This is a genomic window from Rhizobium sp. 01T417, assembly GCF_056398905.1.
Genome location: NZ_JBFTQH010000041.1, coordinates 1 through 40,634 on the forward strand (window position 1 = coordinate 1; position 40,634 = coordinate 40,634).

General features: G+C 60.7%; 36 protein-coding genes, 1 tRNA gene and 3 pseudogenes. 28 read left to right on the forward strand and 12 right to left on the reverse strand.

Annotated elements, in window-relative coordinates; all coding sequences use genetic code 11:
* Positions 1-148, forward strand: a pseudogene (locus AC1DPR_RS26660) (IS481 family transposase); the annotation flags it as partial.
* Here the strand turns inward: AC1DPR_RS26660 and AC1DPR_RS26665 are convergent.
* The 6 genes from AC1DPR_RS26665 to AC1DPR_RS26690 form a co-directional block, all read right to left on the reverse strand.
* Positions 145-969 (reverse strand): TIGR00282 family metallophosphoesterase, encoded by an 825-nt coding sequence (locus AC1DPR_RS26665; protein WP_016557201.1) that lies wholly within the window; start codon positions 967-969, stop codon positions 145-147. The pseudogene AC1DPR_RS26660 and the gene AC1DPR_RS26665 sit on opposite strands and share 4 nt — an antisense overlap.
* A gap of 2 nt (positions 970-971) precedes the next feature.
* Complete coding sequence (locus tag AC1DPR_RS26670; RefSeq protein ID WP_477817534.1) at positions 972-1,559, reverse strand: 5-formyltetrahydrofolate cyclo-ligase; 588 nt, start codon at positions 1,557-1,559, stop codon at positions 972-974.
* A 96-nt stretch (positions 1,560-1,655) separates the two neighbouring features.
* Positions 1,656-2,387 (reverse strand): hypothetical protein, encoded by a 732-nt coding sequence (locus AC1DPR_RS26675; RefSeq protein ID WP_018859203.1) that lies wholly within the window; start codon positions 2,385-2,387, stop codon positions 1,656-1,658.
* Between the two features lie 65 nt (positions 2,388-2,452).
* On the reverse strand, positions 2,453-3,337 hold the full coding sequence (locus AC1DPR_RS26680) for an NAD-dependent epimerase/dehydratase family protein (RefSeq protein ID WP_018859204.1): 885 nt from the start codon (positions 3,335-3,337) through the stop codon (positions 2,453-2,455).
* Entirely contained in the window at positions 3,334-4,155 is an 822-nt protein-coding gene (locus tag AC1DPR_RS26685) for a glycosyltransferase (protein ID WP_018859205.1), read from the reverse strand. The genes AC1DPR_RS26680 and AC1DPR_RS26685 overlap by 4 nt, the downstream gene beginning before the upstream one ends.
* Positions 4,152-5,372 (reverse strand): NAD-dependent epimerase/dehydratase family protein, encoded by a 1,221-nt coding sequence (locus tag AC1DPR_RS26690; RefSeq protein WP_192241692.1) that lies wholly within the window; start codon positions 5,370-5,372, stop codon positions 4,152-4,154. The genes AC1DPR_RS26685 and AC1DPR_RS26690 overlap by 4 nt, the downstream gene beginning before the upstream one ends.
* Before the next feature lie 119 nt (positions 5,373-5,491).
* Here AC1DPR_RS26690 and ybgC point away from each other — a divergent pair, with 119 nt between their 5' ends.
* The 16 genes from ybgC to AC1DPR_RS26770 all read left to right on the forward strand — a co-directional run bounded on the left by ybgC (position 5,492) and on the right by AC1DPR_RS26770 (position 23,955).
* Positions 5,492-5,956: a tol-pal system-associated acyl-CoA thioesterase gene (gene ybgC / locus AC1DPR_RS26695; RefSeq protein WP_112646151.1), complete on the forward strand. Its 465-nt coding sequence runs from the start codon at positions 5,492-5,494 to the stop codon at positions 5,954-5,956.
* Between the two features lie 441 nt (positions 5,957-6,397).
* Entirely contained in the window at positions 6,398-7,117 is a 720-nt protein-coding gene (gene tolQ, locus AC1DPR_RS26700; protein WP_016557208.1) for a protein TolQ, read from the forward strand.
* Between the two features lie 29 nt (positions 7,118-7,146).
* Complete coding sequence (gene tolR, locus AC1DPR_RS26705; protein WP_025660914.1) at positions 7,147-7,602, forward strand: protein TolR; 456 nt, start codon at positions 7,147-7,149, stop codon at positions 7,600-7,602.
* An 8-nt stretch (positions 7,603-7,610) separates the two neighbouring features.
* Positions 7,611-8,741: a cell envelope integrity protein TolA gene (locus AC1DPR_RS26710; protein WP_018859209.1), complete on the forward strand. Its 1,131-nt coding sequence runs from the start codon at positions 7,611-7,613 to the stop codon at positions 8,739-8,741.
* A gap of 22 nt (positions 8,742-8,763) precedes the next feature.
* Positions 8,764-10,074: a Tol-Pal system beta propeller repeat protein TolB gene (gene tolB / locus AC1DPR_RS26715; RefSeq protein ID WP_018859210.1), complete on the forward strand. Its 1,311-nt coding sequence runs from the start codon at positions 8,764-8,766 to the stop codon at positions 10,072-10,074.
* A gap of 156 nt (positions 10,075-10,230) precedes the next feature.
* A complete protein-coding gene (gene pal, locus AC1DPR_RS26720; protein ID WP_007802639.1) occupies positions 10,231-10,761 on the forward strand; it encodes a peptidoglycan-associated lipoprotein Pal in 531 nt (176 codons plus the stop codon).
* A gap of 160 nt (positions 10,762-10,921) precedes the next feature.
* Positions 10,922-11,923 (forward strand): tol-pal system protein YbgF, encoded by a 1,002-nt coding sequence (gene ybgF / locus AC1DPR_RS26725; protein WP_112661270.1) that lies wholly within the window; start codon positions 10,922-10,924, stop codon positions 11,921-11,923.
* Between the two features lie 12 nt (positions 11,924-11,935).
* Positions 11,936-13,261 (forward strand): tRNA lysidine(34) synthetase TilS, encoded by a 1,326-nt coding sequence (gene tilS, locus AC1DPR_RS26730; RefSeq protein WP_477817535.1) that lies wholly within the window; start codon positions 11,936-11,938, stop codon positions 13,259-13,261.
* 98 nt (positions 13,262-13,359) lie between these two features.
* The gene (ftsH, locus tag AC1DPR_RS26735; RefSeq protein ID WP_025660918.1) at positions 13,360-15,291 is read left to right on the forward strand and encodes an ATP-dependent zinc metalloprotease FtsH; all 1,932 of its coding nucleotides are present in this window, start codon (positions 13,360-13,362) and stop codon (positions 15,289-15,291) included.
* Between the two features lie 237 nt (positions 15,292-15,528).
* The gene (gene glmM / locus AC1DPR_RS26740) at positions 15,529-16,881 is read left to right on the forward strand and encodes a phosphoglucosamine mutase (RefSeq protein WP_018859215.1); all 1,353 of its coding nucleotides are present in this window, start codon (positions 15,529-15,531) and stop codon (positions 16,879-16,881) included.
* Between the two features lie 181 nt (positions 16,882-17,062).
* Positions 17,063-17,830 carry an outer membrane protein gene (locus AC1DPR_RS26745; RefSeq protein ID WP_477817540.1) on the forward strand — a complete coding sequence of 256 codons (768 nt, stop codon included), beginning with the start codon at positions 17,063-17,065 and terminating at the stop codon, positions 17,828-17,830.
* Between the two features lie 179 nt (positions 17,831-18,009).
* On the forward strand, positions 18,010-18,822 hold the full coding sequence (locus AC1DPR_RS26750) for an outer membrane protein (protein WP_477817536.1): 813 nt from the start codon (positions 18,010-18,012) through the stop codon (positions 18,820-18,822).
* Between the two features lie 141 nt (positions 18,823-18,963).
* Positions 18,964-20,142: a phosphoserine transaminase gene (locus tag AC1DPR_RS26755; RefSeq protein ID WP_477817537.1), complete on the forward strand. Its 1,179-nt coding sequence runs from the start codon at positions 18,964-18,966 to the stop codon at positions 20,140-20,142.
* An 86-nt stretch (positions 20,143-20,228) separates the two neighbouring features.
* On the forward strand, positions 20,229-21,824 hold the full coding sequence (gene serA / locus AC1DPR_RS26760) for a phosphoglycerate dehydrogenase (protein WP_018859219.1): 1,596 nt from the start codon (positions 20,229-20,231) through the stop codon (positions 21,822-21,824).
* A gap of 147 nt (positions 21,825-21,971) precedes the next feature.
* A complete protein-coding gene (locus AC1DPR_RS26765) occupies positions 21,972-22,130 on the forward strand; it encodes a hypothetical protein (protein WP_018859220.1) in 159 nt (52 codons plus the stop codon).
* 637 nt (positions 22,131-22,767) lie between these two features.
* On the forward strand, positions 22,768-23,955 hold the full coding sequence (locus tag AC1DPR_RS26770) for a transporter substrate-binding domain-containing protein (protein WP_245268003.1): 1,188 nt from the start codon (positions 22,768-22,770) through the stop codon (positions 23,953-23,955).
* Positions 23,956-23,982: 27 nt separating this feature from the next.
* Here the strand turns inward: AC1DPR_RS26770 and AC1DPR_RS26775 are convergent, their stop codons facing one another.
* On the reverse strand, positions 23,983-26,223 hold the full coding sequence (locus AC1DPR_RS26775) for a heavy metal translocating P-type ATPase (RefSeq protein ID WP_477817538.1): 2,241 nt from the start codon (positions 26,221-26,223) through the stop codon (positions 23,983-23,985).
* Between the two features lie 71 nt (positions 26,224-26,294).
* Between AC1DPR_RS26775 and AC1DPR_RS26780 the strand changes: the two genes are divergently transcribed.
* Complete coding sequence (locus tag AC1DPR_RS26780) at positions 26,295-26,717, forward strand: MerR family transcriptional regulator (RefSeq protein ID WP_018859225.1); 423 nt, start codon at positions 26,295-26,297, stop codon at positions 26,715-26,717.
* Between the two features lie 140 nt (positions 26,718-26,857).
* Positions 26,858-28,948, forward strand: a complete 2,091-nt coding sequence (locus AC1DPR_RS26785; RefSeq protein ID WP_018859226.1) for a putative bifunctional diguanylate cyclase/phosphodiesterase — start codon at positions 26,858-26,860, stop codon at positions 28,946-28,948.
* A gap of 61 nt (positions 28,949-29,009) precedes the next feature.
* On the opposite strand, the gene AC1DPR_RS26790 is transcribed toward AC1DPR_RS26785, so the two are convergent.
* On the reverse strand, positions 29,010-30,218 hold the full coding sequence (locus AC1DPR_RS26790) for an MFS transporter (RefSeq protein WP_477817539.1): 1,209 nt from the start codon (positions 30,216-30,218) through the stop codon (positions 29,010-29,012).
* Positions 30,219-30,519: 301 nt separating this feature from the next.
* On the opposite strand from AC1DPR_RS26790, the gene AC1DPR_RS26795 reads away from it, so the two are divergent.
* The 5 genes from AC1DPR_RS26795 (at position 30,520) to AC1DPR_RS26815 (ending at position 34,719) form a co-directional block, all read left to right on the forward strand.
* Positions 30,520-31,335, forward strand: a complete 816-nt coding sequence (locus AC1DPR_RS26795) for a chromate resistance protein ChrB domain-containing protein (RefSeq protein WP_113471095.1) — start codon at positions 30,520-30,522, stop codon at positions 31,333-31,335.
* A complete protein-coding gene (gene chrA / locus AC1DPR_RS26800; RefSeq protein WP_018859229.1) occupies positions 31,336-32,745 on the forward strand; it encodes a chromate efflux transporter in 1,410 nt (469 codons plus the stop codon).
* 177 nt (positions 32,746-32,922) lie between these two features.
* On the forward strand, positions 32,923-34,122 hold the full coding sequence (gene mnmA, locus AC1DPR_RS26805; RefSeq protein ID WP_018859230.1) for a tRNA 2-thiouridine(34) synthase MnmA: 1,200 nt from the start codon (positions 32,923-32,925) through the stop codon (positions 34,120-34,122).
* 110 nt (positions 34,123-34,232) lie between these two features.
* Positions 34,233-34,309, forward strand: a tRNA-Met gene (locus tag AC1DPR_RS26810).
* 149 nt (positions 34,310-34,458) lie between these two features.
* A complete protein-coding gene (locus AC1DPR_RS26815; RefSeq protein WP_018117109.1) occupies positions 34,459-34,719 on the forward strand; it encodes a hypothetical protein in 261 nt (86 codons plus the stop codon).
* 60 nt (positions 34,720-34,779) lie between these two features.
* Here AC1DPR_RS26815 and AC1DPR_RS26820 read toward each other — a convergent pair.
* Positions 34,780-35,365 (reverse strand): annotated as a pseudogene (locus AC1DPR_RS26820) (transglutaminase-like cysteine peptidase).
* Between the two features lie 12 nt (positions 35,366-35,377).
* On the opposite strand from AC1DPR_RS26820, the gene AC1DPR_RS26825 reads away from it, so the two are divergent.
* Positions 35,378-35,533, forward strand: a complete 156-nt coding sequence (locus AC1DPR_RS26825; protein WP_192306232.1) for a hypothetical protein — start codon at positions 35,378-35,380, stop codon at positions 35,531-35,533.
* Between the two features lie 88 nt (positions 35,534-35,621).
* On the opposite strand, the pseudogene AC1DPR_RS26830 reads toward AC1DPR_RS26825, so the two are convergent.
* The 3 genes and pseudogenes from AC1DPR_RS26830 to AC1DPR_RS26840 form a co-directional block, all read right to left on the reverse strand.
* Positions 35,622-35,786 (reverse strand): annotated as a pseudogene (locus AC1DPR_RS26830) (outer membrane protein); the annotation flags it as partial.
* A gap of 301 nt (positions 35,787-36,087) precedes the next feature.
* On the reverse strand, positions 36,088-37,653 hold the full coding sequence (locus tag AC1DPR_RS26835) for a putative bifunctional diguanylate cyclase/phosphodiesterase (RefSeq protein WP_026372054.1): 1,566 nt from the start codon (positions 37,651-37,653) through the stop codon (positions 36,088-36,090).
* Positions 37,654-38,036: 383 nt separating this feature from the next.
* A complete protein-coding gene (locus AC1DPR_RS26840; protein ID WP_113471098.1) occupies positions 38,037-38,600 on the reverse strand; it encodes a histidine phosphatase family protein in 564 nt (187 codons plus the stop codon).
* Positions 38,601-38,823: 223 nt separating this feature from the next.
* On the opposite strand from AC1DPR_RS26840, the gene AC1DPR_RS26845 reads away from it, so the two are divergent.
* From AC1DPR_RS26845 to AC1DPR_RS26855, 3 genes are read left to right on the forward strand one after another with little or no spacing between them, the layout of a single operon-like run.
* Positions 38,824-39,033 carry a CbtB domain-containing protein gene (locus AC1DPR_RS26845; RefSeq protein ID WP_018859236.1) on the forward strand — a complete coding sequence of 70 codons (210 nt, stop codon included), beginning with the start codon at positions 38,824-38,826 and terminating at the stop codon, positions 39,031-39,033.
* 13 nt (positions 39,034-39,046) lie between these two features.
* Positions 39,047-39,790 (forward strand): CbtA family protein, encoded by a 744-nt coding sequence (locus AC1DPR_RS26850; protein ID WP_018859237.1) that lies wholly within the window; start codon positions 39,047-39,049, stop codon positions 39,788-39,790.
* 41 nt (positions 39,791-39,831) lie between these two features.
* Entirely contained in the window at positions 39,832-40,443 is a 612-nt protein-coding gene (locus tag AC1DPR_RS26855) for a hypothetical protein (protein WP_018859238.1), read from the forward strand.
* Positions 40,444-40,634 lie beyond the last annotated feature (191 nt).

Sequence of the window (40,634 nt, forward strand, 5' to 3'; positions counted from 1 at the left end):
GGCCTTCGTCACTGCTTACAACTTCGCCAAACACCTCAAGGCGCTCCGATGGCGAACGCCCTATCAAGCAATCTGCAACGCCTGGACAAGGGACCCGTCAATCTTCAAAATCAATCCGCACCATCTCATTCCGGGACCACACACCTAGCGCCAGAACTCCGGAATAGTCTCGGCAAGCCGGGGACCGAGACGCAGCGGAGCGATCTTTTCAGCCAGGCCGGTCGCATCGGAGATCTCGACGCCGACACCGCAGATGGTGGCAGGGCCGGTCGCTGCTTCCATGCGGCCCTTCGGCATCTTGGAGATGAACCGGTTCAGCGGCTCCTCCTTATCCATGCCGAGCGAGGAGTCGTAGTCGCCGCACATGCCGGCATCCGACATGTAGGCGGTACCACCGTTCAGGATCTGGTGGTCGGCGGTCGGCACATGTGTGTGGGTGCCGACGACGAAGCTGGCGCGGCCGTCGACGAAATGACCGAAGCACTGCTTCTCGCTTGTCGCTTCGGCATGGAAGTCGAAGATGATCGCATCGGCCTGTTCCTTGAGCGGGCAGGCATCGAGGATCGCTTCTGCAGACTTGAAGGGATCGTCGAGTTCGGGATGCATGAAGACGCGACCCATGACATTTGCGACCAGCACGCGTGCACCGTTGCGGGCGTAGAACAGCCCCGAGCCGCGGCCTGGCGTGCCCTGCGGATAGTTGGCCGGTCGCAGGAACTGGTCGTGACGCCCGGCAAATGCGACCGCTTCCTTCTGATCCCAGACGTGGTTGCCCGTCGTGACGACATCGGCGCCGGCGTTTATCGTCTCGAGGAAGATATCCTCGGTGATGCCAAAACCGCCGGCGGCGTTCTCGCCGTTGACGACGACGAAATCGAGCTTCAGGTCAGAAATGAGGCCGGGGAGGCGGTTCCAGACGGCGGTGCGTCCGGTCTTACCCACCATGTCACCCAGAAAAAGCAGTCGCATTGCTATCCAATCCAAGAGGCAAAAAAGCGCAGCCCGCTTTCCGTCAGAAGGGCGTCCAGGCTGACATCGTGCGGCTCGTCGGGCACATGTGCCACTTCCTGGCAGTCGAATGCAATGCCGATCAGCTTGGGATGCAGGCCTTTTTGCCGCAAACGTTCGATGGCGCGGTCATAATAGCCGGCACCGTAACCGATGCGGTGGCCGCGATTGTCGAAGGCGGAGAGGGGAACCAGCATGATTTCGGGATCGAGCACGGCGGCGTCCGCCGGCGGTCCCGAGGTGCCGAAGCCTGTGCTGACCAAAGGGACACCGCGCACGAGTTCGCGAAACACGATTGTCTGCTTGTCGAGGATGGCGGGCACGCAAAGCCGTGCTCCGCGCGCCTGGAACCGCGCCAGAAGCGGCCGGATGTCGGCCTCCGAGCGGATTGGCAGGAAGCCGGAAACAACGGTGCCGGGATCGAACGCGACGGCCTCGCCGGCATGCTCGGCCATGGCCAGGCTCATCTCGATGCGGGTGGCTTCCGGGATGGCGTCGCGCAGAGCGAGCCGGCCGGCACGCATTTCGGCTTTCAGTTCTTTCGGGGTCATACGGTCCATCGCGCTGTTTTCAGCAGACGATAAAGGTCTTGCTGATCATTTCAACGGGACAATGCGACCTTTGACCACCCACCGGAGCCAACCAGGTCAAATCGTGATGCTGGCCGGTACGGTTGAGGCGTCGGCCTGTGCCTCAAACGCATAGGCGTTCGCGCCTGGTGCCTGCTGACCAGTCCTTGCGCGCAGTTCGCGCATGGCCTTGTCCATCAACTGCCGGACCTCCTGCAGGACGGCCTTGAACTCTTCCATCGTCTTGCGATCCTCGGCGGAGATGCCTACGGACGCCTGCTGTCCGTCTTCGACGATGCTCTTGTAGGCGTTGCGCGCAGCCGTTGCGCCGTCGGGTTCGTCTGCCTCGGTTGCGCTCGTGTCGGTGCTATCCGAAGACGTCGTTGCATCTGCGGCGGATGCGTGAGCTGTGGCGTCTGCCGAGGCTGCTCCGGTATCTTCAGTTGCGACAGAGGCATCGGCTGTGGAAGCAATGTTTGTGGCGCTGGCCGCAACAGCCGAGGCAAATTCCGCAGCAGCGGCGCTGATCTTGTGAGCGAGTTCGGCAGCAAGCCGGGCGACGACCTCCGGCGGGTAGCCGCCGCTCTTCAGCATTTCGAGTTGCTGCTTGGCTTCCTCAAGCTTGCGCGCCGCTCTGGCCTTCGCCGCTTCGGCCGAGGTGGCCATGCTCTCGCGCAGGCTTTCCTGTGCCTTTGCCGCATTCTGCAATATCTTCAGGCGCGCGCTGGTGCTGTCGGCCGATATATTGAGATTGTCGGCGGAATAGGTGTTGCGCAGGATGTTGAGCGCTGATGCGGAACCGACTTGCATACTATCCTCCGGATTGCACTATCCGGTGCAGTCTGCAACTTCAGGCTTGAGTGGGCCTGTGCCACCTATGCAAGCGTAGCGAGCGCATGGATCGTTTCATTGAACAGCGGCATGCCGCCCGGCGACCAACCGAGAGCACGGATCTTCGCCGTGTCCATCGGCGTAAGCTGCGCCTTGTCGGCGGGAAGCGGGAGCCTGTTCACGCAATCGCGCTCCCAGCGAATGTGTTCCAGGATGTCCCAGGTATCCAGCGTGACATCGGAGACGTTGAAGGTCTCGCCGGAGATACGCGCGGCGTCCGCTTCCAGCATGAGCCGTACGGCCTTGCCGACGTCTCTTCCGTGGACCTCGGTTCCGGCGCGTGATGGCAGGTGGCGGCCGGCTAGGTAATCTTCGATCAGTCTGTCCCATTTGTTCGGTCGGAGGTCGCCATAGACGCCGGTCAATCGGAGGCTGGCCGTTGTGAAGACGGGCGCCGCGAGGTGTGCGAGACTGCGCTCGGCATCAAGCTTGACCTGGCCGTAGAGGGTCTCGGGCTTGTCGGGCATGCCCTCTTTCAGTGTGGTTCCCGGTGCGTGCTCGCCGTAGGCGGCGCGGCTGGAAATGAAAACGCAGCGGCGCGTGCCGGCGCGTTTGGCTGCTTCGAAAAGCCGGACGCTGCCGTCGAGGTTGAAGCGCTTGAACGTCTCCGGGTCGTCGCCCTCGCCGCCGCGGTATTTGCCGGGCAGGTGGTGGAAGGCGGCGTGCACGAAGAAATAGGCGTCCTCGAAGGCTTCGATATGATCGTGCGCCGGATCGAGCGAGAGCGGGGCGAACTCGACCGGTCTCGAAAAGAAGCGGGGCAGGGGAGCGTGGCGGCCGCCGATGATCACGGTATAGCCGGCGGCGAGCAGTTCTTCGACGATATAGCGCCCGACGAGACCTGTTCCCCCCGATACCAATACCTTCATGCTGCCTCTTCCGGGTTCGCCATGGTCGATAGATCCGGCAGGTCATCGCCGGCATAGAATGCATGCCAAAGGTCGATCAGCGGCCGCAGTTTATCGACCTTCGGATGATTCGTCTCCCACGGCTTCTCATACTGGTAGTGCAGGACGGAAATGCTGTGCCAATCCCAAAGCTGGGGCATGGTAAACCAGACATATTGGAGCATGTTGAAATAGATCGGCAGGCCGTGCCAATCCGGGAAAAATTCCTGCAGGAAGGTCTGGTCCGTCCGCTTCCAGAACACTCCCGGCTGATCCAGTCGCTCCAGCATGCGTTGGAATGTGTCTTCAGACGGTTGCGCGACGAAGACGCCGGAGTTCAGCCGCTGGAAGTCCTCGAGGGATTCATAGACGTTCGGGGCGGCCGAAAACTCGGGATAGCGGAAGAGCTTGTCGATGTTGTGCAACACGATCGCATCGGCATCGATGAAGACGCAACTGGTGTATTCGGTCAGCTGCCAGAGGCGCAGCTTGCAGAAATTGTCGAGCGGCGAGTGAAACGCCGGCTTGCGTCCTTTCTTGAAGGGAGCCGCGGCGTGCAGATTGGATCGAGCATGACGCTCATTGAACTCGGCTGACAGCGGCAGATGCTCGACCGGCACCAGGCGGCAGTCGAGCTTTAGGAGTGGGTCGAGGCTGGCTTGGTCAACGCCCGCGGTATGGAGGACGACGATGACCGCTGGGGTAGCGGTTCGGCGCAAGGATGTTGCAAGCGCCTTGGCACCCTTGGCGTAATCGTCGTTGGTGACGAGAGTGACATAGGCGTGCCGGGGCTCACTCATGAAACGGACTTCAGCCTCTTGCCTTCCGGATCATGGTTAATCGTGGCGGCAATGTCCTTCGTCCAAGCGGAAACGGCAGGCACGCGCGACCGGTCAACGCGATAGGCAAATTTCTTGGCGACATCGACGATCTCGCTCAGAAGACCTGCCTGGAGGGTGATCGGATCGAGGCCGAGATGGCGAAATTTCTCGTTCTTGACGATGAGTTCGTTTTCCGGTGCTTCCTTGCGCGGGTTCGGTAGCCAGGCAATTTCGGCGCCGCTCATCTTTGCGATCATTTCCGCGAGATCGCGCACGCGATGCGTTTCGGTCATCTGGTTGAAGATTTCGACACGGGCTCCGCGGGCAGGCGGGTTGTTCAAGGCAAGCTCGATGCAGCGTACCGAGTCCTGGATATGGATGAAGGCGCGGGTTTGGCCACCGGTGCCATGGACGGTCAGGGGATAGCCGATCGCCGCCTGGATGAGGAAGCGGTTCAGCACGGTGCCGTAGTCGCCGTCATAGTCGAAGCGATTGACGAGTTGAGGGTGCCGGCGTGTCTGCTCGGTATGCGTTCCCCAAACGATTCCCTGGTGCAGGTCGGTTATGCGCAGGCGGTCGTTCTTGGCGTAGAAATGGAAAAGCAACTGATCCAGGCATTTGGTCATGTGATAGATCGAGCCGGGATTGGACGGATAGAGGATTTCCTGGCAGACGGTCTCGCCGCTCGCCGTCTCGATGCCAACGGGCAGATACCCCTCGGGGATCGCCGCCCCGACCGTCGAATAGCCGTAGACGCCCATCGTGCCGAGGTGGATGAGATGTGCGTCGAGCTGGAGTTCGACAAGCGCATTCAGGAGGTTATGGGTGGCGTTAACGTTGTTGTTGACGGTGTAGTTCTTGTGGCGGTCGCTCTTCATCGAGTAGGGGGCGGCACGCTGCTCGGCAAAGTGAATGACGGCATCCGGACGGTTCTCGGCGAGCCACTTCTTCAGGAGCTCGTAGTCCTTGGCGAGGTCGATCAGGTTGAAATGAATGCGCCGGCCAGTTTCGGCGTGCCAGATGCGCGTGCGCTCCTGGATCGAGTCCATCGGGGTCAGCGACTGGACCCCGAGTTCGGTGTCGATCCACCGCCGCGAAAGATTGTCGAGGATATGGATCTCATGCCCCGCGTCCGAAAGATGCAATGATGTCGGCCAGCCGATGAATCCGTCCCCGCCCATCACTGCAATCTTCATCGCGGTGTCTCCTGCTTGAATGTCTCTGTCAAAAATTACTTAGGAAGCGTGACAATTGTTCAATGCTTGCAAGGCGGAAAGTCTTCCGCCAAAGAGGGCGCGTGGCTTTGGAGAAAATTATGGCGGACAACGGTTTTTCGATTTCGGGTGAACTCACGGAAACGGGTCACCGGCTCCTGCAGCGGGTTTATTACGAGGACACGGATTTTTCCGGCCTCGTCTACCATGCCCGCTACCTGCACTTCCTCGAGCGCGGCCGCACAGATTACCTCCGGTGCCTCGGCGTCGAGCAACGAGAGCTTATCAATGCGGACGAGGAGGGGCTTGTCTTCGTCGTCCATCGCATGGAGATCGACTTCAAGCAGCCGGCACGGATGGATGACATCCTGACGGTGCTGACCCACACCGAAAGAGCAGGCGGCGCCAAGATGGTCCTCAATCAGGAAATCCGGCGCGGCGAAACGCTGCTGATCGCCGCCAAGGTGATTATCGCCGTCATTAACGCCAATGCGAGGCCCCGAAGACTGCCGGAGACACTTGCCGAGAAGTTTCTCGAAGGCAGCAAGCCGCTCCGCGGGCCGTGAGCCGTTGCCGCGCGCAGTGCGATCAACATCCTTTGCGTGCAGCGATTCGCCCGGGTTGATCGCGAACGCTGAAAAGACACGGGATTCCGGCCTTGCATAAACATGAGTTTTGTGTGAAGGAATTCGCGCGCTGGAAGATATGCGCTGTTGTGGTCATCGAGCTAGATCTGACCAAGTAATCCAAGGGATAAATCTTTCGCCGATAGTTTCGCTGTCATGATCCGGCGCTAACGAACTGTTAACCATAATAGTGTCTTACTCGGATTGTCAGAGTTTGTGCGGTGCACGCCTTCCTTTGACCAAATTTGACGGCAAGGAAGGCGGATAAGAGCTTGGAAGCTTGACCAGGGCTTTGGGCGGCGGCCGCCAGACACTTCTTGCGAGATCACTTTGTGCCGCCCGGTCAAGTGCCGGGCGTTTGGATTCGGGGATTTTGGATCAATGGAACAAGTAGGATTGGCAGCAGCAACGGCCGACGTCAGCCTCTGGTCGCTGTTTATGCAGGCAGGTCTCGTCGTCAAGCTGGTCATGCTCGGGCTCATCGCAGCCTCGGTCTGGACCTGGGCGATCGTCATCGACAAGTATCTGGCGTATGGTCGCGCACGGCGCCAGTTCGAGAAGTTCGAGCAGGTGTTCTGGTCGGGCCAGTCGCTGGAAGAGCTCTATCGCACGCTATCGGAGCGCAACAACACCGGCCTTGCCGCGATCTTCGTTGCGGCGATGCGCGAATGGAAGAAGTCGTTTGAGCGCGGTGCGCGCTCCCCGATCGGTCTGCAGATGCGTATCGACCGCGCCATGGACGTTACGCTGGCGCGTGAATCCGAATTTCTCTCCGCCCGTCTCGGCTCGCTGGCAACGATCGGTTCGGCCGGCCCGTTCATCGGCCTCTTCGGTACGGTCGTCGGTATCATGACCTCGTTCCAGGCAATCGCCGGCTCGAAGTCGACGAACCTCGCGGTCGTTGCTCCCGGTATCGCCGAAGCGCTGCTTGCAACCGCAATTGGCCTTGTTGCCGCTATCCCGGCCGTTATCGCCTACAACAAGTTCACTGCCGACGCCGGCAAGCTTTCGGGCCGTATGGAAGGCTTCGCGGATGAATTCTCCGCCATCCTTTCGCGCCAGATCGACGAAAAACTGCAGCCGCGCCAGGCCGCGCAGTAATCGACGGGAACGGAGGCAACGATATGGGTATGGGTGCTCCAAGCGGTGGCGGTAGCGGCGGTGGTCGCGGTGGTCGTCGTCGCGGTGGCCACAGAGGTGGTGCCATCTCCGAAATCAACGTGACGCCGCTCGTCGACGTCATGCTGGTGCTTTTGATCATCTTCATGGTGGCAGCACCGATGATGACGGTCGGCGTGCCCGTCGACTTGCCGGAAACACAGGCCAAGGCGCTGAATTCCGAAACGCAGCCGATCACGATCTCTGTGAAGAACGACGGCCAGGTGTTCCTGCAGGAAACACCGATCCCGGTCGAAGAGATTGCCGCGAAGCTCGAGGCGATCGCAACGACGGGCTACAATGAACGCATATTCGTTCGCGGCGACGCGACCGCGCCCTATGGCGTGATCGCCGACGTCATGGCTCGCATCCAGGGTGCTGGCTACAAGAACATCGGCCTCGTGACGCAGCAGAAGAAGGACCAATAGCGAACGCTATGAAGGCCAGTATCGTCACATCTGCGGCTCTGCACTGTGCACTGCTTGCCTGGGCGCTGATCTCGATCGGCTCCCCGGAGCAGTTCAAGGTCGAGGATTTCGAGGCGATGCCCGTCGACCTCGTGCCCGTCGAAGAAATGACGCAGATGCAGCAGGGCGACAAGACGGCCAAGCCGAGTGAAAAGCCGGCGCCGAAGCCGACGGCCAAGCCGACCAATGTCGAAAACGCCGAGAACATGGGCGAGAACAAGGTCGACCTCAAGGCGCCGCCGGTCCCGAACGCCAAGCCCAGCAATAACGAGAGCGCTGCTGCCCCTAAGGCCGTCGAAAAGCCTCTTCCTCAGAATGATCCCGTCCCCAACGAGGTGAAGGAGATAATGAAGGAGGAGACGGACGTCGAGCCGAAGCAGGTCGCGTCCATTACGCCGCCGAAGCCGGAAATCACCCCGCCGACGCCGCCAAAGCCAGAGGAAACGCCACAGGAACAGCCGGAGCCACCGAAGCCGGACGCCGAGGCGCTGCCGGACAAGGTTCCGACTCCGGTCGTGAAGCCGCAAGCCAAGCCGCCGGAACAGAAGCCGGCCGAAAAGCCCCCGGAGAAAAAGACCGAGGATCAGGCGAAGGCGGACGAAAAGCCGACGGACAAGAAGAAGGCCGACAAGAAGCAGGAGAAAGCGAAGTCCGCCTCCTCTAAGCAGAGCGACTTCAACGCCGACGATATCGCGGCGCTGCTGAACAAGCAGGACCCGTCGAATGGCGGAGCCAAAAGTTCGACCGAGGTTGCTTCGCTCGGTGCCAAGAAGGCCACCGGTGGCTCCAAGCTCTCGATGAGCGAGATGGATGCGCTGCGTAGCGCGATCGCCGGCAACTGGTCGGTTATCCCGGGGATGGAAGGTGCTAGCGACGTTCGCATCAAGGTCCACATGAAGCTGGACCCTGACGGTAACATCATCGGCTCACCCGAGGTCGAAGCGGTTGGCGGCACCAACGAGGCGACGCGCATGGCGTTGGCAAGCGGTGCCAAGCGTGCCGTGATGAAGTCGTCGCCCTTCACCAATCTCCCGAAAGACAAATATGACGCCTGGGGCGAAGTTATCGTCAACTTCGATCCCAGCGATCTAGCACTTTAAAATGCTGAAAGGCTTGTCCTCCATGACCAAGTGTTCCCTCATTCGCGCCTTGATGGTCGCCGTCGGCATGATAACCACTGCGGTTGTCGCCACGCCGGCCAACGCGCTTGTCGAAATCAACATCAACAAGGGCAATGTCGAGCCACTGCCGATCGCGATCACCGATTTCCTGCAAGGCGACATGGGCGCCCAGGTGTCGCAAGTGGTTGCCGCCGACCTTCAGCGCTCCGGCCTCTTTGCGCCGATCAACAAGAACGCCTTCATCGAGAAGATCTCCAACCCGGATGCCGCTCCGCGCTTCGAAGATTGGAAGGTCATCAATGCGCAGGCCCTCGTTACCGGTCGCGTGACGCAGGAAAGCGACGGGCGCCTGCGCGCCGAGTTCCGCCTTTGGGATACATTTGCCGGCACGCAGATGACGGGCCAGCAGTTCTACACCCAGCCTGAGAACTGGCGTCGCGTTGCCCATATTATCGCCGATGCGATCTACAAGCAGATCACCGGCGAAGAGGGCTACTTCGATACGCGCGTCGTCTTCGTATCCGAGTCCGGCACGAAGCAGGAGCGCAAGCGCCAGCTCGCCATCATGGACCAGGACGGCTACAACGTGCGCATGCTGACGAACGGCAGCGATCTCGTGCTGACGCCGCGCTTCTCGCCGAACCGCCAGGAAGTCACCTACATGTCCTTCGCCAACCAGCAGCCGCGGGTTTACCTGCTGCAACTGGAAACTGGACAGCGCGAAGTGGTCGGCAACTTTCCGGGCATGACCTTCTCGCCGCGCTTCTCGCCTGACGGACAGAAAGTCGTCATGAGCCTTCAGCAGGAAGGCAACGCAAACATCTACACGATGGACCTGCGTTCGCGCACCACGACGCGCCTGACGTCCACTGCTGCGATCGATACCTCGCCGTCCTATTCGCCTGATGGCAACCGCATCGTCTTCGAAAGCGACCGTGGCGGCCACCAGCAGATCTACGTGATGAATGCCGATGGCTCCGGCCAAACCCGTATCTCCTTCGGAGACGGCAACTACTCGACGCCGGTCTGGTCTCCGCGCGGCGATCTGATCGCCTTCACCAAGCAGTCGGGCGGCAAGTTCTCGATCGGCGTCATGAAGCCGGATGGTTCGGGTGAACGCATCCTGACGACGGGCTTCCACAACGAGGGCCCGACCTGGGCGCCGAACGGCCGCGTTATCATGTTCTTCCGCCAGGCAGCTGGTGCCGGCGGTCCGCAGCTCTACTCGATCGATCTGACGGGCTACAACGAGCAGCTCATCAAGACGCCGAACTTCGCTTCGGACCCGGCCTGGTCGCCGCTTCTCGAGTAGGAAAGCCTGTGGATGTGCCTTTTTGTCGCCGCAAAAATCCCTGATTGGGGCGACTGAGGGACAAATCAACCATCTGTTAACCATAATTCTTGAATGCCGATTAACCCAACGAGGTTACAGTCCGGCAACCTTAATCAAGTCGCAAGGAGACCGGCCATGAGCCGAATTCACACCCCGGCAATGAGCCGCATGCAGAATTTCGCCCGTAACCCCGTCATGATCGCGCTTGTCGCCGGTCTTGCCTTGGCCGGTTGCGCCAACAAGAAGAACATGGCGAACAGCGCTGGTGACCTGGGCCTCGGTGCCGGCGCCGCAACGCCCGGTTCTGCACAGGACTTCACCGTCAACGTCGGCGATCGTATCTTCTTCGACACCGACTCCACCTCGATCCGCGCGGACGCTTCCCAGACCCTCGACCGCCAGGCTCAGTGGCTTGCCCGCTATCCGAAGTACGCGATCACCATCGAAGGCCACGCCGACGAACGCGGCACGCGCGAATACAACCTTGCTCTCGGCGCTCGCCGTGCAGCGGCCACCAAGGATTACCTTGCTTCGCGCGGCGTTCCGGCACAGCGCATGAAGACGATCTCCTACGGCAAGGAACGCCCGGTTGCCGTCTGCGACGATATTTCCTGCTGGTCGCAGAACCGCCGGGCCGTTACAGTTCTCGGTGGCGCCGGCATGTAATTGCTGGGAAATATTACAATTTCGAAAGGCGGCTCCAACGCGGGCCGCCTTTTCTTTTTGAACACACTTTGGCCAGTTTCCGTTGCTTTTTGAAAGCAATTGGAAAAATCTCCTGTTCGTGCCAATGGGTGCGAAGAATCACAGGGACAGGACAAACCATATGAAGAAATTTGTCGTTGCGGGCATGCTGTGCCTCGCGGCCGTGGCCGGGGCGGGCCAATCGGCGAATGCGACGTCGCTTTTCGGGTGGCAGATCGGCGGCAAGGCTGCCAATCGGCAACCGCAGGCACCGGTTGTAAACGTGCAGGCGGGCGGCCCTGAGGTTCGCATCCAGCAGCTGGAAGAACAGCTGCGCCAGCTGAACGGCCGCATCGAAGAGATGAGCTTCCAGCTCCTGCAGATGCAGGAAACGATCCGCAAGGCGCAGGAAGACAACGAATTCCGCTTCCAGGAGCTGGAAAAGGGCGGCGGCAGTAGTGCCGGCAGCAGCTCCAAGACGATGAAAAAGAGCGAAGCCGATGTGCCTCCTCCGGCGCAGGGCCGGAGCGGTGGTGACGATGTCGCCCGCGTAATCCAAGCACCGCAGGGAGCCGAAACGGCTCCCTCGACCGACGTTCCGGCAAATGATGGTCTCGGCCAGCCGCCGAAGCAGCTCGGTTCGATGCAGTTCGACCAGAGCGGCAATCCGGTCGGAGGCTCGGTCAACGACAATGCCACGGTCGGATCCGGCCCGGTTCCTGGCGTCGATTCCGGCCGTTCGTCGCAGACGGCCTCGCTCGGCAGCGAAGCCGACCAGTACAAGGCCGCCTACGGCCACGTGCTTTCCGGGGACTATTCGACGGCCGAGCAGGAGTTCACCCAGTACATCGCTCAATACCCGAGCAGCGCACGCGCGGCGGATGCCAATTTCTGGCTTGGCGAAGCGCTCTACTCGCAGGGCAAGTACAATGAGGCCGCCAAGACGTTCCTCGATGCTCACAAGAAGTATGGCAGCTCCGAAAAGGCGCCGGAAATGCTTCTCAAGCTGGGCATGTCGCTTGCGGCGCTCGACAATACGGAAACCGCATGCGCCACGCTGCGGGAAGTCTCGAAGCGTTACCCCAAGGCTTCGCGTGCCGTGATAACCAAGGTTGCCAGCGAGCAAAAGCGTCTCGCCTGCTAGGGCCTTCCGGTTTTGCGCCCGGATGGCCCCCTTCTACCTGAGACGGCAGCGCGCCGTTTCCTTGACTCGCTGATCGGGCCCTCGCGCATCCTTGTTGCGACTTCGGGCGGAAGCGATTCAACAGGCCTGCTTTTGGCTCTTGTCGAAGCGAGCAAGGCTGTACCCAACTCGAAAATCTCTCTTTGCGCTGTTACAGTGGATCATGCACTGCGGACAGAATCGGCCGAAGAGGCGCGCCAGGTTGCTGCCCTCTGCGGGTCGCTCGATATCCCGCACGTCGTTAAAGTCTGGCAGGGCGAAAAGCCCAAGGCCGGCCTCATGGCGGCTGCGCGCGACGCCCGCTACGCGCTGCTTGCCGAAGCCGCCGAGAACTTCAACGCCGACATCGTTGTAACCGCGCATACGGCAGACGATCAGCGCGAGACGCTCGCCATGCGGTGGGAGCGCTCAGAACAGCCAAGCACCGGCATCGCCGATCTCGTGCTCTTTGATCGCCGTATTTGGGTTGCCCGACCGCTGCTTAGCTGTCGGCGAGAGGCGATCCGCGAATATCTTCGCACAAGACATGTCGGCTGGATCGACGACCCAAGCAATGATGACCCGAACTATGAACGTGTGCGGATGCGATCCCGCCTCGCCGAAGAGGCGGATGCCGTCCCGGATGCGGGCGAGGCCGGTGACTTGCGCACGAGCGTCGCCGCTTCGGCGGCTAGATGGCTGGATCAGCATTTCGTTCTGCATTCTCCCTTGGTCGGTCAGGTACTCCCGGCCGGACTCACCGCGGAGAGGGGCATTCTTGATTATGCCATTGCGCGCCTTGCTGCGGTTTTCGGCGGGCAGGCGTTCCCGCTCGGACGCAAGCAGACGGACGATGTTCTGGCGCTTATCAAAAGCGATCAGCCAAATCGGATGACCGCGGGCAGGGTAGTGTTTGACCTTCGGCGCGACGGGCTTTTTCTCGTTCGTGAAAACCGTGGGATCCCGCCGTTGACGCTTGCGCCGGGCGCGCGCGGCGTCTGGGACAGGCGGTTCCTCGTTGAAAATGCAGCCCCGACGGATATCGGCGTCGTTGCCGGCGGAGCTGAGATGCAGAGCGACCGGCTACCGAGGGGCGTGCTCAGGCGGGCCCGGTCAGCGGCGCCATGCGTCGTCGACGCTGCTGGGTCCGAAGTTCCCTCTCGTGTTGTCGAGAAAGTCAGGATCAGTCCCTATTTCTCGCCGTTCGACCGTTTTTTGACACGATTTGACTTCATCTTTGCCGACAGGCTTGCGGCTGCCTTTGGAACGCGCCCCTATCCAAAACCGCCTTTAGGTCTTATTGACGGAAAATCTATCTAACAGTCCAGTTTTCCTTGGCATTCACCCAAGGCAATCCTATGTTAGAGACCAAATAAGACGGTCGCCATGAGGTGGCTGTTCCAGTGCTGGGGAGTTCGATGAACCCTAACTTACGTAATTTCGCCTTGTGGGCAATCATTGCGCTTCTGCTGATTGCCCTGTTCAGCATGTTCCAGACGTCGCCGGCGCAGACCAGCTCCCGCGAGATCCCTTACTCGCAGTTCCTGCGGGAAGTGGATGCGGGCCGCGTCAAGGAAGTCGTCGTCACGGGCAACCGCGTCACCGGCACCTATGTTGAAAACGGCACCACCTTCCAGACCTATACGCCTGTTGTTGACGGCAGCCTGCTCGATCGCCTCCAGCAGAAGAACGTCCTCGTTTCGGCGCGCCCGGAAACCGATGGCTCTTCGGGCTTCCTGAGCTATATCGGTACGCTGTTGCCGATGCTGTTGATACTGGGCGTCTGGCTCTTCTTCATGCGGCAGATGCAGGGAGGCTCACGCGGTGCGATGGGCTTCGGCAAATCCAAGGCCAAGCTTCTGACCGAAGCGCATGGCCGGGTGACCTTCGATGACGTCGCAGGCGTCGACGAGGCCAAGCAAGACCTTGAGGAAATTGTCGAATTCCTGCGTGATCCGCAGAAATTCCAGCGCCTCGGCGGCAAAATTCCGCGTGGCGTTCTGTTGGTTGGCCCTCCGGGCACCGGCAAGACGCTGCTCGCCCGCTCTGTTGCAGGCGAGGCCAATGTGCCGTTCTTCACGATCTCGGGCTCCGACTTCGTCGAAATGTTCGTCGGCGTCGGCGCAAGCCGTGTCCGCGACATGTTCGAACAGGCCAAGAAGAATGCGCCCTGCATCATCTTCATCGACGAAATCGACGCTGTCGGTCGCCATCGCGGCGCCGGTCTCGGCGGCGGTAACGATGAACGTGAGCAGACGCTGAACCAGTTGCTGGTCGAGATGGATGGCTTCGAAGCAAACGAGGGCATCATCCTGATCGCGGCGACGAACCGCCCTGATGTTCTCGATCCCGCACTTCTGCGTCCGGGCCGCTTCGACCGCCAAGTGGTCGTGCCGAACCCCGACATCGTCGGTCGCGAGCGTATCCTGAAGGTTCATGCCCGCAACGTTCCGCTGGCACCGAACGTCGATCTCAAGGTTCTGGCTCGCGGTACGCCCGGCTTCTCCGGCGCGGATCTGATGAACCTCGTTAACGAAGCTGCCTTGATGGCTGCGCGCCGCAACAAGCGCGTCGTGACCATGCAGGAATTCGAGGACGCCAAGGACAAGATCATGATGGGCGCCGAGCGCCGCTCTTCGGCGATGACCGAGGCTGAAAAGAAGCTCACGGCCTATCACGAAGCCGGTCATGCGATCACCGCACTCAATGTGGCGGTCGCCGATCCGCTGCACAAGGCAACCATCATCCCCCGGGGCCGTGCGCTTGGCATGGTCATGCAGCTCCCCGAGGGCGACCGCTACTCGATGAGCTACAAGTGGATGGTCTCGCGCCTCTGCATCATGATGGGCGGCCGCGTTGCTGAGGAGCTGACTTTCGGCAAGGAGAACATCACATCGGGTGCATCCTCAGACATCGAGCAAGCCACCAAGCTTGCTCGTGCGATGGTCACCCAATGGGGCTTCTCCGACGAGCTCGGCCAGGTGGCCTACGGCGAGAACCAGCAGGAGGTCTTCCTCGGCCACTCTGTTTCGCAGTCGAAGAACGTCTCCGAGGCCACCGCCCAGAAGATCGACAACGAAGTTCGCCGCCTGATCGACGAGGCCTATACCCAAGCCCGCGATATCCTCACCGACAAGCATGACGAGTTCGTCGCGCTGGCCGAAGGATTGCTCGAATACGAGACGTTGACGGGCGAGGAAATCAAGGCGCTGATTCGCGGCGAAAAGCCTTCGCGCGATCTCGGCGACGACGCGCCGCCCAGCCGCGGCTCGGCCGTTCCGAAGACCGGTAGCCGACCGGTGGCTAAGGGTGACGAGCCTGAAGCCGGCCTAGAGCCGCAGCCGCATTGATTTATCTTGAGAATGCCTGAAAGGCCGGGGTCCAGTCTGGACTCCGGCCTTTCGCGTCGGTAACGCGATGTAATGGGTTTTCTCGCGAATTTACGTGATGGTGACAGCGATTTATGTCATGCCGGTGACATAGGGAGGCTTCACTCGAAGCTCTTGTAACGACATTCGCCCGTGGCGACGTGATTTTTGCAAGTAATAATGCGCAGCCTGAAGGCGCGCTAAGGCACAGGGGTGCATATGAAAAGACGCTATTTCGGTACAGACGGTATTCGCGGTCAATCCAATGTGTTCCCAATGACACCCGACCTTGCGATGCGGGTCGGGATTGCAGTCGGAACGATCTTTCGCCGAGGCAACCACCGTCATCGCGTTGTCATAGGCAAGGACACCCGCCTTTCTGGTTATATGCTCGAAAACGCGATGGTCGCAGGCTTCACTGCTGCGGGCGTCGATGCCTTTGTTCTCGGTCCTATCCCGACGCCAGCCGTGGCGATGCTGACGCGGTCCTTGCGCGCCGACATCGGCGTCATGATCTCGGCGTCCCACAATCCCTACCAGGACAACGGCATCAAGCTATTCGGGCCAGATGGCTATAAGCTGTCGGACGATCTGGAATCGCAGATCGAGGATCTGCTTGAAAAGGATCTCTCGACGCAGCTTGCCAAAGCCGACGACATCGGCCGCGCCAAGCGTGTTGACGGCGTGCACGACCGCTATATCGAGCATGCCAAGCGCACGCTGCCGCGTGACGTCACGCTACAAGGCTTAAGGATCGCGATCGACTGCGCAAACGGAGCCGCCTACAAGGTGGCGCCCGCTGTTCTCTGGGAACTCGGCGCCGACGTCGTGACCATCGGCAACGAGCCGAACGGCACGAACATCAATCTCAATTGCGGCTCGACCAGCCCGGTTGCTCTGCAGAAGAAGGTCGATGAAGTCCGTGCCGATATCGGCATTGCGCTCGACGGCGACGCCGATCGCGTGATCATCATCGATGAGAACGGCGCTGTTGTCGACGGCGACCAGCTGATGGCTGTCATTGCCGAGAGCTTTGCCGAAAGCCAGCAGCTTCGCGGCGGCGGTATCGTTGCGACGGTGATGTCGAATCTCGGGCTGGAGCGCTTCCTCGAGGATAAGGGCCTCGGCCTCGTACGCACGATGGTCGGTGACCGCTATGTCGTCGAGCACATGCGCCAGCACAGCTACAACGTCGGTGGCGAGCAGTCCGGTCACATCGTGCTGTCGGACTACGGTACGACGGGCGACGGTCTGGTGGCCGCATTGCAGATCCTTGCTGCGGTCAAGCGGACCGGCAAGACGGTGAGCGAAGTTTGCCGCCGCTTCGAGCCAGTGCCGCAGCTGCTTCGCAATGTGCGCATTTCCGGCGGCAAGCCGCTTGAAGACGCCCGTGTGCGGAAGGCAATCGCCGATGCAGAAGCCGAGCTCGGTCATAGCGGCCGCCTTGTTATCCGCCCGTCCGGCACCGAACCGCTGATCCGGGTCATGGCTGAAGGCGATGACCGCGGCCAGATCGAACGCATCGTCAATGATCTGGTTGGTATAATCGGTGGTGCGCGCGACGCCGCGTGACGTCCGTATTTGTGAACATGGCGGGCATTGTTTCGGCGTCCGGCCATGTGCGCAAGATCATGCTAAAGATTTTCTGAATTTAATCTGACATTAACTCTAATTTGTAAGACTCCGGGATGAATAAAAGCCGGGCGTGGTCGAATGACGCACGCCCGGGCATCGATTGTTTCTGGAGCATACTATGAAGAGATTTTTGATTGCCCTGGCTGCGGCGTTGACGGCAGGTGGCCCGGTTCTCGCTGCCGATCTTTATGTCGATCCGGCTCCTCCGCCCCCTCCCGCCTTCGGCGGATGGTACCTGCGCGGGGACTTGGGCATGACTAACCAGCGTCTTGGCAGTATGCAGCACGAATTGTTTGACGACGTGGAACTCCACGAATTTCCGGATGAGGGCTCATTTGACAGTGGCATGCTCGGTGGGGTGGGCGTCGGTTATCAATTTAACCAGTGGCTCCGCGGCGATGCGATCGTTCAGTATCGCGGAAAGACCGATTTTTCCGCGCTCGATCGTTACGGTCATACCGATGCGACGGGACCCGTCTGGGATGGTACGAATGACTACGATGCTGCCAAATCGGAATGGCTGTTGATGGCGAATGCCTATGTCGACATCGGCACATGGGAAGGCATTACGCCTTATGTCGGCGCCGGCATCGGTGCCTCACGCAACACGATCTCTCGGTTCAGGGATGTCAACGTCCCGACCCAAGGCGTTGCTTATGGTGACAGTGAATCCACTTGGAACTTTGCTTGGGCGCTCCATGCCGGCATCGGCTATCAAGTGACAGATCGCCTCACCGTCGATTTTGGCTATAGCTACGTCGATCTTGGCGACGCAAAAACCGGCCCGCTCCGTTCCTACGACAACACGGTGAACACCGGCCCGATGCACTTCGACAACATTACCTCGCACGATTTCAAACTCGGCCTGCGCTATTCGCTGCAATAGCCGACACCCCATTGTTGCGAGCGCTTCGACTTCAAGGCCGCCGTCAGGGCCGGCTTTTTCGTTTCTCCCCGTCCCCGATCGAAGTTAACAAACATAGTTAACCGCGCGTTAGCATCTGGTTGGAATAATGCCCGGATGGTCAGTCATGCGGGCATTTCTCTGCCCGGTCGGGAATTGCAATGAAATCGTCCACCATCATCCGCGCCACGGCGGCAAGCTTCGCTCTGTTCGGCGGTCCGGCGAGGGCGGAGGAACCCCCGATTACGCAGGCACCCGAGGTCACCATTGCCGGCGATGCATCGGCAAGGGGCTGGTATCTTCGTGGTGATCTTGGCTATGCGCCGTGGACAGGAAACGAAGCGCCGGCCTACCGCTTTACTGACGCCGGGGGCGCCACTGCTGGCGGCGAATTCGATCCGGCACGTTTTTCCAGGCCGATCTCAGGCGGTGCCGGTATCGGCTATCAATTCACCGACATCTGGCGCGCCGACTTCACGGGCGACTTTTTCAAAAGCAAGTTCACCGGCACAGCCCGCACCGATTTGCCTTGTGCTGCATCCGCAGCCGTCGGAACCGGCTGCGCCTTCGGTGCGCGCGGCGATCTTCGGGCCTATGGCGTGATGGCGAACGGCTATGCCGACCTCGCGACGATTGCCGGTTTCACCCCTTATGTCGGTGCCGGGATCGGGGCGACCAATGTAAAATGGGGGAACGTGCATGCGCAACCCGCGTGCACGGATGGTGCTTCGACCTGCTCGGGAGCCGCGTTCTCCCAGCAAGAACTCAATGGCGAAAGCAGCTGGCGCTTCACTTATGCGCTGATGGCCGGCCTCAGCTATGAGGTCACGGATACCATCAAAATCGATGTCGGCTACCGCTTCTCCGACATTGCCGGCGGCAGCATGTTTACGGGTCCTTCGGGATCAAGCGGTCGCGACGACGGACTGACGCGATACGAAATCCGTGTCGGCTTGCGGATCGCCGGCTGGTAAGTCCGCGGCGCAATGACGCGCATACGCTAAAAATCTCTCTCCTAGCGACAGCGGCTGCTTGACTTCGATCCCACCGCCCTATAACGACGGCGGCGGGACACTCCTCCCCAACGAGGAGCTATCTATCTGGAAGGATAGCACATGGCGAAGACCGCAAAGCCGGACGTACGTCCGAACAATACTCATTTTTCTTCTGGCCCTTGCTCGAAGCGCCCCGGTTGGTCGCTCGAAGCCCTTTCCGATGCGGCTCTTGGCCGTTCGCACCGCGCGAAGATCGGAAAGACGAAGCTCAAGCAGGCCATTGATCTCACCCGTGACGTTCTGGAAGTGCCGGCGGATTACCGCATCGGTATCGTTCCCGCTTCCGACACTGGCGCCGTTGAAATGGCTCTCTGGTCGTTGCTCGGTGAGCGCGGCGTCGACATGGTCGCCTGGGAAAGCTTCGGCGCTGGTTGGGTTGCCGACGTCGTCAAGCAGCTGAAGCTGAAAGATGTCCGCAAGATCGAAGCTGGCTACGGCGAGCTGCCGGATCTTTCCACCATCGATTTCGACCGCGACGTGGTCTTCACCTGGAACGGCACCACCTCCGGTGTTCGCGTTCCGAACGCCGATTTCATTCCGGCTGATCGCAAGGGTCTGACGATCTGCGACGCCACCTCGGCCGCTTTCGCACAGAATCTCGACTTCGCCAAGCTCGATGTAGTCACCTTCTCCTGGCAGAAGGTTCTGGGCGGCGAGGGCGCACATGGCGTCATCATCCTGTCTCCGCGCGCTGTCGAGCGTCTGCTCACCTACGCGCCGGCCTGGCCACTGCCGAAGATCTTCCGCATGACTTCGGGCGGCAAGCTGATCGAAGGCATCTTCAGCGGCGAGACCATCAACACGCCGTCCATGCTCTGCGTCGAGGACTATATCGATGCACTGCTCTGGTCGAAGGAAGTCGGCGGCCTCAAGGCCCTGATGGCCCGCGCCGATGCCAACGCCAAGGTAATTGCGGACTTCGTTACTGCCAACGACTGGATCGCCAACCTGGCGGTGAAGCCGGAGACGGCATCCAACACGTCCGTCTGCCTGAAGATCGTCGACAAGGACGTTCTGGCGCTCGACGCCGATGGTCAGGCGAACTTCGCCAAGGGCGTCGTCAGCCTGCTCGACAAGGAAGGTGTCGCCTATGATATCGGCCACTATCGCGATGCACCGTCGGGCCTGCGCATCTGGGCAGGTGCCACGATCGAGACTGCCGACATGCAGAAGCTGATGCCGTGGCTCTCCTGGGCGTTCGCGACCCAGAAGGCGACGCTTTCCCAGGCTGCTGCCTGAGCTGATAGCATCCGGCTCCGCTGAACGGGCGGAGCCTCGCATCCCTGATTTCATCCATCGCTGAACTTTTTGAAGGAAGCCCCGCAATGGCACCTCGCGTTCTCGTATCCGACGAACTGTCGGAAACCGCTGTCCAGATCTTCCGTGATCGTGGCGTCGAAGTCGATTTCCAGCCGCAGCTCGGCAAGGACAAGGACAAGCTCGCCGAAATCATCGGCAACTACGATGGTCTCGCCATCCGCTCCGCCACCAAGGCGACGGAAAAGCTGATCGCCGCTGCGACCAATCTCAAGGTCATCGGTCGCGCCGGCATCGGCGTCGATAACGTCGATATCCCGGCCGCCTCCAAGCGAGGCATCATCGTCATGAACACGCCGTTCGGCAACTCGATCACCACGGCCGAGCATGCCATTGCGCTGATGTTCGCCGTTGCCCGCCAACTGCCCCAGGCCGATGCCTCGACGCAGGCCGGCAAGTGGGAAAAGTCGAAGTTCATGGGTGTCGAAATCACCGGCAAGATGCTCGGCGTCATCGGCGCCGGAAACATCGGCGGCATCGTCTGCAAGAAGGCTATCGGCCTCGGCATGCATGTTCTGGCCTACGATCCCTTCCTGTCGGCCGAGCGCGCGCAGGAAATGGGCGTCACCAAGGTTGAGCTCGACGAGCTGCTGGCCAAGGCCGACTTCATCACGCTGCACGTTCCGATGACCGACAAGACCCGCGGTATCCTCGGCAAGGAAAACCTCGCCAAGACGAAGCCCGGCGTTCGCATCATCAACTGCGCCCGTGGTGGCCTGGTTGACGAAGCAGCGCTCGCAGAAGCCATCAAGTCCGGCCACGTCGCCGGCGCCGGCTTCGACGTCTTCGAGGTCGAGCCCGCCAAGGAGAGCCCGCTGTTCGGCCTGCCGAACGTCGTCTGCACGCCGCACCTGGGTGCGTCGACCACGGAAGCACAGGAAAACGTCGCCCTTCAGGTCGCCGAGCAGATGTCGGATTACCTCGTCAAGGGTGCGGTCTCCAACGCCATCAACATGCCGTCGATCACTGCTGAAGAAGCACCGATCCTAAAGCCGTTTATCCGGCTTGCCGACGTTCTCGGTGCTTTTGTCGGCCAGGTGTCGGAAGATCCGATCAAGGAAATCGAGATCCTGTACGATGGCGCTACGGCCACGATGAACACCAAGGCGCTGACCTCGGCTTTGCTCGCCGGCCTCATTCGCAACCAGGTCGCCGACGTCAACATGGTTTCGGCGCCGATCATGATCAAGGAAAAGGGCATCGTGCTCTCCGAGGTCAAGCGTGACAAAACCGGCGTCTACGACGGCTACATCAAGCTTACCGTCAAGACCGACACGATGACACGTTCGATCGCCGGCACGGTCTTCTCTGACGGCAAGCCGCGCTTCATCCAGATCAAGGGCATCAACCTTGATGCCGATGTCGGTTCGCACATGGTCTACATCGCCAACACCGACGTACCCGGCATGATCGGCTTCATCGGTACGACGCTAGGCGCCGCTGGCGTCAACATTGCGAACTTCCAGCTCGGCCGCGACAAGCAGGGGGGCGATGCTATCGCGCTGCTTTACGTCGATGGTCCGATTGGCGATGAGGTTCTGGCCAAGCTGACAGCACACTCGGCGATCCGCCAGGCAAAGCCGCTGGTGTTCTCAGTCGATTGAGTTTTGCTCCCAAGGCAATGAGAAAACCCGGCGTGGGAACCTGCGCCGGGTTTTCTCGTTTTGTCTTTCGGTCGACCACGTTGATCACTGCCAGGGCGACCATCGGTCTCTTTCTACGGTTGTTGAACAACCAATTTGGGAGCTTTCATGACAAAGTCAGTCGTCGCTATCGGCCTTGCGCTCGCATCACTCATCAGCCTGTCAGCTTGCGCAAACACGGCGAACGGTCTTGCCAAGGACGGCAGGGAAGCGGGCAATGCGCTGGATGTCAGCACGCATCGCATCCTCAAGGCCGGCGCGAACTAAGTCGAGCGGCCGGCCTTGCAGGTTAAACCCGCCTGAGCAAGCGGTCTCGCGACTACTGCGGGTTCGCTGGAGCCGGAGCGGCTGGCGCCGGGGCGGCCGGAGTCTCGGTAGCCGGGGCAGCAGGAGCTGGAGCGGCAGGAGTCTCAGCTGCTGGCGGTGTCGCGGGTGCAGTCGATGCAGGTGGCGGTGACGCCGGCTCGGAAGTGGTCGGAGCCGGTGCGTTCGGTGCCGTCGCGGTCGAACCGGTTTGTGTTCTCGGCCAATAAGTGGCTGCTAATGCTACGATAACGACAATGGCTGCCAAAACAATCCACAGCGTCCTGCTCTTGGACGCCGAGGTATTCGGGTTTGGTCTGTTGAAGTCATTCGTCATGTTACTCCTCCTCTCAACGTTAACGCCCCAGCGAGCGAAATGTTCCCACTGCGTGCAAATTGCGCAGCGAGACTAACGCAGAGGTTTTGTACCTGACCCAGTGCCTTTGAAAATCGTAGGCGTATGAAGGGCGGGCGAAGCGCAAATTTTACCGTAACGTACTTCTAATTTGCGTTCTTTCGTGGCTCGCTTCGGACCGCTGCCCAGGCCGTTGCCCAGGACTAGGCAGCCTTGGCGCGCGGTTCTTTTCGGAGTTGGAGGCTGGTGAGAACGGGTATCGTGGCAGTCTCCGTTGCAGCGTTTGCGACTGGCATACGTGGGTGGGTGCGCACTGCGGGCCGCCATATCCGGGGCGCGCTTATCGCTTTCTCGGCCTTCAGTGGAACTGCAGTCGGCTGCGCCTATGTCTATGGGCAGGTTCCGCAGCAGACCGACAGGCAAGATTTCCCTCAGCGCGAACTTGTTATCGGCACCAAGCAGGCACCGCCATTTGCGATGAAGGATGCCGATGGCAATTGGAGCGGCATTTCCATTGAGCTCTGGCGCGAGGTCGCGCAGAAGCTAGGGCTGCAGTTTCGCCTCGCCGAAGAGCCCGATGTTCAAAAACTCATCGAAGCAACATCGCGGGGCGACTACGATGTTTCCGTCGCAGCGATCACCATCACGGCCGACCGCGAACGCCGCGTGGATTTCAGTCAGCCCTTCTACGATACCGGCCTGGGGATCGCTGTGTCGGTCAACAGCGTGTCGGTGTGGCGCGAAATCACCCGGACAATGATCTCAGCGGGATTCCTGCAGGCGGCGGGAGCGCTGATCGGTATCTCCCTGCTGGTCGGCGCACTGGTGTGGCTGTTCGAGCGGCGCCACAACGACGACTTCGGCGGACCGGTCGGACGCGGTTTGGGAGCGAGCATCTGGTGGTCCGCGGAGGCCATGACGCAGGCAAGCACCGGGCATCGCGGGCCGATCACCGTTGCGGGGAGGGCGCTTGCGATCATCTGGATGGTGGTATCGATCATCACGATCGCCGTGTTCACCGCCAGCGTCACTTCCGCACTGACGACGAGGCAGATGCGCGGGCTGGTCAATGGCGTGGAGGATCTGCCGGGCGTGCGCGTTGGCACGCTTGCCAATTCGGCGACCATCGGCTTCCTGGACGGCGAGCGCATCAAGCACCGCACATTTGCCCAGGTTGCCGACGGGCTGAAGGCGCTCGAAACAGGATCGATCGATGCCTTCGTCTACGACAAGCCGCTTTTAGCGTGGACTGTGGAGCAGCATTTCTCCAGCAGCGTGCAAGTCCTGGATGTCGATTTCGAGCCCCAAAGCTACGGGCTCGCCATGCCGCTCGGCAGACCGTATCGAAAGGCAATCGACGTCGCCGTCCTTCAGGCGATTCACGATCCGCGTTGGAAACGAACGATCTTTCAGTACCTCGGAGAAAAACGATGAGCGAAAGAGCGGTGCCTGCTTAACCCCTTACCTGGCCGGCTTCAGCAGTCTCAGCGCATTGATGGTGACCAGCACCGTTGCGCCGGTATCGGCCAGGATCGCCGGCCAGAGGCCAGTGATGCCTGCGATGGTGGTCACGAGAAATGCCGCCTTCAGGCCGAGCGCGATGGTGATGTTTTGGACGATGTTGCGCATGGTGCGCTTGGAGAGCGCGATCATCGCCGCAACGTCGCTGACGCGACCATGCAGGATCGCGGCATCGGCAGTTTCGAGCGCCACATCGGTGCCGCCGCCCATGGCGATACCGACATCGGCGGTCGCAAGGGCAGGGGCGTCGTTGATGCCGTCGCCAACCTTGGCAACGATCAGGCCGCCGCGCTTCAGCTCGGTCACGATGCGTTGCTTGTCCTCCGGCATCAGTTCGGCGCGTACCTCGATGCCGAGCTGTGTGCCAATCGCTTTTGCGGTACGGTGATTGTCACCCGTTAGCATGACAGTCTTGATGCCTGCCTCGGTCAATCTCTCAAGGCCGGGCTCGGCGTCATCGCGCGGTTCGTCACGCATGGCGATGGCTCCTGCCAGCGTGTCGCCGACGATTAGTACCGAAACTGTTTTTCCATCGTCGTTGAGCGCCGTGATGCGCGCGACCTGATCCGATGAAAGAGGGATTTGTTCGCTGGCGGCTTTGGGAGACCCGAAGAATACGGGTTGGCCCTCGACGGTCCCGGTGATGCCTTTTCCTCCCAGAGCCTTGGCGTTGCTTGCTGCGGGGAGGGTGATCTCGGCGGCGGTTGCTCGCGCCAGGATTGCAAGCGCCAGCGGATGGCTGGATCCTGTCTCAAGGGCAGCGGCATATTTCAGGACTTCGCCTTCGTCCTTTCCAAACGCGATCACATCGGTCACCTGCGGCTTGCCTTCCGTCAGCGTGCCTGTTTTGTCGAATGCTACGGCAGTGACTTTGCCGAGGGTCTCGAGAACCGCGCCGCCTTTCAGCAGCAGACCGCGGCGCGCTCCAGAAGAAAGCGAGGCGGCAATCGCGGCCGGGGTCGAGATCACGAGGGCACAGGGGCAGCCGATCAGCAATATGGCGAGGCCCTTGTAGATCCATTCGTTCCAGGCGCTGCCGGCAAGAAGCGGCGGCAGGATCGCGACAAGGGCGGCAACCACGACGACGCCGGGCGTATAGTAACGAGAGAAACGGTCGATGAAGCGCTCCGTCGGCGCCTTTGATTCCTGCGCCGCTTCGACCAGCCGGACGACACGCGCAATCGTGTTGTCCGCCGCCGCTGCCGTCACCTTGGCCCGAAGAGCCGCGTCGCCGTTGACGGTACCTGCAAAAACGGTGTCGCCCACGCCTTTTTGCACGGGCGTACTTTCGCCGGTGACCGGCGCTTCGTCGATTGCACTTTCGCCGGACAGGATGGTGCCATCCGCCGCGATGCGGTCGCCCGGACGAACCAGAATCGTCGAACCGACGGCGAGGCTCTCGGCGGGCACTTCCAGGGTCTTGCCATCCTCTTCGAGGAAGGCGCGTTTCGGGACCAGGGTCGCCAGCGACTGGATGCTCGCGCGTGCCTTGCCGGCGGCGATGCCTTCCAGCAGTTCGCCAACCAGAAACAGGAAGACCACGGCGGCGGCTTCCTCGCTGGCCTGGATGATCACCGCGCCAACCGCCGCGATCGTCATCAGCATCTCGATCGAAAAGGGCGTGCCAGCGAAGGCAGCGACGATTGCGCGTCGGGCGATTGGAACAAGGCCGACGAGCACTGCCATGATGAACGCGTAGGGCGCAATTGCCGGCACGAGGTGGCCGATGACGTAAGCTATAACGAGGGCTGCGCCGGCAAAGATTGTCAGCCGGCCCTTCTTGCTGTGCCACCAAGGTCCGGCCATAGGGGCCTCGTGACCGTGGAGCCCTTCCAGCGCGTCAGGCACTCTTTCCGCTACATGCTCATGACCTGCGTGATTATGCCCCGCGTGGTCGTGATTACTGTGGTCATGGTCATGGTGGGAATGGTCTGCCGGCTGTGTATCCACGGGCATCCTTCCGGTCACCTGCGAGACGGAATAGCCAAGGCTCGTCACTTTCTTTTCGATGGCGACAAGATCGCTGCTGCCGTCGTGGCGTACAGTCATCGTCCCCGCGGTCACGGAGATAGAAACGTCTTCGACACCTGGGATGCGTCGGACGGCGGTGTCAATCTTGGCTGCGCAGCTGGCGCAATCCATGCCGCCAACCCTGTAACGTTTCTCGACCGTTTCACCCATGATCCGCTTCCTTGTCAGACAGAAGCATCCTCCCTACATCCTCTAGCGACTAGAGGTGCAAGAGGAAAATCATGAAAACGATCACGATCGGCGAAGCCTCCCGGAAAAGCGGCGTCAAAGTGCCGACGATCCGCTACTACGAGAGCATCGGCCTCCTGCCGGAGCCGAACCGGAGCGAAGGCAACCAACGTTCCTACGAGCCGGCGGATCTGCGCAGGCTCGCCTTCATCCGTCATGCCCGCGAGCTTGGCTTCGAAGTGGAGGCGATCCGCACCCTCCTGACCCTGCAGGACGACCCGCACCAGTCATGCGCCTCTGCAGACGCGATCGCCAAGGCCCGCCTAATCGAAGTCGAGCAGAGGATCCGAAGCCTGATGGCGCTGAAAGCGGAGCTGGAGCTGATGGTGGAAGGCTGCGGTCACGGCCGTGTCGATCAGTGCCGTGTCATCGAGGTGCTGGCGGATCACGGCCAGTGCAGCCATGCCCATCACTGATGGGGAGGGGAGGCAGAAATACCGCAATGCACAATCCAAAGGCGTTGCGCCTAAAGTTTGTGCGAATTATGATTCTGTTTTTGTTTAGCTTTTCGACCTATAACCCGTCGATCCGCTGCCATTACTTCTTGTGATCTAGTATGACCGGTTTCCAGAAAGCATTTGCTCCGATCGATGCGCCGAACGATGATTTTCAGTCGCTGTTTGCAACCCATCCGTCGCCGATGTGGGTCTACGAACCCGGCAGCCTTCGCTTCCTGATCGTCAACAATGCTGCCGTCGATCTCTACGGCTATTCGCGCCAGGACTACGCGCGCATGACGGTCCTCGACATCAGGCCGGAGCAAGAGCGCAAGCGAATGCGCGATGCCGTGCAGGCCCGTACGGATATGGAGCGTGCGGAGCGCTGGACGCATTTGAAGGCCAATGGCGAAACCCTGGAAGTGCTCACCTACGGACGGGCGGTTCGCTTCGACGGACGGGATGCGATCCTCGCGATCGTGCAGGACCGGACCGAGGTCAACGCAGCCCAAAGGCAGGTGAGCGATACACGCTCAATGCTGGACAGTATCGTCGACAACCTGCCCGTAGGCGTCTTCGTGAAGGACATGGAAGAAGACGGACGCTACATCCTTTTCAACGAAGCGTGTGGGGTCATCGTCGGCCACGATCCAGAAGGTATCATCGGTCAGAGCGACTCCATCATTTTCGAGGAGAAGCAAACGGCGATCTTTCGCGAGCAGGATTCCCGAGCTCTCGGGGCAGGTACAACCATCAGCTTCGAAGAGACGATGCAGCGCGCCGATGGGACGCCGCGGATTCTGCGGACGATCAAGCGGGCTCTGCCCGCACCGGACGGCGGCGTGCCGCGCTATGTCCTGGGCATTTCCCAGGACGTGACCGAGGAGCGATCGGTCGAGGCTCGTCTCGCTTACATGGCAATGCACGATGCGCTGACGGGCCTGCCGAACCGCGCCTCTTTCGCCGATCATATCCAGCGGGAGGCACCGGTCGCCACGACGGAAAACCCGCTGGCGCTGCTTTACCTCGATGTCGACCACTTCAAGCATATCAATGACAGCAAAGGGCATGCCGCGGGCGATGCGCTGCTATGCCAGGTCGCAGGGCGCCTGATGCAGCTTGTCGCCGATGGCGACCTCGTCGCGCGTCTCGGCGGCGACGAGTTTGCGCTGCTGCTCCGACTGGAGCGACGTGAGAACATTGAACGCTTTGCCGAACGGCTGCTCCGATCGTTATCGGCCCCATTTGATCTTGATGGCGTCGACGAGCACGTCACCTGCAGCATCGGCATTGCGCTTGCGCCGGAGCACGCCGAGGACGACGATGTCCTGATGCGAAACGCGGACCTTGCGCTCTACGCAGCGAAGGAAAGTGGTCGCTCGACCTATCGCTTTTATCTTCCTGAAATGCGCCTCGAAGCCGAGCGCAGGCACATGCTCACGGCCGAGCTTCACGAGGCGCTGCTAAAGGGCCAGTTTGAACTGCACTACCAGCCAATCGTGCAACTTGACGACGATGGTCTGGCGGGCTTCGAGGCCTTGATCCGCTGGCGCCATCCCGTACGAGGGCTGGTCCCGCCGATGGAATTCATACCCCTCGCCGAGGAGACGGGCCTTATCATTCAGGTCGGCGAGTGGGTGCTGCGCGAAGCCTGTCGGGCGGCGGCGGCCTGGCCCGATCACCTCAAGATCGCCGTCAATCTCTCCGTGTGCCAGTTTCGCCACAACAGCCTGCTTGCGACCGTTGTTGCGGTACTGGATGAGACCGGTCTCCGTCCTGAACGCCTTGAGATCGAGATCACCGAGTCAGTCTTCCTCGCCGACGTTGAGCAGAGCCTGCCGCTCTTGCGGGCGTTGAAGGAACTCGGCATCCGCATCGCCATTGACGATTTCGGCACCGGTTATTCCTCCTTCAGTTATCTGCGCGCCTTTGCCTTCGACAAGATCAAGCTCGACCGCAGCTTTGTCTCCGGCATCGAAACGGATCCGGGTAACTTGGCGATCGTGCGGGCGGTCGTCGGCATCGGCTCTGGTTTCAACGCGACAACGCTTGCGGAAGGGATCGAGACCGAAGAGCAGTTACGGAAATTGCGCGCCGAAGGCTTCAGCGAAGTACAAGGCTTCCTGCTTGGCACGCCTATGCAACAGGCCGAGGCGGAGGCCCTGATTTACGGCGGAGCCTCTCCCTTGCTTGCCGCGACCGGCTCCTGAAATCATTACCTCGAAGGTGTCAGCTTTGCTGCGTGGATCGCTGACGGGGCAAGCTCCTGATTTATAAAGCAGTTCTAAGCCGCCTTTTCAACGGAAGCAGCGAAAGGCCGGCGAGCGAGGCAAAGGCTGCGCCGGCGAGAAAGGTTATCTGGTGTCCGCCCCAATCCCAGAGGGCGCCGGCGAGCACGCTCGCGGCGAGAAGAGCGACACCCGCAATCAGGTTGAAGATGCCGAAGGCGGTTCCGCGCAGTTCGGCGGGTGCGGCATCCGCAACAAGGGTCGCCAGCAGGCCCTGTGTAAAGCCCATGTGGAACCCCCACAGCAGTACTCCAATCCCGAGGCCTGCCAGCCCGGGAAGAAACGCAAGGCTGAGGTCGGCGAGAACGAGAAGCGCCAGCCCGACCATCAGCAGGGTTATCCTGTCGACACGATCCGCCATGACGCCTACCGGATAAGCCGAGATTCCATAGGCAATGTTCATGACGATCAGGACGATCGGAACGAACATGACGGGAAGTCCCATCTGTTGAGCATCAAGGATGAGGAAGGCCTCGCTGAACCGTGCAAGGGTGAAGACAGCAGAGACGGCAACGACCAGCCAGTAGATCACAGGCAGTCGAACGAGTTCCGAGGCTCGGAGCGGCACCCGAGCGCGCCCTTGGTCGGCATGCGGCGGTTCCTTGACGACAAAGAGGATGATCGCGACCGAGCAGAACGCCGGTATGACGGCGATCCAGAAGACCGTCGCATAGTGGTCGGCGGTCCACCACATCAGACCCAAGGCCAGTGCCGGCCCAAGGAAGGCGCCGACCTTGTCCAGCGACTGACGCAGACCGAAACTTGCGCCGCGGATTTCCTTCGGGCTGATGTCGGCTATCAAGGCGTCGCGCGGTGCGCCCCTGATGCCCTTTCCAACGCGGTCCACGAAACGCGCGGTCACGAGCCAGCCCAGCGACGGTGCCAGGGGAAACACTGGCTTTGTCAGCGCGGCCATTCCGTAGCCCAGGGCCACGAGCAGCTTTCGCTTGCCAAGCCAATCGCTGAGCGCTCCGGAAAACACTTTGGTGATGGCGGCGGTCGCCTCGGCAATGCCTTCGATCACGCCGACTGCAAATGCCGAAGTGCCGAGGATGGCAACCATGTAGACCGGAAGCAGCGCGTGGATCATCTCGGAGGAGATGTCCATGAACAGCGAAACGAAGCCGAGAGCCCAGACGCCTTTCGGGATCGCCCGCAGGGCTGCGGGTCGCGAGCCGGCAACGTCGACCATATCGAACTACCTTTCACAAACGAACCCGCCAGGGTCTTCTGCTTTTGAAATCTGACGGCGACCTGAAAAAGCGTCCGAAGCCTAGCGTGATATCGTCCTCCTCGTGCGCTCGGACACTTCAGTCTAGCCGCTGCGGGATCAATCGTTACATCTCAATTGTTTGCCGGCAGCGCAAGCAGGCGGAAAATGTTGACATAGCCGATTCACGCGTGGATCATATGGTCCATGGGGTCGCGATCACCCCACGAGGCGCCAGCCGAAGAGTCGCGTCCAACGAAGCCGCTAAAACGGAGGACGCGCGATGCCGTCATTCACCGAAATCTCAGCCGACAAACTGAACCGCCTCATCGGCACGCCGGGTGCGCCTGTCTTGATCGATGTGCGCAATGACGAGGACTTTTCCGCAGATTCTCGTCTCATTCCCGGATCGATCCGCAAGCCATTCAAGGATGTGGAGGAGTGGGGTGCCGAAATCCACGGTCCGGCCGTCATTGTCTGCCACCACGGCGCCAAGCTTAGCCACGGCGTTGCCGCGCATCTTCGCGTCATGGGTACGCAGGCCGAAACACTGGAAGGCGGGTTCGAGGCATGGATCAAGGCAGGCGGTCTCGCCGTGCCGGACGATAAGCTGCCGCCGCGGGACGCGAAGGGGCGGACGGTTTGGGTCACGCGCGCGCGCCCGAAGATCGACCGTATCGCCTGCCCCTGGTTGATCCGCCGCTTCGTCGATCCATCGGCTGTCTTCCTGTTCGTTCCCACCGCTGAAGTGCTGATGGTCGCCGACCGGTTCGGCGCAACACCGTTCGACATCGAGGATGTCTTCTGGAGCCATCGTGGCGAGCGTTGCTCCTTCGATATCATGCTGGAGGAGTTCACCCTTCAATCCCAGCCGCTCCTCAGGCTTGCGACGATCGTCCGGGCTGCCGACACCGCAAGGCTCGATCTCGCACCCGAAGCAGCGGGATTGCTGGCGGCTTCGCTCGGGCTCTCGCGGATGTTTGCCGATGACCTCGAGCAATTGCAGGCCGGTATGACCCTTTACGATGCCTTCTACCGATGGTGCCGCGACGCGACCGACGAAACGCACAACTGGCCCTCGGCGAAGAAGGGAAGTTAGATGACCAATCTTGCCACGAACAGGCCCGCCGACGACACGACGGGCGGGACGGGTCACGGTGTCTCCTTCGGCGAGGCCCTTCGCGTCTGGTTGCGCGTGGCGGCGTTGAGTTTCGGCGGCCCGGCCGGGCAGATCGCCGTCATGCACAGGATCGTCGTCGACGAAAAGAAGTGGATCGGCGAACACCGTTTTCTGCACGCCCTCAACTACTGCATGCTGTTACCCGGGCCAGAGGCGCAACAGCTCGCCATCTATATCGGCTGGCTCATGCACAGGACGGCAGGAGGCCTTGTGGCCGGCATCCTTTTCGTCTTGCCCGGCTTCCTCTCCATCCTGGCCTTAAGCTACGTCTACGTGATATTTGGCAACGTCGAGGCCGTCGAAGGCATGTTCTTCGGCCTCAAGGCCGCCGTGCTTGCGGTCGTCGTGCAAGCGGTCATTCGGATCGGGGGCAGGGCGCTCAAAAATCCCGCGATGGTCGTTATCGCGCTAGTGGCATTCTTCGCGATATTTGTGCTCCACGTCCCATTCCCGCTCATCATTCTGGCGGCGGCGATAACAGGCTTCCTCGGTTCCAAATCCAGTTCAAGGCTCTTCCAGGTGGGTAATGGCCACAAAACTGCGGCGGGTCACATCCTTGCCGATGCCGACTCCGCGCTTGGTGAGGAAACGCCGGTTCATGCGCGGCCAAACCTGGTGTGGTCGCTTAAGATCTCGGCTGTGTTGCTGGCACTCTGGCTCGGGCCGCTTCTGCTGCTCTACGTCTTCCGTGGCGGAGATGATGTGTTCACGCAGATCGGCATCTTCTTTAGCAAAATGGCCGTGGTGACTTTTGGCGGCGCATACGCCGTCCTCGCCTATGTCGCGCAGGAGGCGGTGCAGCACTATGGCTGGCTGCGGCCGACGGAGATGCTAGATGGACTCGGCATGGCCGAGACGACGCCGGGGCCGCTGATCATGGTTCTACAGTTCGTCGGGTTCATGGGCGCCTATCGCGACCCGGCTGGCCTCGATCCGATGACCGCAGCCACGCTGGCGGCGATGCTGACGACCTGGGTCACGTTCGTGCCGTGCTTCCTCTGGATTTTTCTCGGTGCGCCTTTCATTGAAAAGCTCAGGGGAAATGCGGCGCTCGCAAGTGCAATGTCGGCGATCACCGCTGCCGTGGTGGGTGTGATACTGAACCTCGCCATCTGGTTCGGTCTGCACTTTCTATTTGTCGAGGCTCGCGTCCATCAGTTCGGTCCACTATGGGTCGAACTGCCGGTCTGGTCGTCGCTCGCCCTGCCGTCGCTGGCTCTCAGCCTTGCCGCAGCGGTTGCGATCTTCCGGTTCAGGATGTCGGTGATCCCCACACTGCTTGGATGTGCTGCTGCCGGAATGGCGTGGAGGCTGATCGCGTCGTCCTGATCGAGCCGCGCTGCGAACCAGGGCGGCGCGAGTGATGAAACTTGCTTCCTCTTGCGCCGGACCCCAATCCTTTCTATATCCTCGCCACGAAAGTCCGGCGGCCGATCCCGCTCGGACGCAGGAAATCCGCCGGCTCAGATGGGCGGACCGCAACAAGCTTAGAATTGGCAGCCACCCGTGAATACACTGGATTTTGACAAGAGGCCGGAAGATACCCGCGTTGTCGTCGCCATGTCCGGCGGCGTTGATAGCTCCGTGGTGGCAGGCATTCTCAAGCGCCAGGGCTATGACGTGCTCGGCATTACGCTGCAGCTTTACGACCACGGCGCGGCCGTTCACCGTGCCGGTTCCTGCTGCGCCGGCCAGGATATCGACGATGCGCGTCGCGTTTGCGAAACGCTCGGTATTCCTCACTATGTCCTGGATTACGAAAAGCGCTTCCGGGATACGGTGATCAACCCCTTCATGGAAAGCTATGTGGCCGGCGAGACGCCGATCCCCTGCGTCTCGTGCAACCAGACGGTCAAGTTCGCGGATCTCCTGGCAACGGCCAAGGAGCTTGGCGCCGACGCGCTGGCGACTGGCCACTACATTCGCTCCCGCGCCAATCCGGCCCCCGGCAATCCCGGTCGCCGCGCCCTTTATCGCCCTGCTGATGCCGATCGCGACCAAAGCTACTTCCTCTTCGCGACGACGCAGGAACAGATCGATTACCTGCGCTTTCCGCTCGGCGGTCTGCCCAAGGCAGAAACCCGCAAGCTTGCCGAAGAGATGGGGCTTGTCGTCGCCAAGAAGGCCGACAGCCAGGACATCTGTTTCGTGCCGCAGGGCAAATATTCCGACATCATCAACAAGCTGAAGCCGAATGCGGCACTCGCAGGCGAGATCGTCCATCTCGACGGCCGCGTGCTGGGCCAGCATGAAGGCATCCTGCACTACACGATCGGCCAGCGCCGCGGCATCGGCGTCGCCACCGGCGAGCCGCTCTATGTCGTCTATCTCGATGCCCGCTCGCGCCGGGTCATTGTCGGGCCGAAGGAGGCGCTGGAGACGCACCGCGTCTATTTGCGGGATGTCAACTGGCTGGGTGACGAGCCGCTTGTCGAGGCGGCTTCGGGCGAGGGCTTCGTGTGCTTTGCCAAGGTTCGCTCGACGCGCGCGCCGACGCCTGCCGTCTTGCATGCCGATGCGACCGGCATCTATGTCGACCTCGCGGTTGGCGAGGCTGGCGTTGCGCCGGGCCAGGCCTGTGCGCTCTATTCGGCACCCGGCGACGACGCCCGCGTGTATGGCGGTGGTTTCATCGAACGCTCCGAGCGCGAACCGGCGGCGGAAGCTTCGCTGAAGGCGCTGTTGGCCAGCCCGGTCGCGGCCTGAAAAAGCCTGTGGTATTTTCTCGATCATGCGCTTGACACAAAGCCGAAGCGCACCTTATAAGCCGCTCATCCCACGGGCCGAGCGCATCGCGAACGGCACCGTTGACCAGTGGCGGAGTAGCTCAGTAGGTCAGAGCAGAGGAATCATAATCCTTGTGTCGGGGGTTCAAATCCCTCCTCCGCTACCAGTCAAATGACGCATTTTCTTCTGTGGACTTTCCCATAAACCTTGGCTGCGGGCCTTTCTCCGTTGCTTACCCCTGTGCACCATGGGTCTGCGCTGTTGTCATCATTGTCGCTTAGACTGCTCGGCGAAAATCACGGATCGGATTTGAGAATGGCGAAGAAGCCGAAACTGGAACATTCCGAGCTTGCCGGTGAGTTTACCGATGATGGCGTGACCGTGCTCGTCGACATCTTCCGTCCGGCGGGTACGAATGGCGACTGGAAAATGGAAGTGGTGACCCAGCACGAGGATCTCATCGAATGGGAAGAGCCCTTCGCGACCGATCGCGAGGCCTTTGATGAGTTCCTGGCGACGATCGCACGCGAGGGGATCCGAACATTTCTGGAGGAAGAGGACCCGTCCGTCCACTAGCCCTTGCATCGTCGCGAAGGCTCGCGGCCGGCCGGCAAGCGGAGAATTGCTCGCAGCGCTCTACGTTCCGGAATATTGGTCCGCTCTCGGGCCGGCCAGCGTTACTTGCCAGGCGCTTCTGTCGTTGAAGTTCTGGCTTGCCAGAAAAGTATATCCCGTGCTTGCCTAGGGTTTTACTTTGCCTGCAAGATTGTCGAGAACATAATCGCCGGATCTCAGTCGGGCCAGCAGGACGACATGGTTGTTGCCGCGGCGATCGATGACAACCGAAAGCGCCAGTTTGTTCGACGCAAAGCCGGCGCCCAGCAAGGTTTTCAGCTTCAGTAGGGCATAGTCTTCGCAGTCGCCTTTGTTGTTGATGGGAAGCGACCAGTATTCGGATTTCCCCGATGTCTGTGCGTCCGTCGCCAGCGTTGACCTGCCTGTTCACCTTTTGAAGCAAAGGCATAGCCTTCTCGTCGGTCATCTCGTGGCCGCCGTTGCCATGGCAAAGCCAAGTATAGCGCGTGCAAGCCGAGGGGAAGCCTATCGGCGCTCCAATGGCGCCTGATGCGCGCAGGGCGGATCCTGCATAGCTCTCACCAGAAAACGCTGTGAAAACAAGCGTGAACGCTGCGAAAGCTGCCAAGGTCCGCGTCGAAAACATCCTATCGGCTGAGTGCTGCGCAACCAAGGTGGCGGTAACGAAGGCGGCGGTAACCAGGGTGGCGGTAACGAAGGTGGTGGCAACCAAGGCGGTGGCAACCAGGGTGGTGGCCACCAGGGTGGCGGCAACCAGGGTGGTGGAAACCAGGGTGGTGGAAACCACCACTAAGGCTTATCTTACACGGCGACCAGCCTCAGTTCAGAGAAGCAAAGCCCGGGCGTATGTCCGGGCTTGGTCATTTCATCGTTGAGCAGTCTCAAAATCTGAAGCCAACGCCGACGGTAACAACCTTCTGATTGAAAACGGTGTCTATGCCCAAAAGGACTTTGCTGCCGTAGTCGTTGTAACGACATTCCACGCGCCCGAAGATGTTGTACGTGAAGGCGTAGTCGAGACCGGCTCCGGCGGTCCACCCTGAGAACTGGCATCGAAGCCGTTCCAGGTGAAAACTGGGGCTGCTGGTACAACCGCGGCCGCCCCCTCATAAGATCGGGGGGCGACGCCACCCCTGCAAGACCAATGAAGGCCGCCGAGGCGGCAGCGATACGAAAATGCGCGATAAATCCCTCTCCTATGACAAGGGTCCACTCACTTTGCGCACCGATCGGGCTAGGTCCGATCGGTGATCGCGGTCCATGCTGCGTGAGCGAACGTGGCCCTGTCTGAACGGGTCCATTACGAAGTTCTGATGTAGAGGACTACTGGAGAGGAGTGCGGAGCGCTTATCCGTTGGCCAATGTCTCGTGACGGTCAAGGGCGAACGAGCGCGTTTCTTCGGCGGGCATCGCCTTGCCGAAGAGATAGCCCTGTCCGACATCGCAGCCGAGTTGAAGCAGGTGGCCGAGTTGGCGATGCTCTTCGATGCCCTCGGCGGTGGTCTGTATGTTGAGGCTGCGCCCGAGCCCAAGCATGGCGCGGATGATTTTTTCCTGACGCTCATCATCGCGGTACGTTGCGATGAAGCTCTTGTCGATCTTGATCTTGTCGAAGCGATAGCGGGCGAGCTGGGCGAGGCTGGAGTAGCCGGTGCCGAAATCGTCAAGCGCGATCTGAACGCCTGCATCGTGGAGTTCATCCAGGATGATTGCGGCAACCGCCGGATCCTGGATCAGGGCATTTTCGGTGATCTCGATCTCCAGACGACTTGGCGGAAGACCATTTGCCGACAACACCTTGAAGATGCGCGAGGCCAGCAGCTTGTCCTCCATTTGCACCGGAGAGACATTGAAGGAGAGGGTAACGTGGTCGTCCCAGGCCAGGGCGTCTCCGCAGGCCTGCGCCAGAAGGTCTTCGAAAAGCTCGGTGATCAGTCCGGTCTCTTCGGCAATGCCGATGAACTCCGGCGGCGGAATGGCGACGCCTTCTTCGTCCGTCCAGCGAGCGAGCGCTTCGAAGCCGCAGACCGTGCCTCTCTTGAGATCGATCAACGGTTGATAGAAGGGGCGGATGGCCTTTTGCTGAATTGCGACGCGCAGCTTGGATTCCAGCGTCGCGCGCTTTGCCACCTTGTCCTGCATCGAGGCTTCGAACACCATGTGGTGGTTGGGGCCGCGTGACTTCGCCTCGTACATGGCGAGGTCGGCTCGGTGGGCCGCGTCCTCGAGCGGCTCTTGACCCTGCTCCCAGCGATCGTGGCCGACGCTGGCGCCGACTTCGACCGCGAACCCGTTGATGTGAATGGGCCGTGTTACGGCTTGAATGAGCAAACGCGCGAAGCGTTCTTCATGGCGGGAGGAGAGGCCAAGCGCAACGACGACGAACTCGTCGCCGCCGAAGCGATAGACGCAGTCCGCGTTTCCGATTGCGCAGATCCGTTTTGCCACCTCGATCAGAAGGGCGTCGCCGCCATTGTGGCCGACAAGGTCATTGACCTTCTTGAAGCCATCGAGGTCTATCGAGAAGATTGTCACGTTCTGCTCCCACTCGTCACCTTCGACGTCGGTCTTCGTCCTTCGCGGCAGGACTTTCCGTTCGAACGCATAGCGGTTGGGAAGTTTGGTGAGGTGGTCGTGGGTTGCTGTCCAGTCGGCCTTGGCCTGAGCGGTGGCCCGCAGCTCCATCTCCTTGCGCAAATCGACAATGCGCAGGATCGAATAGACGAAGCTCATCGCCCCGCCGATGCCAAGGGCGAGGACGAGCTTGTCTGCACCATAGCTTTCGTAGGCGCCGACGAAGGCGACCACACAGTTATCCAGTTCCAGGATTGCACCGACGAGCCATAGCGTTACCCCCAACGCCATGACCAACAAGCATTGCCTCCCGGCCCTGCTCTGGAAGAATACCGGCATGCTTTACTCCATCTCCACCCGGGCGCTGATGTATCATGGAAGTCTGAAGCGTTTGTTGAAATCAAAGGGCGATTTCTTGTTATCGAATCGCTATCACGGCGTGTGAACTGGCTCGAAAGCCGCGGTGAAAAACGAGGCGAGCGCTTGTCGCTCGCCTGTTGTTCTCAAAGTCTGGTTAGAAGGGTGACGCTGACGACGAGCAGGAGAAGCATCCCGGCGCCAGTCATACGTAGCAGACGCGTGCGTCGCATCCGCGCGCCGCTCCAATCATAGGGCATGCAAAGTCCTCCTTGGGGCAAGGATTGACAGCCCGACGGTGTCGGGTCGAAAAACTATCGCATCGATTGCTTGCGTAAGGCTGGACTAAATTATCGCCCTGAAAATTAGGTGGTTTGTCCTTCGAAGCGCAGGGACCAGCGGCTTCCGTTGCTGGTCATGTGAGCGACGGCGAGCGGTTCGATATCGGTAATCCAGAATGATGACAGGGGGGCATTCAGCGTGCCGATGATGGCTGCTCGGATGACCGCCGCATGGGTAATGGCGATGATGTTACCGCCGGACTGCAAGTGCTCGCGCATCCAGCCGTTTACACGCATGCACACGGCAGCGATCGCCTCGCCACCATGCGGTGCTTCCTCCGGTTGCGCCATCCAGGCGGCAAGGTTCTCGGGTTCCGCTTGCTGGATCTCGGCGATCGAACGGCCCGCCCAGCGGCCAAAATCGCAATCGGCGAGCGCCTCGGAAACTTCCGGCTGCAAGCCAAGCGCGCCGGCCGTCTGCCGCGCGCGCAGCGTCGGGCTGGCGAAGACGCTGTCGGCGTGCCGCAGGCGTGGGGTGATTGCCCGTGTGGCAATGATTGCCTTTTCATTCAGCGGTTCGTCCTGCGGGAAGCGCGCCTCGCGGTTGGCGGCCGTCGGGCCGTGGCAGATCCAGGTAAGGCGCGTCATCACGTTCGTTGTCTCCGGATATCGGGGAGCGTGGCCCGCCGCTGCATGAAGTTTCGTTGACAGGTTCGAAACGGCAGATATAACGGTGATGTTGTGGGTTTGGAAACCGGTGAAATTCCGGTGCGGTCGCGCCACTGTGATCAGGATGAGGATACCTCGGACTGGAAGTCAGACCCTGCCACGCAACGATTCTCGACTGAACGCGTCATTCCAGGAGGAATACATGTCTGACACTACTTTTGCGCCCGTCGCCGCACCGGCTCCGATTCCGGTTGGCGAGCTTTTGCCTTGGGCCATCTTCGGCGGTCTACTGATGCTCATCGCCATCTATTTCGTCGGTACCGAAGAGGGCGCGATGGCGCTTTTCAACGGTATGTACGTGCACGAGTTCGTGCATGACGGCCGGCATCTCCTCGGCTTTCCCTGCCACTAAGGGAGTTCCGGACATGGTTGGAAATCTTTTGCTTCGCGGCATGCTCGCGGGGGTGGTCGCTGGCGTCCTCGTTTTCGCCTTTGCGCATACTTTCGGCGAGCCGCTTGTCGACCAGGCGATCGCGTTCGAGGAGGCGGCCGCCCAGGCGGCGGGTGAAACTGCTGAGCCTGAAATCGTCAGCCGCGCCACGCAGGCGGGCCTTGGCCTCTTAACCGGTGTAATGGCCTACAGCATTGCTGTCGGCGGCCTGTTTGCCCTCGTATTCGCCTTTATCCAGGGGCGGTTCAGCAATCTGAGCGCCCGCGGGACCTGTGCCGTCATCGCCGCTGCTGCGTTTGTCGCTATCGTGATCGTACCCAACATAAAATATCCGGCCAATCCGCCGGCAGTCGGCAATCCCGACACCATTGGCGTCAGGACCGAGCTGTTTTTCCTGATGATCGTCGTTTCGATCGCTGCGCTTGTAGCGGCAATTGCGCTTGCACGCCGCCTCACGCCGCGGTTCGGTATGTGGAATGCGGCAATCGCGGCAGGTCTGGCCTATGTCGGTTTCATCGGCCTCGTGCAGTATCTGCTGCCGCCGATCAACGAGGTTCCGGAGAACTATTCGGCTATGGTTCTCTGGCGTTTCCGTACGACCACGATCGGGATGCACGCCATCCTATGGGGCGTTCTTGGCCTGGCCTTTGGTGCTCTGGCCGAGCGCAAGCTCGGTGCCGCACCCAGGCTCAGCGCTCGCGCGTCGGTCTTCCATTGATCGGAGAAGGCTCCGGAGCAATCCGGAGCCTGTCCTCAGAGATGACCAGTCGGCGTCCCATTTTTCTTGTAGCCATGATTGCTGTCCTGCAGCTTTGGTCCGTCGCGGCCGACGCGCACCAGCGGAGCAGCAGCGGTTCCCAAAGCGGCATCGCGATCGCCGAGATCTCACATGGCGAAATGGTCATGATGGCGGAGTATCGCGATCGGATCATTGATCTCGCGGCGCGTGCCACGGACACGAACGAGCCGTTCCGACGCGTGCTGAACTATGCGCAGATCCAGCATGCCTATTGTCTCTGGGGCAAGATGCCGGGCGGGGTGACCGACGAGGCCAGTCCATTCAATGAATGCTCGCACGCCTACCTCGCGGCAACGAAGGCCGTGCTCCTGTCGATGCGCAACATGGGCGCGGAGGCGGACGAGGCGGAGGCCATCGTCTCTGCGATCGACGCCGGCATGGTGTTGCGCGGTCTGGCGCTGATCACCTGCGAGTTCAGCGGTGAGGCGTTCAACACTGCGGATGTCGTTCGCCCGGTGTGGAGGAATGTTCCCTTGCATCCCGGCAGCATGGTGACGGTTACCGGCTTCGCGGCGGTGTTGCTGGCTGCGGCATATTGTGGACGGCGGCTGCTTCGGTGGATCGCGCCCTGACGAAACCTGCTCCGGCAGACCGTCCTTAATTTAACCCTGAATGGCTCTAGGTGTGTAGTCCCTGAGTGTGATGGTGCATCATTGAACCTGAGTCGTCAGGAAGAGGATGCATTATGGGAAGTATTCTTCACGGCAGCGCCCGCACGACGCCGCGTCTTCGAGCCGAACTCCAAGCGTCGCAAGAAAGTACC

Bases quoted from the DNA above. Each gene is read 5' to 3' on its own strand.
- AC1DPR_RS26665 (WP_016557201.1), bottom strand. From the start codon at position 969: ATGCGACTGCTTTTTCTGGGTGACATGGTGGGTAAGACCGGACGCACC.
- AC1DPR_RS26670 (WP_477817534.1), bottom strand. From the start codon at position 1,559: ATGACCCCGAAAGAACTGAAAGCCGAAATGCGTGCCGGCCGGCTCGCT.
- AC1DPR_RS26675 (WP_018859203.1), bottom strand. From the start codon at position 2,387: ATGCAAGTCGGTTCCGCATCAGCGCTCAACATCCTGCGCAACACCTAT.
- AC1DPR_RS26680 (WP_018859204.1), bottom strand. From the start codon at position 3,337: ATGAAGGTATTGGTATCGGGGGGAACAGGTCTCGTCGGGCGCTATATC.
- AC1DPR_RS26685 (WP_018859205.1), bottom strand. From the start codon at position 4,155: ATGAGTGAGCCCCGGCACGCCTATGTCACTCTCGTCACCAACGACGAT.
- AC1DPR_RS26690 (WP_192241692.1), bottom strand. From the start codon at position 5,372: ATGAAGATTGCAGTGATGGGCGGGGACGGATTCATCGGCTGGCCGACA.
- ybgC (WP_112646151.1), top strand. From the start codon at position 5,492: ATGGCGGACAACGGTTTTTCGATTTCGGGTGAACTCACGGAAACGGGT.
- tolQ (WP_016557208.1), top strand. From the start codon at position 6,398: ATGGAACAAGTAGGATTGGCAGCAGCAACGGCCGACGTCAGCCTCTGG.
- tolR (WP_025660914.1), top strand. From the start codon at position 7,147: ATGGGTGCTCCAAGCGGTGGCGGTAGCGGCGGTGGTCGCGGTGGTCGT.
- AC1DPR_RS26710 (WP_018859209.1), top strand. From the start codon at position 7,611: ATGAAGGCCAGTATCGTCACATCTGCGGCTCTGCACTGTGCACTGCTT.
- tolB (WP_018859210.1), top strand. From the start codon at position 8,764: ATGACCAAGTGTTCCCTCATTCGCGCCTTGATGGTCGCCGTCGGCATG.
- pal (WP_007802639.1), top strand. From the start codon at position 10,231: ATGAGCCGAATTCACACCCCGGCAATGAGCCGCATGCAGAATTTCGCC.
- ybgF (WP_112661270.1), top strand. From the start codon at position 10,922: ATGAAGAAATTTGTCGTTGCGGGCATGCTGTGCCTCGCGGCCGTGGCC.
- ftsH (WP_025660918.1), top strand. From the start codon at position 13,360: ATGAACCCTAACTTACGTAATTTCGCCTTGTGGGCAATCATTGCGCTT.
- glmM (WP_018859215.1), top strand. From the start codon at position 15,529: ATGAAAAGACGCTATTTCGGTACAGACGGTATTCGCGGTCAATCCAAT.
- AC1DPR_RS26745 (WP_477817540.1), top strand. From the start codon at position 17,063: ATGAAGAGATTTTTGATTGCCCTGGCTGCGGCGTTGACGGCAGGTGGC.
- AC1DPR_RS26750 (WP_477817536.1), top strand. From the start codon at position 18,010: ATGAAATCGTCCACCATCATCCGCGCCACGGCGGCAAGCTTCGCTCTG.
- AC1DPR_RS26755 (WP_477817537.1), top strand. From the start codon at position 18,964: ATGGCGAAGACCGCAAAGCCGGACGTACGTCCGAACAATACTCATTTT.
- serA (WP_018859219.1), top strand. From the start codon at position 20,229: ATGGCACCTCGCGTTCTCGTATCCGACGAACTGTCGGAAACCGCTGTC.
- AC1DPR_RS26765 (WP_018859220.1), top strand. From the start codon at position 21,972: ATGACAAAGTCAGTCGTCGCTATCGGCCTTGCGCTCGCATCACTCATC.
- AC1DPR_RS26775 (WP_477817538.1), bottom strand. From the start codon at position 26,223: ATGGGTGAAACGGTCGAGAAACGTTACAGGGTTGGCGGCATGGATTGC.
- AC1DPR_RS26780 (WP_018859225.1), top strand. From the start codon at position 26,295: ATGAAAACGATCACGATCGGCGAAGCCTCCCGGAAAAGCGGCGTCAAA.
- AC1DPR_RS26785 (WP_018859226.1), top strand. From the start codon at position 26,858: ATGACCGGTTTCCAGAAAGCATTTGCTCCGATCGATGCGCCGAACGAT.
- AC1DPR_RS26790 (WP_477817539.1), bottom strand. From the start codon at position 30,218: ATGGTCGACGTTGCCGGCTCGCGACCCGCAGCCCTGCGGGCGATCCCG.
- AC1DPR_RS26795 (WP_113471095.1), top strand. From the start codon at position 30,520: ATGCCGTCATTCACCGAAATCTCAGCCGACAAACTGAACCGCCTCATC.
- chrA (WP_018859229.1), top strand. From the start codon at position 31,336: ATGACCAATCTTGCCACGAACAGGCCCGCCGACGACACGACGGGCGGG.
- AC1DPR_RS26815 (WP_018117109.1), top strand. From the start codon at position 34,459: ATGGCGAAGAAGCCGAAACTGGAACATTCCGAGCTTGCCGGTGAGTTT.
- AC1DPR_RS26835 (WP_026372054.1), bottom strand. From the start codon at position 37,653: ATGCCGGTATTCTTCCAGAGCAGGGCCGGGAGGCAATGCTTGTTGGTC.
- AC1DPR_RS26840 (WP_113471098.1), bottom strand. From the start codon at position 38,600: ATGACGCGCCTTACCTGGATCTGCCACGGCCCGACGGCCGCCAACCGC.
- AC1DPR_RS26845 (WP_018859236.1), top strand. From the start codon at position 38,824: ATGTCTGACACTACTTTTGCGCCCGTCGCCGCACCGGCTCCGATTCCG.
- AC1DPR_RS26850 (WP_018859237.1), top strand. From the start codon at position 39,047: ATGGTTGGAAATCTTTTGCTTCGCGGCATGCTCGCGGGGGTGGTCGCT.
- AC1DPR_RS26855 (WP_018859238.1), top strand. From the start codon at position 39,832: ATGACCAGTCGGCGTCCCATTTTTCTTGTAGCCATGATTGCTGTCCTG.